Origin of the sequence: Vibrio sp. St2 (assembly GCF_947311885.1) — a bacterium.
Classification (GTDB): domain Bacteria; phylum Pseudomonadota; class Gammaproteobacteria; order Enterobacterales; family Vibrionaceae; genus Vibrio; species Vibrio coralliilyticus.
Genome location: NZ_CAMZNA010000006.1, coordinates 173015 through 230685, shown reverse-complemented (window position 1 = coordinate 230685; position 57671 = coordinate 173015). Strand labels below are relative to the sequence as shown.

The window sequence follows — 57671 nt, the reverse complement described above, 5'->3', positions numbered from 1 at the left end:
GCTGGAGCAGATGGAACAGGAGTTTAACGGTCAATGAGCTCAAAGCACGTATCAGTACCTCTCACACTAGAACGATTGTGGCAGTTCAGCCTGCAATATTACAGTGTCAAAGACGTCAAAGATGCGTGCCTTAATTTGCAAAACCAGTTCAAAGGCAATGTAAACCTGCTGCTGCTACTCAAATGGCTTGATGAGCAGCAGGCTGCCTTTCTCGATGAAGACTGGCACAAAGTCGAAGAGTGTCTAGGTCGTTCAGAAACCCTGTTACACAGCTATCGAGACCTACGCCGTAAACTCAAATCCCATGTACCGGATACCCTCTACAGAGAATCCTTACAGTTCGAATTACAACTTGAAAAGCAACAACAGTCTGATCTGGTCGATTGCATCAACAGTATAGAACTACAGACTAACCAAGCTGAACCGCTGACGTTGAGATATTGTCGTCAGCTTGGCGGAGAACATTTGCACGACGTTTTTGCCCATTCCATCGATGACCTCACCCACTGATAGGCGTTCTTATGACTCAATTTATTGCTGCCAAAGGATTAGCCAATCCGCATCTGCAAACTCTGGCACCGCGTTTCATTCGTAAGAAAGCACTGTTTGAACCGCTTTGGCAGACCCTGAATACTCCGGATGGTGATTTTCTCGATCTAGCTTGGAGTGAAGACTGGCAAACTGAGCAGGCTAAGAAAAAACCTGTTTTTGTCTTGTTTCATGGACTAGAAGGCTGCTTTTACAGTCCTTATGCCAATGGCCTGATGCACGCATTCTCTCAACATGGCTGGCTGTCTGTGATGATGCATTTTCGCGGCTGCAGCGGTAAGCCGAATCATCGTGCACGTGCATATCATTCAGGTGAAGTAGAAGATGCACGTTTCTTCCTTGAGCAGCTAAATCAACAGCTACCACATCAAACCAAAGTCGCAGTAGGGATTTCTCTTGGTGGCAACATGCTGGCTAACTATCTGGCGCAGTACAATCAAGAGCCACTACTTTCTGCAGCGACCATCGTCTCGGCACCGCTCGATCTATCGGCCTGTTCAGAGCGCATCGAGAAAGGCTTTTCCAAGGTGTACAAAACGTACCTGCTCTCATCTTTGAAGAAAAATGCTCTGCGTAAACATCACCTGATCAAAGGTGAACTCGATGTCTCTTACCAAAGCATTAAGCGTGTCACCAAACTGTTTGAATTTGATGACTTGATTACCGCTCCTTTACATGGATTTAAAGACGCACAAGATTATTATCAGAGGTGCTCCGGTATTCATCGACTCAAAGACATTCGCATACCGACGCAAATCATCCATGCCAAAGACGACCCTTTCATGACAGATGCCGTGATCCCTAAGTATGTCCTCCCTGACAACATCGACTATCGACTGTTCGAACAAGGCGGACACGTAGGCTTCTTAACCGGCAGCGCGCTCAAACCGAGATTCTGGCTAGAAGAAGCGTTACCAGCCTACTACCAAAGTCTGGCGGTTTCTGGATAATAGCCGTCAACTTTTCGAGCATAAAAGACAGAGGTATTTATGATCGTTCCATGGCAACAAATTGACCCAGACACACTGGACAACCTGATTCGTGAATTCGTCCTGCGCGAAGGCACAGACTACGGCGAACTGGAAATTTCTCTGCAAGACAAAGTCGACCAAATCAGAAACCAGCTCGAATCAGGTGAAGCTGTTGTGGTGTTTTCTGAGCTTCACGAGACCGTCGACATTCAGCTCAAACAAAAGTTTTAATTTAAAACACATCATACCGTGCCCTTCCAATAAAGCGTGTTATAGTGACATGCAACAAGGGACAGTTATTTACAGACAAGGTTTGTCATGTCAGCAAAACATCCAATCATTGCCGTCACCGGTTCTTCTGGTGCAGGCACCACAACGACATCTGAAGCGTTCCGCAAAATGTTCAACATGATGAACGTTAAGCCCGCTTGGGTAGAAGGCGATAGTTTTCACCGTTTTACTCGCCCAGAGATGGATGTCGAAATTCGCAAAGCCCGTGAACAGGGGCGTCACATCAGCTACTTTGGTCCACAGGCGAACGACTTCCCAGCACTCGCTGAGTTTTTCCGCAAATACGGTAACGAAGGGACAGGCCAGGTACGCCGTTATCTGCACACGTTTGATGAAGCCGTACCTTACAATCAGATGCCGGGTACCTTTACCCCATGGCAAGAACTGCCAGAAAACTCTGATGTACTGTTTTATGAAGGCTTGCACGGTGGTGTAGTTGATGGTGATGTGAACGTTGCTCAGCACGTCGATTTTCTGATTGGCATGGTACCCATTGTTAACTTGGAATGGATCCAAAAGTTCGTCCGAGATACCCGAGATCGTGGTCACTCTCGTGAAGCCGTGATGGACTCCATTGTCCGTTCGATGGACGACTACCTTAACTATATCACTCCCCAGTTCTCGCGAACTCATATCAACTTCCAGCGCGTTCCAACAGTCGACACATCTAACCCACTCAACGCCAAAGGCATACCGAGCCTAGATGAAAGCTTTGTCGTGATTCGCCTGCGCGGAATTAAGAACGTCGACTTCCCTTACCTACTGGCAATGATTGATGGTTCGTTTATGTCTCGCCACAACACGCTCGTGGTGCCGGGCGGCAAAATGAGTTTCGCGGTCGAGTTGATTGTTCGCCCGATCTTGCAACAGTTAATCGAAACCGGAAAAATTGGCTAAGACTCGCGTTATAAACACGATTACTTTTCATACCGTGATCATGTGCACATTTTTGCGTACAAAATCGTAAGGTGTACCCGATTAAAATCAAGAAATCGATTTCAAAAAAAGATACTATTTGAAACCGAAACAAAGATGGCTTGCAGCATTTGAAAAGTGCTCTTATCCTAGTAGGTCTTGATTCAAGGCTTAGCTAAAACATGGAAAGCAGCAAGCGTACCCTGCAGAGGAAGTGAGATATTATGGTTCTAGGTAAACCTCAAACCGATCCAACATTAGAGTGGTTCCTTTCACACTGTCATATTCATAAGTACCCGTCAAAAAGCACGCTGATCCACGCGGGCGAAAAAGCAGAGACTCTTTACTACATTGTTAAAGGTTCTGTTGCAGTACTTATCAAAGACGAAGAAGGTAAGGAAATGATCCTTTCTTACCTAAACCAAGGTGACTTTATCGGTGAACTTGGTTTATTCGAAGAAGACCAAGAGCGTACGGCATGGGTTCGTGCGAAATCTCCTTGTGAAGTAGCAGAAATTTCATTCAAGAAATTCCGTCAGCTAATCCAAGTTAACCCTGACATCCTAATGCGCCTGTCTGCACAAATGGCAAGCCGCCTACAGGTAACCAGTCAGAAAGTGGGTGACTTGGCATTCCTAGACGTAACAGGCCGCATCGCGCAAACACTGCTTAACCTGGCAAAACAGCCAGATGCAATGACGCACCCAGACGGTATGCAGATCAAGATCACTCGTCAGGAAATCGGTCAGATTGTTGGCTGCTCTCGTGAGACAGTAGGTCGTATCTTGAAGATGCTAGAAGAGCAGAACCTAATCTCTGCCCACGGTAAGACAATCGTTGTTTACGGTACTCGTTAATTTCGATTAACCGCTAAAATTTTAAAAGCCACCAATGGAGACATTGGTGGCTTTTTGTTTATATCGGAAACGCTGCGCTACGGAAAGGGCTTCCCTACTCCATAGGGTGAAAAACCCGTTCTCGTATCTCGTCTATCTTACCCGTTGGTACTTTCGAAAATCTTATCAGCAGAAGCTGCAACGAATCCTGGGTAAAGTTCACCGTTACTCATTGGGTAACGCTTAGCAAACTCATAGAAGCCACCAGGAACCATCTCAGTACCTTCAGTGAAGGTCACTGGCACTTTATCCGCCATAGTAGAAGATTGCTCAAGCAGCACCTCTGGCGAGCCTTTCACTTCACCGCCTGATTCATTGATCGTAAAGCCAGCTTCACGCAGGTGGTCATTGACACCTTTCACTTCTTCAAAAGCATCAAGCTGATTCACGCTAACCGTAAAGTGGTTAGCACCGTAGCCGTGTGCTGCTAGCCAAGAAGCGTATTCACTCTCTTTTGCCAGCAACTGGTAATCAGCAAAACTCAGATCCCATAGACGCCCACCAGACAAGAACTCATGACCTTTTAGCTTATCGATGTCCAATTGCTCAACGAGCTTGGCAACGATGACCTGAAGCTCTGGAGAACACTCATTCACTTTTAGCTCACTGATAAAAACTTTTGGCTGTTTCGGGTCTGGATGCTCAAAGTGCTTCGCCACTAACTTCTTACTTTCGAACTCGTAATCACCGCATGGCTTATAGCCAGCGTCGATAAACGGTTTGGCCAGTGTCTCAATCCCCAAAGGTGCGACATTAAATGTACGCAGCGCAATGTGGTCATTGATCAATGGCTCATTTTCCTGAAGCAGATGGTGAACTTTATCAGCAGAGGGACATAAGCGTTGAATATAGTCATTCCATAACGACTGGAATAAAACTTGTGGCGTCATAACGCCTCCTTGTTTGGGTTTGTCTACGTTAACGGAGTTATATTTATTGTTTATTTAATTTTATAAATGAGGCTATCTGACCAAATTTGTCCAGAAATCTGATCAGATAGCCTTCAACCTGTGACGTTTAAAAACCTCCCTATAAAGGGAGGTGGTAAGGGAAACCCTTAAAATATTTTTATAACTCAACACCTGGGCTCAATGTAGCAGGTAGTAGAGTTTCACCACCTTCCATTGATGCCATTGGGTATGCGCAGTAATCTGCTGCGTAGTAAGCACTTGGGCGTAAGTTACCCGAAGCACCTGGACCACCAAATGGTGCATCACCGCTTGCGCCAGTTAGCTGGCGGTTGCGATTGACGATGCCAGCACGAATGTGGTCAACAAAGTAATCCCACTCGCTGTCATCGGTTGAAACCAGACCAGCAGACAAGCCGAAGCGCGTATCGTTTGCCAGTTCAACGGCTTTCTCCAAGCCTTGGTAACGCACCACTTGCAGTAGTGGCCCAAAGTACTCTTCATCTGGCAGCTCAGCGATTGGCGTCACATCAATGATACCCGGAGAAACGAACGCCGCTTCACCCGCTTTCGCTTCTAGCAAGCTCACACCGCCAAGGCTTTGCAAGTTTGTTTGCGCATTAAGAATAAAGTCAGCCGCTGCTTTAGAAATCTGAGGGCCCATAAATGGTGCAGGTTCAGCAAATGGCTGATCAACACGAATCTTCTGAGTTGCTTGAACGAGCTTGCTGACCAGCTGATCGCCTTTCTCACCAACAGGTACGTACAGGCGACGGGCACAAGTACAACGTTGACCTGCACTGATGAAAGCAGACTGAATAATGGTATACACGGTTGCATCCAGATCGCCGTAGTTCTCAGAGATCACCATAGGGTTGTTGCCGCCCATTTCTAGCGCCAACATTTTACCTGGCTGCCCTGCAAACTGACGGTGCAGGATGTGGCCTGTGTTTGCACTACCCGTGAACAATACGCCATCAATGCCTTTCGAATCTGCCAGTGCAACACCGGTTTCCTTCGCGCCTTGAACAAGGTTGATTACGCCTGCCGGTAAGCCTGCTTGCTGCCATAGTTTCATCGCGAACTCGCCGGTCAGTGGCGTTTGCTCTGATGGTTTAAACACAACCGTGTTACCAGCAAGCAGTGCCGGAACAATGTGACCGTTTGGCAGATGCCCAGGGAAGTTATAAGGGCCGAATACTGCCATCACACCCAGAGGGCGATGACGCAGAACAATCTGGTTGCCTGCCGCTTCGCGCGTCGCTTCACCGGTACGGTCATGGTAAGCACGGATAGAGATCGCAATCTTACCTGCCATAGCTGCTGCTTCAGTGCGCGTTTCCCAGATTGGTTTTCCGGTTTCTTTCGCGATAATTTCAGCGATTTGCTCGCTGTTCTCTTTTACCTTCTCAGCAAACGCCAGCACAACTGCTTCGCGCTCAGCGTAAGTCAGCTTTTTCCAGCTCAAGAAGGCATTTCGAGCCGCACTCACTGCCGATTCAACCTGCGCAGGTGACGCACTGTCACCCTGCCAGATCACTTCATTGTTGTATGGGCTGGTCGAGTTCATCGATTCGCCCTGACCCGCAAGCCACTCGCCTGCAATCCAATGTGTCATGATTCTATTCCTTTCGATTACTGAGCCAGCATGCGAACGTATTCGCCTTCATTCACTTCCAATGCTTTAGCAACATCAGGTGCCAGAATCACAGATTCAGAGGCCTGGTCATACGCGGCTTTAGCGGCCACGGCACGGAAGTTTTCAAACGACGTGTTTGAGATAAGGTAATCTTGCGAGCTGGTGTGCTCAGCAATGGTGATTTTCGCGCGGAATGAGTGGCGGACCGACTCAATATTACGCACATCACACTCTACCGACGGACCACCATCAAAGATGTCGACGTAGTTACGGCAAGTGAAGCCTTCTTTCTCAAGCAAGCGCAATGCAGGCTTGGTATTTTCATGTACCTGACCAATCACCGCCTGAGCTTCTTTGCTCAGTAAGTTGATATAAATTGGTAGCTTAGGCATTAGGTCGGCGATAAAGCCTTTCTTGCCGATACCCGTCAGGTAATCAGCCATAGTGAAATCAATCGAGAAGAAATGCTCTTGCAGCCATTGCCAGAATGGTGAGTTACCTTCTTCATCTGACACACCACGCATTTCAGCAAATACCGTTTCTGAGAAACGATGCGGGTGTTCCGCCATCATCAAGAAACGACACTTCGACATTAGGCGACCATTCAGTCCGCCACGGAAATTCGGGCGCAAGAACAAGGTACAAATTTCACTACAACCCGTGTAGTTATTGCCAAATGTCAGCAGCTTAACCACATTATTCACCCCCAATTTTGGCGATGAATGCACAATAGTGCTGATGTGGTAAGAATAAAATGGCACATCCCAGCCAATCGAAGCTTCAATACCTGTACAACCGGCGACTTCGCCAGTCTCACTATCGAAACCGACCATCAGATAACCTTCGTCACCGGGTTCAGTCACTTCATTTTTGGCAAAGCTGTACTCAGAATGAGTAATACGGTTGGTTAACAGTTCTTCGTTAACCGGAAGAGATGTGAATCCGTGACCCGATTCAACCGCACAGGTGTGCAGCGCATCGTAGTCCGACATTGCTATAGGGCGAACAACCAGCATCGATACTCCCTCCAGATGCAGGATACCAATGCTATCGGTCATCTATTCGTTGTTGCTGGCTAAAATCGCTAATCACTACGTTGTAGCTTTTGAAGTTAGGCTCGCTCGCTTGCTGCAAGCTACGCCTTGTTCTAAGCAATTTTTCCTGCGCAACTATCCAAACACATGACCGATAGCACTGGTATTGGGAGAACTGTTGCAATACAGCTCTCCCAGTTTGTTTATTTATTATTTAACTAGAGTGGCAAGTGCTTTATCTAGTTTTGCTAATCCTTCTGCGATTTCTTCTTTGGTGATAACCAGTGAAGGCGTAAAGCGAACTACATTCGCGCCTGCCACTAACACCATCAGACCTTCTTTACCTGCTGCAACCAGTACGTCACGCGCACGGCCTTGCCACTCATCGTTAAGCGCAGCGCCTAAAAGAAGACCTTTGCCGCGAACTTCCGCGAACATGTTGTACTTATCATTAAGTTTAGCTAAGCCGTCACGGAACAGAGCTTCACGCTCTGCAACGCCAGCCAGAGTTTCTGGTGCACTTACAATGTCGACGACCGCTTCTGCAACCGCACATGCAAGTGGGTTACCACCGTACGTTGAACCATGAGTGCCTACTTTCAGGTGCTTAGACAGTTCAGTGGTGGTTAGCATTGCGCCGATAGGGAAACCGCCACCGAGCGATTTTGCTGTGCTTAGGATATCTGGAGTGACACCCAGACCTTGGTAAGCGTAGAATTGCCCCGTACGGCCGTTACCTGTCTGAACTTCATCAAAGATAAGCAGTGCATTGTGCTTGTCACACAGTTCGCGAACCGTTTGAACAAACTCATCTGTTGGAGAGATGATACCGCCTTCCCCCTGAAGAGGCTCCATCATGATGGCACAAGTACGATCAGAGATGTGTTCGCGTAACGCTTCTACATCGTTGTATGGCAAGTGAGTAACATCACCAGGTTTAGGACCAAAACCATCAGAGTAAGCCGCTTGGCCACCAACCGTTACCGTAAAGAAAGTACGGCCGTGGAAGCCTTGTTTGAAAGCGATGATTTCAGATTTCTCAGGGCCAAACTGGTCAGCTGCGTAACGACGCGCCAGTTTCAGCGCCGCTTCGTTTGCTTCTGCGCCTGAGTTAGCGAAGAACACTTTTTCTGCAAAGCTAACGTCTGTCAGCTTCTTCGCTAGGCGAAGTGCAGGTTCGTTTGTCATGACATTACTTAGATGCCATAGTTTTTGGCCTTGCTCCGTCAGAGCATTAACCATTGCAGGGTGACAATGACCCAAACAGCTCACGGCGATACCACCAGCAAAGTCGATGTACTCTTTGCCTTCCTGATCCCAAACACGAGCGCCTTCGCCCTTGACTGGAACCATTTCCATTGGGTTATAACAAGGTACCATCACCTCATCAAACAAACCGCGTTCTACTTTATTTTCGACTGTCATTGCACATTCCCTCTCGATACCGCATGCCAGGTAATTTTTGCATCCTTGCTTTCATTAAACGAAAGCACATATTGTTTTGCATTTAAGCAATTGCGGCATTGTATTTACATTTAATTAACCATTTCAATAGTGAATTATTCTTTTTACTTCACTGCTGAAAGTCTGTTCTGCATTAGCTTTGAGTATTTATGCATTAAGCCACTGCTTTTATGAAGCAATATATTCTTATAACAAAGATAAGCTGTAGTTAAGCATAGTAATAACAAGGGCGGAGAGTTAGGCAGGACAACGCCTGCGAATAGTTTTTCACATAATATCCGCACGCAAGAATATGAAAGAAATGTTAAAAAAAGTGATCCCAGTCAGGATTTATTGAGGCAATAAAAGAGGATTAGCGACGTAAAAAGTTGGCAAGTAGCTCATGCCCTTGCTCAGTTTTGATCGATTCTGGGTGAAATTGCACCGCATCAATAGGCAAGGTTTTGTGCTGATAGCCCATGATTTCATCCATCGAGCCATCTTCGAGCTCCGTCCAAGCAGTGAGCTCAAAACACTCTGGCAGTGTACCGTTTTGTACCACCAGCGAATGATAGCGCGTTACTGTGAGAGGGTTATTCAAACCAGAAAAAACGCTGCGGCCGTTGTGTCGGATTGGGGAAGTTTTCCCATGCATCACCTGACGAGCACGCACTACTTCACCACCAAACACCTGAGCAATTGCCTGATGGCCTAAGCACACTCCAAGTATCGGCAATTTACCGGCAAAGTGTTCAATCACCTCTAGAGTAATCCCTGCTTCATTAGGCGTACACGGCCCAGGAGAGATCACCAGATGGCTAGGTTTCATCGCTTCAATCGCTGCAATGTCTGTTTCATCGTTACGCACAACTTTTACCTCTGCACCCAACTCGCAAAAGTATTGGTACAGGTTGTAAGTAAAGGAATCGTAGTTATCGATGATTAACAGCATGGGTCTGGATTGGTGTTGATAAAATTGCTTGTCAGGGGCGGTATTGTGCAATACCAAGACGGAAAGGCAAGCAATAACTCCGCAAACGATAAAAATAACGCCAGCATAAGCTGGCGTTATGGGTTTACAGTCATATAGGCTAGCGAACTATTTCGATGAACGCAGCGTTCTTACAATCGCTCCCAATATAGTTATAGACCTTTACTTTTGCGCCCATAGAAAATGCGGTCAGCGCAGTCGAATAGGCACGGTTATGTACTTCGGAGGAGGTAGTTGCATTACGTGGAAATAGTATTGTGGTATTTCCACATACACCTGTACCACCTTTCACTGATATTGAAAAACTATCGATATTGTTGCTCGTATTAGCAATAGATTCTATAGTTGAATCTTCGGCAATAAAAGCACCTGATGCCAAAGCAAAGTTAGACAATGAAACAAGGGCGAAGAATGCGATTCCGCGTATCATTTTATTATTCACCCTTAATACCAACATAAGCTGGGCCTGGAGCATTTCCGTAATGAGGAAGGTTGCTACAAGTATATTGATCGCCACTGTAATAAGTTGCAATACTCTTACCTGTTGATTGCGCTGTCAGTAATACGCTGAGCATCCCTTGACATGCTTCAGGGCTAACCCCTTTCCAATGTTTCTCAATATTACACATCACGGTATAATCATTCCGGTATGAGGTATACACATTGATATTGCCGTTAGCATATTGGAGAATATTTTTCACTGTACCGATGCAGCCAATATTTGCTATTGAAGGCGTACTAAATAGAATTGCTGTCAGTAGGAGTATTTTTTTCATCACTGTTTCCTGTATTAAAAGTGATTATCTCAGCGAGCCGCGGCAATATTGGACTTGTACGGTGTTCGTTCCACAGCCGCTTTCAACAACACAAGCTACTGCCTTGTTTTCCTTTGACATATGCATCAACCATGAATACATGGCATAGAAATGTGGCGCATTCATATCAAAACTAAAATAACGCGGTGTTTTTCCTGCACACGTACCATGAGTACCGTTTCCATTGATTAAAAACGTTCCTTGGGTTCCTAAATGAACATATTGAGGAACCCCCATGGCAATCCAGTCTCCATTTTTACTGGCATTAGTAGCTAACGCTTGGAATGAAAAGAGAAAGAGTGAAGTTAAAATTAGAAGTCGTTTCATTTTTTCGCGAGCCCTAGTTTAATGGTGGTGGATTTCCAAGGGTGATGTACCTTGCTTTACAGTTGTCAGCGTATTTAACAGAATCATCAAAAGAGACCGACACCTCTTTACCTGCCATAAACGCGCCTAAAATCATTGAATAAGCAGAACTGTCGGTCGCTGCAAATAACACCGTATTACTAGAAGGCCGTACATAACACTCTCCTGCTTTATCTACGCCTTTTAACGTAAACCAGAATGCGGGTGGCTTCCATGAAGGGATTGCATCGCCATCATGGGTGCGAATATATTCAATTTCCCCTTTTACAAATCCTCTCTCTGCATTGGCTGATATGGAGGCAAACAGTAAAGGAAGTAGGATTAGAATTAATTTTTTCATATAAAGTCCTGATGAGCTCATAAAGTGAAAAAACGAATTAAGGGCGCTCGGTGTGTTCCTGATGCTTCACAAGCGTCCCAGTAATTGATCGTCACGGGCATTTTCGCAACTCGCGCGGCAAGTGCGACACTCAAAACATGGTCAAATAAAGGGTTGCGAGAATCGATAATAAATCGGTTAGAGAGTGATGCACATGATGGTTTTTCAGACATGTCAGTAGGGATGTTAATTAATAGCTCAGTATAAGACACGCTTGACGGAGAAGTACTAGACTGCGGGTACACGGTAATACCCGATATTTCTGTTGTAATGTGATAGTTAGACGCTGCATAAGCACTACTACAACCAATAAGTGCCAAACAGAGCCAATATAATTTATGGCGTATTTTCATTTTATTTACCTTAATTACAAAATAGTCAGATACTGTAACTTACAATGTCCACCGCTCGGAAAACGAATTGAATCATCCAATGTAACCATGACTTTTTATTCGCCATTTTCGCAGATAACAACATCGTTAACGCTGTTTCATTATTTTCAGGTATCGATACTGAATATTTTCCTGACGACGAAGAGTAACAGTTAGGCTTTCCATTTGGGGTAACGATTTCAAACCAAGTGTGTTTTCGCCATAATGGGGCGAATGAATTGGAGGCTTCATGATATCGAATTTGACCAATATCCCCGGTTATATCGAATCGAGCCGCATTGGCTGGTGCAGAGAGGATTAGTATCACTAAAGCGATAAAAGCTTTAATATTCATATTTTTAACCTAGCTTACCTTGAGAAAATAGAATCTAAAAAAGCGTTAATAAATAACCATATAGTCAAGCTGACAATCGTTGGAGCCTACAACAATACAGGCAAATACCTGTTTCTCTGATACGCGGTAAAATTTACATATGCGCACATTTTGATTTAACGCTCATTTTATAGACAAAACCATTTATATATCAATCTTCATATATCAAATTACCGTCATGAGAAATCTTATCAATACTATAAGTTTGAAGTGTTTTGTTTTTACTTTCATTCACCAAACCCTTATTAACTCGATAGACAACTTCTACATCCTTATTATAGTATTTCCCACCTGGAGAAAATAAAAACTCACCATCAAAAAATCCATATACCACAAGATTTAAATTGGAATCGCCACTAATTTTTAATCGTATTGTATGACCATCACCACCACGACCATAATTCTCCGTAATTTTGATTGGTGTTAATACTCCTTCAAAATTTACAAGGTCTTGCTCAGGGCCACACCCTGTTATAATAAGTATGATTAAGTACAATAAAGGCCTCATAAGTAAGGATCCTGATATACTACCTTACCCTTATATTCTATTTTACCCACAATATAAGTTTTAGTGATTGACTCATAACTAGGAATAGGATCACCGCTGATAAAGTAGGATACTGAAACATCTTTATTATAATAGTTCCCTCCTTTACTAAAAAGATCCCACCCAATTCTAAAACCATGTGTCACCAGTTTAATTTCAAGATTAGAGCTTATAGAATATACTACCCTAAGGCCAGTACCTCTTCCTTTCTTACTTTTCATTTCAACAGGGGTTAATACCCCATTAGTTTTAACGATTGACTCTTTAGCTCCACAGCCATAAATAAAAAACAAAGTTAACAGAAATAATATACTTTTCACTTTCTCAAACCACTATTTCTCTGCATACCTATCGAATCAATTAAAGTTACATAAAAAGGAAAAATCTTTATTCCACATTGACTGCTAGCTCATTATGATTTTAACCATAAATAATCCTGATAAATATCTATCAGATTTCTTTCAATCGACCTTTTCAATAATGTTAAAATTCAGTAAATCCGCATTTGAACTTATCAAATAGTACAATAATCCCGATAAGAAAAATAAAAGAAAAAAACGAACGAAAGAACTAAAGAAATGGGCTCTATCATAAAATAAACAGTAAAAGCTTTTAATAAAGAAAAACACACCAGAAAAGAAAACCAGCATGTTTAAGATCACTAAACCAAAGCCAATAAAGTTTATAAGGTTGTCTTCTAACATAAATAAGTTCCACTTACAGATTTATATTTAATAGGTAACCAAAGTAAGAGTTAATAATGTCTCGCTCTCGCCATCAATATAAAATGGTGCTAACCCATTTGACCATGACTGAGGCTGACAATTATCACCTACGCTTGTGAACCCTTCGAGGGTAATCCATGACGCATTATCCCAACTACTTCCACCAGAATAAGGTTCTGCATGAGATTTAAACTCAACAATCCTCTTACCTTCGATGATTGATGAATAAGCGAAGGATAAACTCAGCCAATAAATATAGAAACATCATTTTAAAAAAGTCAGCCTAATTTTTGTACCTTGTTACTTCCAAGTTATCTAAGCAAGGTCTAACATCATTCTTTCTATCAATTTACTATCTCGCGCCCAAACCTCCCACTCAGTACTGTCGAAAACACTCAACAGTACTTCACAAGAATTAATTCGACTTTCATCTTCAATGAAGTCTTGTATATTTTTTATATCCTTGGCACCTACAATTAAACAATCAAATGTCTGATAGAAATCTTCAGACAAGCTCTTAAGATTGTCCCAAGAAATAATAAGACCGCATGACTTTCCATGAATCAACTCTTCAAAATCATCCATAGACAGGTCGTCTGGAGCTACACCAATTCCGCTAAACTCAATTATTGACCAAACAAAGTCATTATATGGAATGTTACTCAGTATTTCTGATAACCTGATAGCCCGCCCGTCGTTTCGAAATACAGGGAATGTAACTTTACTCATCAAGGCAGCTCCAAAGGTTTTGCTGGGCCGTGTTGTGGTGTTCCCCCAGAAGGGTTTGGCTTCCAATCGTGCTGGTGTGGATTAGGGTGGTTCTGCTGTGGTCGACCATGATCAGTAAAATCGATATCTCGTTTGGGCTCAAGTTTACCTTCTTTATTGTAGCCCCACTCTCTAGCTTGGGTATAGTTACCCTTACGGCCTTTTTTAGTACCTAATTGCGAGTGAGGAACATCTGAGTCAGGTTCTGGCACACCATGCTTTGTTCTCGGTAACTTTCTGTCGGGTCTATAACTTCCAAACGTTTTAGTATTTGGACGGCCTTTTAGTTTTCCTTTGAGCCAACTACCAAACTTACCCAGCAATCCTCCCAGAACACTTGCTTTAGCAGGAGTAGGAGCAGGCGCTACTATTGACACCATAGTACCGTATGCCACCGCAGCATCTGTAGTTGCCCTTCCCATGGCATCCAGCATGTTTCCATGTGCTTTCGAAACGGTTTCATAGCCGAATACCTTCTCGAAAATGTCACTATGCAACGTTTCGAACCTATAGCTGCCGTCAGGAGCCCGCGTGACAGAAGTGTACTCTTGAACATTTGCGGCTTCCTGTTCTTTCATATTTTTTCTGTATTCATTCTCCTCCTTCGACCCATCATTATATCCATTTCGATCCTTATCCTTGTCAGGGTCAGAATCTACTCGATGATCTCCATTCTCATCCCGTCTATGCCTTTCACCTCCTGAACCCTCAATTTGTTTATATCCTGTAGGGTCAATATACTTAATTGGATTGTTCCAAACATAAGCATACCTATTAAAACTAATCGTAAAATTGGGGTTTTGAATTATAGGATCAGCACTTAAGAACCTACCCAGTTCTTGATCATAAACTCGCCCATTCATATGAACTAGGCCAACTTCGGTAATTTCTTCATGTCCGGTATAACCGCGATTGGTAATTGCGCTTTGTACTACATCCAACGGCCCGTTATCAGACCACGCGACTTTACGCTGCTTACCCCAAGTATCGTAGCTGCGGCGCTCGACAACTAAACCGTAGCCATCGGTGATCATATCGACCGAGTTCAACGCATCGTAATGAAGGTAACGAACTTGTTTATCCTGCAAGTCATCATCGGCACCCTTTGCCTGAGTATTGAGTGCGATTAGCTTGCCGTCGGCATAAACAAAGTGTTTGTGTTGAACAATCCCTGTATTGGTATCCTTGACTCGCTCATAGCTCTTGCCAAAGTAGAAGGTTTCAATTCCGTCACTGTTCTTCTTCAGATAACGATTATGGTTAGCGTCATAGAAAAACTCGACGGTTTTGCCGTTGCGGGTAATCTTGTTTGGTTTGTTGAATTCCGTCCATTCCAGCTCTCGCTCATTGGTCGAGCTGCCATCTGCCCAAGCCCGCAACATATTACCGTTATCGTCATATTGGTAATTAAGCCCATTGGCTTTTGTCACGGCGTGTGGCCCTGCCTGCTGGCCACTGTAGTGGTAGTCTCCAATGTCGGATTTATGTATCAGATTACCCAGCTTGTCATACCGGTAATTAAACGGCCCTGCTAAGTCTGGGTTGTTTACCCCGTGTTGCGCTTTATTAGCCAAGCTGATGGTATTACTGGTGACGCGATCTAAACCATCGTAGGTCCAAGTATCGGTTATGCCCAACTGCTCATCGTATCGGTAAGTCACATTATTGTGATTATCGTAGCGATACTGAATAAAGCGGATATTACGCCCTTGGCTGGTACTTGCAGAGAGGCGCGGATCAAACAACACATTCGCTTTATGGGTAGTAATATAATTTGGTCGACCTGTATTGGCATCATGGCTGTAGGTGTTAACCAGGCCATTACCCAGCGTTTCCGACAATGTATGATCATACGCATCGGTTTCACGACGTTGCCAATAGTAAAAGTAGGCTGGGTTATCTAATGACTCTTCCATTTCTGATTGAGTCAGAATCATATTGAGGTGATCAGCCTGGCTAGATTGCTGAGTATTTTCACAATGATTACGAGAAGAGGCTTCTAGCTGATTCCCTCCCAACTGATTCGCATATTCACAGTTCAGACCACTCAACTCTGCCACTTTTTCTGACAGGTTAATCAACTGGCTTGCAAGGTCGGTGTAGAACTTATAGCGAGTGTTTGCCACCGTTGCTGCTTCAGATAAGTCATCCGCAGCAAACAACAGTTCGTCACGGGTTTCACTATCCGCCTGAGCAATGTAGATATCGTTATTGCTCATCAAATCTTTCTGACCGTTGCTGTCATAGTCAGTCAGTAAGAAGTCATGTGAAGCACTCAAGCTTTGCGCATTGAACTCCGAAGCTGGTACCGTATGGACAGTCGCGTTGTAGTTGCGGATTCCCGGTTGAGTAGTTGCTAGGGTAGTCGTCAGACGATAAATCGCACCTTCCAGCGTAATATCCAGCGGGATAGAGACATCATCATGGAGCAGTACCCAAGTTGCTGGACGCAAGTAACATTCGCCCTGGTCGTTACACCACTGCTTATAGCGATAACCGTCACCCAACAAGGCTTGTGAGGAGGCATCTAGATTGTGTACATTGACGGTTTTGCTGTTGTACTCAGCTGCTTTAGTAGTAAAGAAGCTTTCCTGAGTGGCGTAGCGTTCCGCCTTAGTTAGGTAAACATTGGCTTGTGCTATCGCATCATTTAGCAGCTCACGAATACCTTCACGAAAACTGGCACTGGTAAAGACTTCATCTGCATAATTTCGCGGGCTGCGTACCCCTGCGACGTAGCCATAAGGGTTATAGACATATTCAACCGCTAGGCGATCGTTGCTGTTGGTGCTGCTCAATAACTTGGCCGCACCGGCAAGCGTGGTATCGATGCCGTTTGGTCGAACTTCTCTCGCGACACGTTCGAACTTATCGTAGAAGTAATGGGTGCTGAATTTCTCGTCACCAACTTGAACGGCGACTTCTTCAGTTAGGCCTGCTGTGTTGTAGTAATAGTCCGTCTCACTGCCATTACCAGCAAAACCAGATAGAGTGCCAAGCGCGCCGCGTTCATCGTAACGCCAGGTAGAAACGTTACTACCTTCGGTCTGCTTCACTTTTCGGCCAAGGTTATCGTACTCAATCGTTGTGATCGCTCCCTTCGCATCGCGCTTGTAGACCAGTTCGCCCGCTGCGTTGTAGTTGTAACTCCACTGCCCCATATCTGGGTCATCCAAAGAATTACGATGACCTAAATTGTCATAGCGGATTTGAGTCGTGTTACCTGCGGAATCTGTGCTTGAACGTAGTTTTCCATCAGGATAGTACTGGTAAGTTTGGTACGTACTGTCTGGTTCATTATTACGAAGAACAAAACCGAGGATATTGCTAACAGTACTATAATTGAAACCACGCGCATCAATAACCGATGTCAGGTATCCTTGGTACTGGGTATTAAAGATGGCGACACCACCATGACTCGCTGGCTCTCGTTTCGTAAGCTCACGGTTTAATTCGTCGTAGGTGAAGGTGACAACTGGCGCGGGTGTATTTTTGCTAAGGAATTGAGGCCGGGTTACACTGACTTTACGGCCATTACGGTCCCAACGAGTATCCGCTACCACAAGCTGACCACTAAACCCCGTATGCAATTTTCGGATTTCTCTCCCAGCGTAATCAAAATGTGTCACCACTTTGCCACCAGAAGCTAGTAATGTCGTGACACAACTTACGGTTTGAGAAGTTCTATCTTTACATTGGCTACCCAAGCCGTAACTGGTGTGGCTAATATTGCCGGTGCCCGGTAGGGTCTCTGTCAATACGCGACTGAAAACATCATAGGTATACCCTACGGTTCGGCCTTTTAGCGGGCTAACTGACTGCATTAGCCTACCTTGAGTATCTAACTGTATTGATGTGCGGTGACCAACGGCATTGACTGAAGCTGTTGAGAATAAACCTTGTGCATCAAACTGGTTGGTCGTCGTGCGTTTAGCCAAATCAGCGCCTTCTACACTTTGGCTGACAACATTACCCCAATCATCATAGCTATATTGTGTGGTAATCGATTTCCCAGCCAAGGAAATATCACCGCTTGACTCATAATCCGAGCTGGTTGTTTTGTCTGAGATAAGGAAACCATTGCTACTGTAATCATACTGGTTCGCGATGGTTCTTTTTAAATTGGTGGTGTTATCAACAATGGTAGAGATAGAGCTGGCAACAGCGCCAATCTTCCAATAATTCTCGCCCGTTTGGCCGACAGTCTGCACACGCGTCATAGACGATGTGGTGAACTCCATATTGCCATCACCATCATAGTCATTATACGAATAGCTCCCGCACGACTTAGCGTTTGAGTTGTTAAATTCGCTGGCGGTTGAGCTGGCAAGTTGGCCTTTGTAGACCGTTAAACCATCGAGATCAACGCTGTAAGAGCTGCTCTGGTATTTGAAATAACTATCGTAACGCTCCAGAACGAGAGGAATATCAACATCACTGTGGATCAACACAATGTAATCATTGGGCTTAAAGAACACTTCGCCGTTTTCACCACAATAGCGCCCCATGCCCGCTTTATAAGTACGAAGCAGAGTGTCTAAATTGTTGACGTTACTAACGCTGGTAATGTCATAAATGTAATGGTTCTGATTAACACCCGTTGAGACGTATTGATATTGGGTGTTGCTGGTAAAGCTACCTGCACCTTCTAATTCACTGGATAATTCTGATTTCTCATTGATTAAATTGCCAAAGCGATCCATTGAACGAGTAATCACTTCCTGACGCTCAACTGCGCTACTGCTCAAGCCGTACTTTTTCTTAACGACTTTATTGGCATAAAGCTGATAGTACTTGGCTCCGTAGCCTTGATTGGTCAACTTTTTATAGCTGTACGATGTTTCCGATACTTTCTTATTGTTTTTGAATACAGAGACAAGTTTTGGTTCACCTACTTTAACTACATCCAACTGTTCAAATATGGTTTCCGTGCGAGTTGTGACCTCTGCATTTTCTGTCTCAATGATTTTTTCAAATCCAAGGAAGCCACCACCCAAATAGTGCGATTTTGCTCCTTCATACTGGTAGATATAAGAGGTTGAACCATAGCCTTTAGGTTGTTTGACAACATTAGCAACCAAGTAAGCAGATGGGGTAGAGTTAACATATGGGAAATTGTAATAGCGCTTTTGTTTGTGGACACTCGTATCAGTTGCGATTTTGTAATTAACGCGGTACTCAATCGCAAACTCTTCAATCTTGGATATTTTATCTGTCGGATATGCGCTGGACGTTAGCAAGTAGAGCTTGTCGTTATCATTACGAACAAAATCAACGATGCCATCGGAATTGTAGTCAACCAATTGCTCAATTTTTGAAACGTTTGAACCAATGGTTTGACTAAAATTGATATTACCGAAATTGTTTTTGTAGAAACGTCCGTTAACGTAGATTTCTGGATAGCCGTCAGCGTTGTAGTCGATGGCTTTGATTTTCTTTAGATCATCGCCATGCAAACGCCCAGAAGTAAATCTATGTACAAAACTATGACCATTAAATAGGTAAACACGAATGGTGCCTTGGTTACCACCCGCTGCAATTAGGTCTTTGTAACCATCGTTGTTTACGTCAGCAAGAAAAGCTAAATCTGGTCGCCACTGACTTGTTTCACTACGAAATACATACTCTTTATAAGAGCGACTCGATAAATAGAAGACCAAATCACTCGTATACTTAACGTAGTAGTCATCTTTACCATCATTATCGATATCGGCAATGCCAGATATAGGATAAGACGAGCCCTTTGGTGATGAGAAGAGCGTTTCCTTTCCATCACCATTTAAGTCGGCAGCTGACTGCTCTGTTCTGTATTCAACCATAACCCCATTGTTGCTAGGCATGTAAGCCTTGGGCCGGCTGGCAAGAGAAAGATAATAATTGTACTCACTAGCTTCGTGTCGACCAGATTTAACCTCTCCGCACCACTCCCCTTGACTATAACCGTAAGACCCTGCAACTATTTTTGGGTTATCCAAACTTCCAACTAGTGCATAGCTGGCAGCTTTTGCCACTGTATCACCTTTAGGACCTTTGGCTTGACCCGCGTCCCCTTTAGGCTTGTACATTGGCCTTGTACAGACTTTATTAGCCAGTTTTACTGTCAGGCCATAAGGTTCGCTAAAGCCATTTCGGTCAGTATCAAAAAAGCTAACATCTGAAAAACCTAAAGCAGATGATTTGCGGCTATTGGAATGGCTATTATTCCAAGAGAAATTGATTTCTGTACTACACTGGCCATTACTGCAGTAATCTACCGTGTTTAATAGACTTCGAGCGGTGATCCCAGAGTAAGCATATTTAAAGTTATAGCTCCCTACTGGGGCGTTGCTGGCATCAAAAGTCTTGATAGTTTTTAATCGTACATTTCGTTTTAACTGGCTACCAAACAGATATTGGGCGATTTGATCCGTTCTCGCTTCATACTCAAAGCTGACCTTACCGCCTACATAGCTGATATTGTCAATTCGATGTGTACCATTACTGTTGTCTTCAAGGTAGCTGAACTGTACGTGGTTGTTTTTGCTGGTATCGGTGATCTTATTCAGTGACCATTTATAAACGTGTGATTGACCTGGTAGCTCAGCTCGCGAATCAGACGTCGCACCATATTCATAAACCGAGCCGTCCTTGTACCAGACTTTAAAGCTTGCTGGTCCATTACCCGCACGGCCAAATGAAACGATCTTTGAGTAGCCGTTTGTTTCTACTCGATACTCGGTCAGGTTTTCTCCATCGCGGCCAGAGACTGCAATCAAACGCTGACCATCAAGACAAAAACGGTCATCCGCGTTAAATCGAATCCCTCCCCAGCGGCCATCTTTATTGAGGTTTTTACCACAACGAGAAATCGAAGAGAGCCCGCCTAAGCTCCACCCCATACCGAGCATGCCGTTAGGAGAGTCACTACGATATTCCAAACTCACAGAAGGTTGTAAACCTGCGCGACCCGGAGATACCGCGATTGGCAGCGAGTATGTCGCCTGACCGCCTGACGCAGAAAAATCACCGGAGAGCTCAATGCTTTTTCCTTCTTCTGAGGTTAGCGAGAGAGCTGGGTGCGAAAAGGCTGCCGCAAGTAGTGAAACAACATACACCGCATAGGTATGAGTGAAACGATTCGATTTCATATAAGCCACTGCTGTTTATATTCTTAATTGGATTTCGCTTGTTACTCTGAAAGTTCAGGTCGCGAATTGATTATTGACTGATGGATTGCAGCCTTTTTAGCCTCAGTTGCAGATTCTCAAGCTCTGCGGGAGGCTGATATCGTTCTTGAATATTGCTTTGTGAAAATTCCGCTAGGTCTCCACGAAGGAGTGGGAGTTCCGCTTTCTCCACTTCAACTAGGCCATGGGCAATGGTTTGCTGAAGCTGAATCACTGGTGAAGGGAAATTCGCATCTTCACTCAGTTTTATTTGGGGTAACGATTCGCGGCTGTCATCCAAAGTCGTCACCTCATCGGCGATTGGCAGAGCTATCTGCCTTGAAAACATTGCGTATAAAGCGCCAGCAATGGAAATGAGTAAAGCCACTGCGAAGACATAGTATTTTTTAGTCATAATTGATTAAATTTCAGTCTGTAACGCGGTAACTGGATACGCTACCGCCCTTCGCAATTAAACGAATCATATGAGAAATCTATAAAAGAGCACAGATACTAATCAATACTTATATAAGCTCAACTTATTAATTCATAGATATGATATAAATCACAATGCAATCGAATAAATAGCACTTTGGTTTCAGTTAGTTAAATTAGTAAAAATGAATATAAGACGGGAGGTAGTTGGGCTAAGTAAAACTCAAAGCGCAATAGGAGCTTTGTTTTTATCAAACAGATGCTTTCAGTAGGAAGTCGATGTATCTAAGTTCACACTTATTTTAGTTTTATAAAATTATCACTACACATTGATATGACTTATAAATAAAATCCACTCTTCCTTAAGGTTTGTCCTTAATTTCATATCAACCGAGAACAATAATGAAACTAAAACACATCGCAGTGGCGTGCCTTTCAGCGTTGGCTTTGAGCGCTTGTAAAACGAAAAGCCTAGAAGAACTTCAGCCAACTGCCGATCAAGAAACAATTAACACAGCAAAAGAATATCTTAGTGATATCAAGGATTTAAAAGTTACAGATCACGGTGTGATCTACTATTCGGCGAGCTTACCAGGTAACTCTCGCTGGGCGACTGCCCACATTATCGAGTTAAGCTACCGATACTCTTGTGAAGAATTACGTTGGTATGTCGAACGTGGAATGATTGTAAGAATGCAATTCCGCGGCAATAGCGGTACCACTCGTGATTATGATCTAGCACGTTGTGAGACCGAAGTTCCAACGGACCTATACGAATAAAAAAAACCGCCACTGAATGTGGCGGTTTTTACTTGGTCTCTATAAAGGTTGGCTTACTTACGACGACGCCATAATGCTAAGCCAAACAGTGACATTAGCGCACCAAAACCGAACGAACCTGCCATGTTCAGTTCTAGGACTGCTGGATCGTGGTCTGAAGAGCGGAAGTGGTCGTTGTACTTCGGCAAGTCACCTTTGTACTCATCGTTGTAATCAAATAGCGTCGATTCGCCGCCATTGATATGCCAGTCTGTCGCATCCACAAAGTGCTTCTTCAGGCTTGGGCTGATTAGTAGGTGGTCTAGCGCGCCCACTTCATCATTGTACGAGTAGCTCCAGCTATTAGGGTGCTTCATCGCAACAGCATTGATGTAGTTGTACCCTTCAGTAATTACCGCACCGTTGTCACCAAACTGCTCTGTGTCACCAATGAAGGTATTACGTGCCGCTTTGATCTGCTTACCGTATTTCTCTTCACTGTAATCCGTCAGAACCAGCATTGGATCTTCCATACCGTAAGAGTTCAAGTCACCAAGAATCACTTTATGACCTTTGATGTCTTTCAGCGCATCGCCCAGTGCAACCGCTGCCGCAACACGGAAGTTTTCACAAGAGCCTTGTTGGTCAGCATCAACACCGCCCTGACCACCTTGGTCAACAGGTGCTGCGTCTTCCCAACATTTAGAACCTTTCGATTTGAAGTGGTTGATGGCAACCGTGATCTTCTCATTGGTGCCTTTGATCTTGAACGTTGGCGCTAGAGAGTTACGTTGGTAGTTCTTACCATCTTCGATCACTTTACCGTCGTCATCTAGCACTTCAGGCGCTTGCTGACTTGGCATCTCGATAACGCGTACTTCTTTCAGCTTCGCCACTTTAGAACGGTAGATAACGCCTGTTGTGATAACGTCAGTACCAATTGAGTCGTTCTCATCCGTCACTTTATCGCCATTGCTGTCAACGGCAACGAAGTCGTAACGGTCTTTCTTCTTATCGATACGCTGGTTTAGCTGTTCAACAAGCTGACGAATAGCACCACTGTCACCAAAGCCATTGTTTTCGATTTCCATCAAACCAATGATATCAGCGTCAAGGCGTAGAATTGCGTTAACAATTTTCGCCTGTTGAACTTCAAACTCTTCAAAGCTGTTGGCACCACGGTTGTCGCCGTGCTGGTTAGCATCACCACCAAACGGAGAGTTGAAGTAGTTAAGTACGTTAAATGTCGCGATACGAAGATCGCCTTCTTCCATATCGATGCCTTCAGTACGAGGATCGTTACGTACGAAGTTTTCGTTAGTTAGCGTGTTGGTAGCAATCAGACGGTAGTCACCGTAGCTGTAGCTTAGAACACCTTCTAGGCCAACGATGGTATCGTCGATGCGGATGTAGTCTTCTGTGGAACCATTCTGGTCAGCATCAGTGCGGCCAAAGTCTGGGTAGTAAGGAACCGTGCCGTTAGCTGCATTTGCATCAGACTCGATGAACAGGCGACGCTCTGCGTTTTCAGTGCTCTGCTGTTTCGCTTCATCAGAACCTGCTGCAAAGTTCTGGTTAGGGTGCATGTTGATGCGGCCTTGAGCAACAACCATGTTGTTACGACGCGATGCGTAATCGTAACCAAAGGTGCGAGTCACGCGCATATCCAACGCTTCAGTAGTCTTAACCAGCATGCCTTCGTAGCGCTCTAGCGTCTGGTCGAAGTTAGCGTCATCCGCCATCACTTCAATCGCCGTCGCCGCTGGAGCAGATTGCTCGCCTTGCTTAACCCAGTTGTTGTTTTCTGCTTTTAGTTGCGTCAGGTTGTAGTTCTCTTGAACTTTACCTTTCACACAGACCACATCGCCAGGCTGAAGATCAGAGCTTGATTGGTTAGTGTGGACGAACAAACCTTCCGATGTTTTCGGGTTGTAGTCATCTTCCAGTGCTTGTAGATAGAAGCCCTTTGTTAAGCCTGTGGTCACTGCACTAACCACACCTTTGACGAAGAAATCTTCATCTGTGATGTATGGATAGCCATTGATGAATGGAGACGTATCACCTTCACCTTGAATTTCTTGAATCGATGTAAAGACAGGTTCAGCACCGTCTTGAGTACAAGCGAACGGCTCTGGTGCCTCACCGCCATCCAGTACACCTAGACCTTCGATGCTGTCTTTTGCCAGCGATGACCATTGAGAAGCGTCATAAGTAGAAGAAGGCGTCATCGCATCAACATTACGTACTAGAGTGACATCTTTTGCGAAATCTGAGCCGCCCATGTTACCCAATACGTCATGTACGTTGCCGTCTTTAAGTAGCGCAACCGGATCATTACCGTTAAATCCGATCACTGAACCATTTAGGATGTCGCTTACTGCTTTGATTTCATCACTTGAACTTGTATGTGCAACAACCAGAACGCTTTGTGCTTCCAGTACACGACCATCTAGAGCCAGTTTGCTGCCCCACTCACCGCCGCCGTTGGTCGATTTCGCTAGCTCATAGCCATCCAGCGTCACTGCTGAATCGCCAGTGTTGGCAATCTCAATAGCTTTATTGTTACTGCTACCTTCAACGTACTGAGAAATTACGATATCCGCCATTGCTGGAGCGGAGAGAGCACTTGCGACCACTGCTGCAAGTAAGGTTGGGGTTAGTTTTTGTTTCATTCTGTCCACCTTGCATCGCTTTCCGTGTTGTATAGGGTTGAGAAAGCGTGTTCCAAATCACCTTTTCTATTGAGAAAAGACTTATAAAGCACGACAAGTGTTTATCTTTTTCATGAAACTAAAAACAACATTCAGTGACAGTGAGATTTCGATCTCATAGATATGCTGAATATTTGAAGAGACTTCAAAGTTTAAACATAAGGTGAAACGTTTGTTGCACAAATGAGAATAGATCGCTGATTTAGTTTAGCTTTTACTTATAAATAGAATTAAAGCTCTAGAGGCAAATACAAATAAAGGCGCTGTGATTGCGCCTTTATTTATCAAGTGTTCGCGAGGTTTTGTCCGTTAATTGAGGCGATTATTATCGTCTCCATCCTTACGCTCATATTCCCCTTCAAACGTATTACCGTCTTTAGGTTGTTGATTAAACGGGTCTTGATCAAAAGGGCCTTGTTGGAAGTTTCCAGAACCGAAGCCGCCTTGAAAGCCACCGCCGACAGACTGCACCGTCATCTTACTCATAAGGTATTTTGCCATCGCAGCACGCGGCGCTGGTAATAGCACCAACATGCCGAGCGCATCGGTCATAAAGCCCGGTGTCAGTAGTAGTACCCCTGAGACCGCTAGCATCACACCTTCAAGAATTTGCTGAGCAGGTAGCTCGCCTTGCTGCAAGCGGTTCTGCACTGACATCAAGGTCTGCAAGCCTTGGCTGCGTACTAAAGACGCACCGACAAACGCGGTGATCAGTACCAGTGCGATCGTCGGCCACAATCCTAAGTAACCGCCAACCGAAATAAACAGGCCTATTTCAATAATAGGAACGAAAATAAACATCAATAATAAGATAGGAAACACACGCCCTCCTTTGTTAGGCCCAGTGTAAGCCCAAAGCTGATTCAAGCTCAAATTAAAGCTGTAAAAAAGAGTGATAGAAACCTCAATAAATCACTACTACTTTGTGGTTATTAATACCCTGTTCATATCTTGCAAAAGTTTAACTAAACAAAAGCAAAAAAGGTGATCAAGCTACTATTTTTATCCGCTGGGTACAGTATCATGAGCCCCATAAGTCAGGACGGATTTTACAGCCAAAAATTCTGACGAAAGGATTCTTACACTGCAGAATGGCTAGCATTTTACTTTATCATCAGAATAATTATCTAAGGATCCTGTGATGGCTACCCTAACTGATACTCCAAGCACTGCAGCTGCAGCCACTCGTATCGAAGAAGACCTACTTGGCGAACGCCACGTTCCTGCCGACGCTTACTACGGCATCCACACGCTACGCGCTATCGAAAACTTCAACATCTCAAATGTCACGATTTCAGACGTACCTGAATTTGTCCGTGGCATGGTTATGACCAAGAAAGCCGCAGCGTTAGCAAACAAAGAGTTAGGCGTTATTCCTAAAGATGTAGCGAAATACGTGGTTGAAGCGTGTGATTTGATCCTTGAAACAGGTAAGTGCATGGATCAGTTCCCTTCAGACGTCTTCCAAGGCGGTGCAGGCACATCAGTCAACATGAACACCAACGAAGTGATCGCCAACGTCGCACTTGAGCTGATGGGCAAGGAAAAAGGTCAGTACGAATTCGTTAATCCAAATGACCATGTTAATAAGAGCCAGTCGACTAACTGTGCTTACCCAACAGGTTTCCGTATCGCCGTTTACAACAGTGTTCACACTCTGATTGAAGCGATTGAATACCTGAAAGGTGCATTTGAGCTTAAGAGCCAAGAGTTCAAAGACGTGCTTAAAATGGGTCGTACTCAGCTTCAAGACGCGGTGCCAATGACCGTAGGTCAAGAGTTCCACGCATGGGCGGTGACTCTGAATGAAGAAATCCGTGCCCTTGAGTACACTTCAAAGCTACTGCTTGAAATTAACTTAGGTGCCACTGCGATCGGTACTGGTCTGAACGCAGCGGAAGGCTATCAGAAACTGGCAGTGAAACACTTAGCTGACGTGACTGGCCTAGACGTAGTCCCAGCAGAAGATCTGATTGAAGCAACTTCAGACTGTGGTGCTTATGTAATGACACATGGCGCGCTGAAGCGTTTGGCGGTCAAGCTGTCTAAGATCTGTAATGACCTGCGCCTGCTATCTTCTGGCCCACGTTCAGGTCTAAACGAACTTAACCTCCCAGAGCTGCAAGCAGGCTCTTCTATCATGCCAGCTAAGGTTAACCCTGTGGTACCAGAAGTGGTCAACCAAGTGTGTTTCAAAGTACTGGGTAATGACAACACTATCTCATTTGCCGCAGAAGGTGGTCAGCTGCAGCTAAACGTGATGGAACCAGTCATCGCGCAAAGCATGTTCGAGTCCATTTCTCTGCTGTCTAACGCGTGTGTCAACTTGCGTGATAAATGTATCGATGGCATCACGGTCAACAAAGAGATCTGTGAAGGCTACGTTTACAACTCAATCGGTATCGTGACTTACCTGAACCCATACATTGGCCACCACGAAGGTGACATCGTCGGTAAGATTTGTGCAGAAACGGGTAAAAGCGTTCGTGAAGTAGTGCTGGAGCGTGGCTTACTGACCGAAGAAGAGCTGGACGATATCTTGAACGTTGAAAACTTTATGCATCCTAAGTATAAAGCGAAACGCTACGAATAAGATTGCTACCAAGGAGGGCCCAATAGGGCCCTTTTTTAGGCACTAATACGGTTAACCACAATTTTATCAGGGTTAACTCATTCAGTGGCTCCCTCCTTCCATTATCTAAACGTTTAGACACTGAGTGTTTAGATAATCGAATTTAAGTTAACAATATGAGGTATCTATTATGGTAGCGGTCGAACTGTTAGTCGTTCTGCTCTTTATCTTTTTAGGAGCGAGAATCGGCGGTATTGGCATCGGCTTTGCGGGCGGTGCAGGCGTTATCGCATTGTCATTAATTCTTGGCGTACCGACCAGTCAGGCATACATTCCTGTTGATGTTATTCTGATCATTATGTCGGTCATCACAGCGATTGCTGCAATGCAAGTTGCCGGTGGTATGGATTGGTTAGTACAACTGGCAGAAAACTTCTTGCGCAAGAACCCTGAGCGCATCACCTTTTATGCGCCTATCGTCACTTTCCTAATGACATTAATGGCGGGTACAGGCCACACGGCGTTTTCAACGCTACCGGTTATTGCGGAGGTCGCAAAAGGTCAGGGTGTTCGTCCATCTCGCCCTCTCTCTATTGCTGTGGTCGCATCACAAATCGCGATTACCGCTTCACCTATCTCAGCGGCGGTAGTGGCATTCGCTGCAATGTTGGCACCAATGGGTGTTGACTACCTGACACTGCTTGCGGTGTGCATCCCAACCACCTTCATCGCTTGTATGATTGGCGCCTTTGTCGCTAACTTTATGGGCAGTGAACTGAAAGACGATCCGATTTATCAGGAGCGTTTAGAGAAAGGCCTGATCAAACTCGCAACGGAAAAACAGCGCGACATTTTACCAACCGCGAAAACAGCTACGTACATTTTCCTTGCGGCAATTGGCTTCGTGGTTTGCTATGCGGCAGCCATCTCTAAATCAGTAGGTCTGATTGTTGACCCAGCACTTGGGCGTAACGAAGCCATCATGACAGTGATGCTGGCAGCGGCAGCAGCTATCGTTCTATTCACTAAGATTGACGCTTCAAAGATTCCTAACGCCTCGACTTTCCGTTCGGGCATGACCGCTTGTGTATGTGTTCTAGGTGTGGCTTGGTTAGGTTCAACCTTCGTCAATGCACACGTGGATGGCATTAAAGAAGTCGCAGGGGCGTTGCTGGCTGATTACCCATGGATGTTGGCCATGGTTCTATTTTTTGCCTCTATGTTGCTTTACTCACAAGGCGCAACCACGGTCGCGCTGATGCCTGCTGCCCTTGCAATTGGTGTTGCTCCACTAACAGCAGTCGCGTCTTTCGCCGCAGTGAGCGCTCTGTTCGTTCTACCGACTTACCCAACGTTGCTTGCTGCAGTAGAAATGGATGACACAGGTTCCACTCGCATCGGTAGCTACGTATTTAACCACCCATTCTTCATCCCAGGTGTGGTAACCATTGCGTCAGCCGTTGCATTAGGCTTCACTTTCGGTGGTCTGTTGATCTAATTACAACAGTAAAAAAGAAAGGGAGCTTGTGCTCCCTTTTTAATTTTGTTCTCAATAAAAAGTCTCACATCACAGTTTTATTTTGACTTTAGTCAAAAGATCTCCCAAAAAATTATCCTGAATGAAAATCCGAATCAATGAATAAAATTCCTCATTTTATTTATTCATCATCAATCATAACCTAAATAACTTGCCCTTACCTTTGGTAAAGGAATAGAAATCCATTTTAATTAAACAAATACCCTAGCATTATCAATTTGTTTAAAAGTCAGAAAAATAACACTGAATATTTTTGTGAAGATCACCAAAGTTAGAAAATCTATCAATAATTAAAATAAACTCCAAGAGCTATTCGTAATCAGCTCAAAATAATTATCACAGTTCCAATAACTTAGTATTTGTGAGTTTATATTTATAACTCTAGTTGCTGATTCACTTTTATTTGTTATTCAACAAGTAAGAGTAAGGAGATCACCATGACCACCCAAACTGTACCTACCGAAGAAAAAAAAGGCGGCTTCTTTGCCAACTTTAAGTTCCCTTCCGCTTACACGATTCTGTTTATTTTAATTGCACTGGTCGCGATGCTGACCTGGATTGTACCTGCGGGCCAGTATGACCGAGCAATGAATGAAGATTTGGGTCGAGAAGTTCCTGTCACAGGCACCTACCAAGCAGTGGAAGGTAACCCTCAAGGTGTCATTGACGTACTGTTGGCACCGATTGACGGCTTCTATGACCACAATAGCTATGAAGCCGCCGCGATTGATGTTTCTCTGTTCATCCTTGTCATTGGTGGCTTTCTAGGGCTAGTGACAAAAACGGGCGCCATCGATGCTGGGATTGAGCGCGTAACGCAGCGCCTTCAGGGCCGAGAAGAGATGATGATACCCATTCTAATGGCTCTGTTTGCTGCTGGAGGAACCGTCTACGGCATGGCCGAAGAATCCTTGCCATTCTACACCCTGTTAGTGCCAGTAATGATGGCTGCACGCTTCGACCCACTGGTTGCCGCAGCCACGGTGTTACTCGGCGCAGGCATTGGTGTATTGGGCTCCACCATAAACCCATTTGCCACCGTCATTGCTGCTAACGCATCTGGCATTCCGTTTACTGATGGCATCATGCTACGTGCCTTAATGCTGGTGATCGGCTGGGTCATTTGTGTCGCCTACGTGATGCGCTATGCCCGTATGGTGCGTGAAGACCAGAGCAAATCGATTGTTTACGATAAATACGAAGAGAACAAAGCGCATTTCCTTGGTAATCAAACTGGCGAATCTCTTGAGTTCACCACCACACGTAAAGTCATTTTAACCATCTTCGGCGGCTCATTCGGCGTGATGATCTACGGTGTCTCCGTTGCTGGCTGGTGGATGGCAGAAATCTCAGCCATGTTCTTAGCAGCAACGATTTTAGTCGGACTCGTCGCACGTATGAGCGAAGAAGAGTTCACCAACAGCTTTATTGATGGTGCTCGTGACCTACTTGGCGTAGCGCTAATCATCGGTATTGCGCGCGGGATTGTAGTTGTCATGGACCGCGGCATGATCACTGATACCATCTTGTACTCAGCAGAGCAGATGGTGACCGGTCTGTCGTCGGTCGTGTTCATTAATGTCATGTTCTTCCTTGAGATATTGCTATCTTTCCTTGTGCCTTCCACCTCTGGTCTGGCAGTACTCACTATGCCGATTATGGCTCCACTCGCAGACTTTGCTGGTGTCGGACGCGACCTAGTCATCACGGCTTATCAATCGGCTTCTGGCTTGGTCAACCTTATTACCCCCACTTCGGCAGTCGTTATGGGCGGCCTTGCCATTGCCCGTGTGCCTTATGTGCGCTGGGTGAAATGGGTGGCACCATTGCTAGCCATTCTGACACTATTCTGTGTTGTGATGATCAGTATTGGCGCTCTTATCTAACCTGCTCTTTTCCTTACACTCGCTCACAGGATGTGAGCCCCCAAAGCCGCCTTAGTGCGGCTTTTCTTTTATCTGTTCAGCTGAAAATTAGAAAAACTATTCCTATCTATAATCTTCATTTATCCAATATTAATTCTCTAAAATAATCCTACGAATTTAATATGTGATCGACATTAAATTTATTATCAAAAGTTTTGTTATAAAACGAATAGTTCAACACTTAAAAGCAATTATCTAGAAAGTTAGAGTGCATAATTTCAATCTAATATACCCTTTGTAAATAATTTAAATTTGAATATTTTTCCTTGGTAAGGATATTAATCAGACACTCAACCTCAACTTATGCATAAACTTCCCTCTTAAATGGTTAAATAGGGGGTTCACATACCAATAACAACTGCATAGATATTGTTAAACCCCTTGAAAACACTGGCTTTAGGCATAAAAAACGAACTGTGATTGATCTCTAAGATTCCTACCCAGACAAGCGTAATATGAATTCCAGAAACAAAATAAGTGAATAAATAAATTCGCTCTTCTATTCCCTACAAATTAAATATTAGTTTTTAAGCTTTAAAACTAATTAAAAATATAAGAGAGATACGATCATGAGTAAGTTATACGTAGGTTCTGAAATCGGTCAATTACGTCGCGTTCTGGTGCATCGCCCAAGACGAGCACTGACTCACCTGACACCTTCCAACTGCCACGATCTGCTATTTGATGACGTACTTGCCGTCGAGCGTGCAGGTAAAGAGCACGATGTGTTCACCCAAACTCTGCGCGACCAAGGTGTGGAAGTGTTACTGCTTACTGACTTACTTGCAGACACGCTGGCGGTAGCAGAAGCCAAAGACTGGCTGCTAAGTCGTCAGGTATCGGATTACCGTTTAGGTAAAACTTTTGCCAATGACGTTCGTTGCTACTTGGGCGACCTACCCAATGTTGAGCTGGCTAAGATTCTTACCGGTGGTCTTTCTTACGCTGAAATGCCGATGAAATCCTCATCCATGATGCAGGGGCTTCACGCACCAACAGATTTCATCATTGAGCCATTACCAAACCACCTATTTACCCGTGACACTTCTTGCTGGGTCTATGGCGGTGTCTCTATCAACCCAATGGCGAAACCAGCCCGTCAACGTGAAACCAACCACGTTCGTGCTATCTACCGCTGGCACCCAAGCTTTGCAGGTCAGGACTTCATCAAATATTTCGGTGATGAAGAGAAAATCTACGACAACTCCACCATTGAGGGCGGCGATGTCTTAGTTATTGGTAAAGACGCCGTGCTGATTGGTATGTCAGAGCGCACAACCGCTCAAGGTGTTGAGCATCTTGCCTCAGGCCTGTTCAAACATGGTCAAGCGAAACAAGTGATTGCGATGGAGCTACCGAAACATCGTTCATGCATGCACTTAGACACCGTCATGACTCATATGCGTGAAGATACCTTCTCTGTTTACCCAGAAGTGATGCGCAAAGATGTGAAGTGCTGGAGCCTGACTGGTGATGCGTCTGGCGCTGTGAACGTCAAAGAAGAAGGTTACTTCGTGACGGCTATCGAGAAAGCTCTTGGTGTCGACCAACTCAACCTTATCACCACTGGCGGTGACAACTTCAACGCGGAACGTGAACAGTGGAACGATGCTAACAACGTTCTTACCGTCAAGCCTGGTGTCGTGATCGGATACGAAGGCAACACCTACACCAACGAGAAGTACGACAAAGCAGGCATCACAGTATTGCCAATTCCTGGCGATGAGCTGGGTCGTGGCCGCGGCGGTGCACGCTGCATGAGCTGCCCAATCGAACGTGATGGTATTTAAGTAACGGATAAGTTGGCGAGAGCGACTTAGCTCTCGCCCTCAGCAGAGAGATTAAAGCAATGACAAAACAAACTGTAGTTGTCGCACTTGGCGGAAACGCCCTACTTCGCCGCGGTGAACCATTGGAAGCCGAAGTACAACGTCAGAACATCGAAATTGCCGTCAAAACCATTTCGGAAATTGCTCAGGAATACAACGTCGTACTGGTACACGGTAATGGCCCACAGGTTGGCTTACTGGCGTTACAAGGTTTGGAGTACAAAAAGGTAGCACCGTACCCACTGGATGTTCTGGGCAGTGAAACGCAAGGCATGATTGGTTACATGCTGATGCAAGAGTTCAAAAACCAAATGCCAAACGTCAACGCCACTTGCATGCTAACTCAGATGACAGTGGACCCCAATGATCCGGCATTCGCTGACCCAACCAAACCCATCGGCCCGATTTATGAAGAAGCCGAGGCACGTGAACTGGCAGAGAAGTACCACTGGACCATCAAACCAGACGGTCAGCACTTTCGCCGCGTCGTGCCTAGCCCACAACCGACAGGCATCATCGAACACGACGCGATCACCAAGCTCATCGACGAAGGTCACTTAGTGATTTGTACTGGCGGTGGCGGCATCCCAGTCAAAAAAGAGAATGGCAAGCTGGTCGGTGTCGAAGCGGTGATAGATAAGGATATGTCCGCTGCATTCCTTGCCAAGCAGCTGAATGCTGATGCTCTGCTCATCCTCACTGACGCGGATGCGGTTTACCTCGATTGGGGCAAGCCTACTCAACATGCGCTGCGCAGCACTAATCCAACCGAATTAGCACAGTACCAATTTGACGCTGGCTCAATGGGGCCAAAAATCGAAGCGTCATGCGAGTTCGTCAAGCAAGGTGGCAAAGTGGTCGGTATCGGTTCACTGGAAGATGGTTTACGCATTCTTCAGGGCACAGCAGGCACCAATATCACCAAAGGCTAATTACCAGCTGTCCTGACTTTAGTCAGGGCTGAGATGAAACAAACAATTACTCAAATTCATTACTGCACTTTCTTACCTCTTTCCCTGCAACGAGAAAGTGCACATCGATAAGAAGGAAAACATCATGGCTTTCAACCTACGCAACCGTAACTTCCTAAAATTATTAGACTTTACTCCGCGTGAAATTCAACACATGTTGGATCTATCCGTGGAGTTGAAAAAAGCGAAATACAACGGCTATGAGCAACCTCGTCTGAAAGGTAAAAACATCGCTCTGATATTCGAGAAAACGTCGACTCGTACTCGTTGTGCCTTTGAAGTTGCGGCTTTTGACCAAGGCGCTCAAGTTTCTTACTTAGGCCCAACAGGCTCTCAGATTGGTCACAAAGAATCGATGAAAGATACCGCTCGTGTTTTAGGCCGCATGTACGATGGCATCGAGTACCGCGGATTTGGTCAGGAAATTGTCGAAGAGCTAGGCGCTTACGCGGGTGTACCGGTATGGAATGGGCTGACCGATGAGTTCCACCCGACGCAAATTCTCGCTGACTTCCTGACTATGATGGAACATGGCCGTGGCAAACAGCTACACGAAATGAAGTTTGCCTACCTAGGCGATGCGCGCAACAACATGGGCAACTCTCTGATGGTTGGTGCCGCTAAAATGGGCATGGATATTCGTCTCGTAGCGCCTAAGCAGTTCTGGCCCGAAGAAGCACTTGTCGCACAGTGCCGTGCGATCGCTGAAACAACCGGTGCGAAAATTACCCTGACTGAAGATGTTCAAGAAGGCGTTCAAGGTTGTGACTACCTGTACACGGATGTGTGGGTATCGATGGGTGAAGCAAAAGAAGCATGGGCAGAGCGTATCAACCTAATGCTACCTTACCAAGTCAACATGGAAATGATTAAAGCCACAGGTAATCCTCATGTGAAATTCATGCACTGCCTACCTGCCTTCCACGGCGAAGATACCACGGTAGGTAAACAGCTTGCTGAAGAATACCCAATGCTTAAAAACGGCTGTGAAGTGACTGATGAGGTGGTTGAATCTGACTACTCTATTGTGTTCGACGAAGCTGAAAACCGTATGCACACCATCAAAGCGGTGATGGTAGCTACACTAGGTGACTAATATCATCGATTAAAAGTAATCATACTCAAATTAGACTGAGTATTGTTTGCAGGGAAATGCGGGTGGCGTTCATCATGTATCAAAAACATGCTGAATAAAGCCCGCATTTTTTTTCACACTTAATGGCTCATCATCACTCTCAATGCAAGACGGCACAACCGCTGTAAACGTGTCGCCAAAATGGGCGAAATGCGCATAAAAATCCAATTTATGAATACTTTACGCAAACGCTTGCGTTGGCTTTTTTTGTCCGTATAATCCTCCGCAATTTGTCTTCGGAGGATCAAAATGAACCTGTCAGCAATCACTCAATGTTGGCTTAACTTATGCCCTGACTCAGGGACATGTGTGGTTTCATTTTATTCTATCGATCCTTTTCAAGCCTCCTATTTAGGAGGCTTTTTTTTGTCTGAAATTTACATCAACCCATGGATTAGCAATCTACAAGGGTTGGACAAACTCACCCATTGAGACGAGGAAACACTGCTATGGCGCATTCGTTATTTAACAAGCACATTATCTCCATTCCTGAGCTCAGCCGCAGCGAGCTAGAGCTTATCGTCGACACCGCGGCTAGGCTAAAAGCCGAGCCAAACCCGACACTGCTTAAAAACAAAGTAGTGGCCAGCTGCTTCTTTGAACCTTCCACTCGCACCAGGCTGTCATTTGAAACGGCTGTGCAGCGCCTCGGTGGCACAATCATTGGCTTCGACAATGGTGGAAACACGTCACTGGCGAAAAAGGGGGAGACACTGGCCGACTCAGTTCAGGTGATTGCTTCTTATGTCGACGCCTTTGTGATGCGCCATCCACAAGAAGGGGCAGCGCGTTTAGCGTCCGAATTTTCCAATGGCGTACCTGTGGTCAACGGGGGTGACGGCGCGAATCAGCATCCAACTCAGACTCTGCTGGATTTGTTTTCTATCTACGAAACCCAAGGCACGCTCGACAACCTCAATGTCGCGTTTGTGGGTGACCTTAAATACGGTCGTACTGTCCACTCTCTGACTCAGGCACTGGCGAAGTTCAACAACGTTCGCTTCTTCTTTATCGCTCCTGAAGCATTGGCGATGCCCGATTACATCTGTGAAGAACTCGAAGAAGCAGGCATCAAATTTAGTATGCACAACAACATCGAAGACGTCGTACCGGAGCTTGATGTCCTGTATATGACGCGCGTACAGAAAGAACGCTTTGACGAGTCCGAATACGCTCACATTAAGTCAGCGTTTATTCTCACCGCCGATACGCTGAAAGAGGCGCGTGAAAACCTGAAGGTGCTTCACCCGTTACCACGCGTCGATGAAATCACAACAGACGTCGATAAAACGCCACACGCTTACTACTTTGAGCAGGCTGAAAACGGTGTCTATGCCCGTGAAGCCTTACTTGCCCTTGTTCTTAGTGAAACCCTTTAATTGCAGGAGAATTATCATGGTGAAAGAAACTCAACTACAAGTAGAAGCCATTCGTAACGGCAGTGTGATTGACCATATTCCTGCTAACGTCGGCATTAAAGTGCTCAAACTTTTTAAAATGCACAAGACCAATCAGCGCATCACCATAGGTCTCAACTTGCCTTCTTCGGCGCTCGGCGAGAAAGACCTCATCAAGATTGAAAATGTCTATTTGACCAAAGAGCAGGCCAACCAATTGGCTCTGTATGCGCCGAAAGCGACCGTGAACCAGATTGAAGAATATCAGGTGGTCAACAAGCTGACCTTAGCGCTCCCAGAACATATTCATAGCGTCTTTGAGTGCCCGAATAGCAATTGTATTTCGCACGGTGAACCTGTCGAAAGCCACTTTAAAGTGCAGCAAAAGCAGAGTCACGTTCAGCTCAAATGCCATTACTGTGAAAAAGTATTCTCACGCGAAATCATGGCAGAAGTGCGCTAATCAGCTCTGACAACCGCTATTTAAAAGTGCTGTGGATATTTATTCCCATTTGAGAATAAATATCCACACACCACAGAATTATCAACCAATAAAATCACTAATTAATAGTTTTTAATTGGTGATCCCTTTCAAAAAGCCACACTTTGTTTGGTGTTAAAATACTCCCGAATCAAATCTTTAAGTCACCACAGAAGTGACCGCTCAATGTCTGAAGGCACTACTAGGGAATGAAGTGCTGAAGGTCGCAAGGAAGAGTTATCTCTACGTCATGTTTTAAGGAGTTCGCATGAGTGAAACTCTAAATCTCGCTTCGGTGGATTACACTGAAGACAAAACCCTGACCGCAGCCTGTAAACGCCTGCTTCAACAACAAAGCTTTACCACTCAAAATGAGTTGCGCGAAGCACTGGTTGATATCGGCTTTGAAGGTATCAGCCAGTCTACGGTCTCGCGTCTGCTGTCTCAGCTTGGGGTGGTTAAGGTCCAGAATGCCTGTGGTAAAAAGGTGTATTGCATTACCGTTGAAACCGCACCTGTGCGTGTTGAGTCATCGATTTCCTCGCAGATTGAATTCATTACCCACAATCAGGCGATGGTGGTGGTTAAAACTCACCCTGGCAGTGCCCAGCTTGTCGCACGATTGGTCGACATCGACCCACACACCGAAATCCTCGGTACAGTAGGTGGCAACGACACCGTCCTCGTGATACCAAAAGACACCGATCATATTGATGCCTGCGAACGAGTGGTTCGCGCTCGACTCGGTGTGGCTTAAGTCTTGCCTACATCATCTCAACTTAAGTCAGGTATCGGCCTGACTTAAGCTTTTGAATTGGCGATATTTGTCGGAGTATGAAACTTATTCCCCCTTTCTCCTGTCTGATTGAGTTAAAATGATGAAAATTTAACTCAAGTGACTTTTCTATGCGTGCCGTCTTTTCACTGATTTTATTATGTCTGACTGTAGCTTCTGCCCCTGCTATGGCGCTTTTCGAGCAGTCTAACTCTGCACCAAGCTTCGGAAATCAGAGCAATACTTTTGTCCCTGTCGATCAAGCTTTCCAGTTTAACGCCTATCAGCAAGGCGATAAGGTTTTCCTCGACTGGCAAGTCAAACAGGATTACTACCTCTACCAGCACCGTTTATCGGTCAGCGGCGAAAATGTCGCGGTAGGCGAGCTGAAAATGGAAGACGGTCAGCCCTACAAAGACGAGTTTTTCGGTGAGGTCAACATCTATACCACGCCTCTGTTTGTCGAAGTGCCTTTGGCCGATTATCAGGATGGCGCGCGTCTGATTGTCCAGTATCAGGGCTGTGCAAAAGCCGGATTTTGCTACCCGCCAGAAACTCGCGTGGTTGACTTAACCAGTTTCCAATCCAGTGCTGGTGACCAATCGGCGCCATCAGGTAACACAAGTTCCGCACCAACAGACACTCCAGCCAAACCCTCACAGCCAGTTTCTAAGGAATCGAGCCTAGCATCTAGCCTAAGTGATAGCTGGTGGACACCCTTATTGTTTTTAGCACTGGGTGTTGGCCTTGCGTTTACGCCATGCGTGCTGCCAATGTATCCCATTTTGACCAGTATTGTGCTTGGCAGCGGCAAACTGAGCCACGGCCGAGCATTAGGCTTGGCGTTTATTTACGTTCAAGGGATGGCGCTCACTTACACCTTATTGGGATTGGTTGTCGCCTCTGCGGGTATGCAGTTTCAGGCTGCCATGCAACACCCTTACGTCCTGATTGGTTTGAGCGTCATGTTTGTTGCCCTAGCGCTGTCGATGTTTGGTGCCTACACCATTCAGCTGCCAAGTGCGGTGCAGACATGGTTGAATAACTTAAGTAACAAACAACAAGGTGGCAGCTCGCTCGGCGTGTTTGCGATGGGTGCGATTTCTGGATTGGTTTGTTCCCCTTGCACCACAGCGCCACTTTCAGGCGCACTGCTCTACGTCGCACAAAGCGGTGACTTACTCACGGGCGGCGTCGCACTGTACGCTCTCGCTTTAGGTATGGGCATCCCGCTAATACTGGTTGCGGTATTTGGCAACAAACTGCTGCCAAAAGCCGGTAACTGGATGGACAGAGTAAAGACCCTGTTTGGCTTTATTCTGCTTGCTGCGCCAATCTTTTTACTTGAACGTATCCTGCCAGAAACTTGGGCGACCGGACTGTGGTCCGCACTTGGTCTAGCCGCTTTTGGCTGGCTTTACCATGTCAAAAATTCACTGCCATTTGGTGGCTGGAAACAAAGTGCGGTCGGTATCATTGCGGTTCTTGGCTTATTCGCCTCAGCGCAACCCGCACTCAACTACTGGTTTGGTGGTCATACAGAACAAGCGCAGCCTAGTATTCAATTTACACGCATTAGCACCGTGGATGATCTCAACAGCCAGTTGGAACAAGCTAAGCTGGCAGGCAAACCTGTGATGCTCGACTTCTATGCTGACTGGTGTGTGGCGTGTAAAGAGTTCGAAAAGTACACCTTCCACCAGCCTGATGTAGAAGCAAAGCTACGTAATTTTGTACTGTTACAAGCCGATGTCACCAAGAACTTGCCGCAAGACATTGCACTGCTAAAAGAGATGAATGTACTTGGCCTGCCAACGATAGAGTTCTGGGATGCCAGCGGCCAACATGTCTCCAACGCCAGAGTAACCGGATTTATGCAGGCAGAGCCGTTTTTGCAACACATCAACGCCCACAGCCTGTAAGCACCAGCGGATTAACTTCACGCCAGTCTAACGACTGGCGTTTTTGTATCTTGTTTATTTATATGCAATTTGGCGATAAAACCCGATACAGTTCAGACTTTTAGGGTATGGATATTGTCCATACTCTCAAAGGTGACAATAATTCCTGTAAGCAAACTTTCAATAGCAGTTAACGTCATGGACTCGACCTACACCATTATCATCGCCGACGATCACCCTTTATTTCGTAATGCACTGTTTCAATCTGTGCACATGGCGGTTAGTGGTGCCAATTTATTGGAAGCGGACTCCCTCGATGCGCTTCTGGCAGTTCTTGCCAAAGAAGACGAACCCGACCTTCTGCTGCTTGATTTAAAAATGCCTGGCGCCAACGGGATGTCTGGGCTGATTCAGCTACGGGCAGAGTACCCGGACATGCCCATTGTGGTCGTGTCGGCCAGTGAAGAACCTTCCGTAGTCACTCAGGTCAAGAGCCACGGTGCGTTTGGTTTTATCCCTAAGTCGAGTGACATGCGAGAATTGGTCAGTGCATTGAATCAGGTCTTGAGCGGCGAACCTTTCTTTCCAGAAGGTTCCATCACCAACAACGCAGCTTGTAATGACTTAGCAGAGAAAATTGCCACTTTAACGCCACAACAATACAAAGTACTCGGAATGTTATCTGATGGCCTGCTAAACAAGCAGATTGCTTATGAGTTAAATGTTTCTGAAGCCACGATAAAAGCCCACATGACCGCGATCTTTAGAAAGTTAGGTGTTAAAAACCGCACTCAGGCTGTGATTTTACTTCAGCAGCTAGAATCTGAATCTTAATTTTCTTTTTCACCCTATCTCGATCATTTATCTGCTAAGATAGTCAAGTCGGTCATCTGATCGACTTATTCATCCCTCTGTTTCACTAACTCTGGGAGTCAAATCATTGCTTAGCGTATTGATCACTCAATTTGTCGTTCTCTGGGCCGTCATCGATCCGATTGGTTCCGTTCCGGTCTATCTATCCCAAACTCAACACCTCACTGCCAAACAACGCCGTTTAGTGGCGCTCAAAGCGGTAGGTATCTCAACAGGCGTACTTCTGTTCTTCCTCATTGCAGGTCAGCTGCTGCTGGATGCAATGCAGATTCCTCTACCTGCATTTCAGGCCGCCGGTGGCTTGGTACTCTTGCTGTTCGCTCTAACAATGATTTTTGGTGAATCTAAGCCTGAACAGGAAACTAAACTTTCTGAAGAAGTCAGCCACTCCGATCTGGCTGACTTAGCCGTCTACCCACTCGCGATCCCCTCAATTGCCTCTCCCGGTGCAATGATGGCGATCGTGATGCTGACCGACAACCACCGTTATTCCTTGGTCGACCAGGGCATCACCGCAGCGGTGATGGTGAGTGTTCTGTTGATCACCTTACTCCTGCTGCTTGGCGCGACACATATCCAGAAATGGATTGGCAATGTCGGCGCTGCGATCATCAGCCGAGTCATGGGGTTGATCCTTGCAGCAGTGGCTTTAAACAACCTGTTATTGGGCATCAAAGACTTCTACCTAGGTTGAATTATTTTATAAAGTCATCAACAAATCATTAGACCTTAGGCTAATTTAACACCACATTAACATCACAGAAATCTATCATTTAAATATTAAGCGCCTGATTTTTAGGCGCTTTTTGTTTTTTCTCACGCGACTAAAGTTGAAAAGAGTTCTTGCCAGCACCTTGCTAATGTAGATGGTGAAACATTTATTTAACAACGAAACCAATCGTAAGGAGGCGGCAATGGCGTTTGAAAGTCAGGAACGAGCCAAAGCCTACTGGGACAAAAACGTAAAACTGATGATCAGCTTAATGGTTATCTGGTTTGTCGTTTCTTTTGGCTGCGGCATTCTATTTGTCGACGAGCTTAACCAATTTCAGATAGGTGGTTACAAACTGGGCTTCTGGTTTGCACAACAAGGTTCCATCTATACCTTTCTAGGCATTATTTTCTACTACGCGTGGAAAATGCGCCAAATCGATCGCGAATTTGATGTGGACGAGTAAGGAGCAGTTCAGATGGATTTGAAAACAATCACTTATCTCGTTGTAGGTGCCACTTTTATCCTTTATATCGGTATCGCAATTTGGGCACGCGCGGGATCAACTAAAGAGTTCTATGTTGCAGGGGGCGGGGTTAACCCGATCGCCAACGGCATGGCAACCGCCGCAGACTGGATGTCTGCTGCTTCCTTCATTTCAATGGCAGGCCTTATCGCCTTCATGGGTTACGGTGGTTCTGTATTCCTGATGGGCTGGACAGGCGGCTATGTACTACTCGCTCTGCTTTTAGCGCCTTACCTACGCAAATTTGGTAAGTTCACGGTACCTGAGTTCGTTGGTGAGCGTTTCTACTCCAATGCTGCACGTATTGTTGCGGTTGTGTGTCTGATTATCGCGTCAGTGACTTACGTAATCGGTCAGATGAAAGGGGTTGGTGTTGCCTTCGGTCGATTCCTTGAAGTGGACTACTCAACAGGTCTACTGATCGGTATGTGTATTGTATTCATGTACGCGGTAATGGGCGGCATGAAAGGCATTACCTACACGCAGATTGCTCAGTACTGTGTACTTATTCTTGCGTACACCATTCCAGCTATCTTTATCTCGCTCCAGCTAACGGGTAACCCAATTCCACAAATTGGTCTCGGCAGTACTATGGCCGGAACGGATGTTTATCTACTCGATCGGCTTGATCAGGTGGTGACCGAACTTGGTTTCAGTGAATATACCACCCAAGTACGTGGCGATACCTTGAACATGTTCGTCTACACCATGTCTCTGATGATTGGTACTGCGGGTCTACCGCACGTTATCATCCGTTTCTTCACGGTACCGAAAGTACGTGATGCACGCACTTCAGCAGGCTGGGCGCTAGTCTTTATCGCGATTCTATACACGACTGCACCTGCGGTATCTGCAATGGCACGTCTAAACCTAATGGATACGGTTAACCCGGCTCCGGGTCAGAATCTTGCTTACGATGAACGCCCTGACTGGTTCAAAAACTGGGAAAAAACTGGCCTACTTGGCTTTGATGACAAGAACGGTGATGGCAACATCCAGTACACATCAAATGCTGAAACCAACGAGCTGAAAGTCGACCGTGACATCATGGTATTGGCTAACCCAGAAATTGCCAAGCTACCTAACTGGGTTATTGCACTGGTTGCCGCGGGTGGTTTAGCCGCTGCTCTGTCTACCGCTGCCGGCCTGCTACTCGCGATATCTTCGGCAATATCTCATGATTTAATCAAAGGCGTGATAAATCCGAATATCTCTGAGAAGAAAGAGCTACTGGCGAGCCGGATATCCATGGCGGTCGCGATTGCTGTCGCTGGTTATCTGGGGTTAAATCCGCCTGGCTTTGCAGCAGGTACGGTGGCACTGGCCTTCGGTCTGGCCGCATCGTCCATCTTCCCAGCCTTGATGATGGGTATTTTCAGTAAGAACATCAACAAGGAAGGCGCGATTGCCGGTATGATTGCAGGTATCACGATCACTCTATTCTACGTATTCCAGCACAAAGGCATCCTGTTCATCGCTGACTGGAAGTACCTAGAAAGCTGGGGCAGCAACTGGTTCCTAGGTATCGAACCTAATGCCTTCGGTGCTATCGGTGCGCTATTCAACTTCCTAGTTGCATTCGCAGTATCGAAAGTCACGGCAGAAACACCACAAGAAGTGAAAGATTTGGTCGAACACGTTCGTGTTCCAGCAGGCGCTGGAGATGCGGTAGATCACTAATCTACACTTAACTATTAAAGCCCCTCACGGGACGACCCGTCCGGGGCTTTTTTATTGCTCTTAATTCAGTTACCGTAGTTTCGAAACGTTGTCGCAAGGAAGCCAAGATGTTCAAAAATAAGCACTTTATTGTCGCTCTTTTGATTGCACCGATTCTGTCCATTATTGCCTATTTCGGCACTGACATGGCAGTCAGCGAAAAACCCCATGCCGCCAAAGAAGGCCAGAGCTACAAACTGGTCAGCAAATCAAACTGCCGCTACACCAGTGGTTTGTGCGATATGGAAAATGGAGACTTTAAGGTCAAGTTCCGCTCAGAAAAGCTTACTGATGAAAATCTTGAGTTATCACTTCATTCAGCCCATTCTCTCGAAGGCGTTAAGCTTTCTTTGGTCGACAGCCAAGAGCAGAACGCGCAACCAATCAATATGGAACCAGCCGATCAAGCAGGGCAAAACTGGTATATCACGTTACCTAAACCCACATCAGCAGACAGCTGGTTGAGAGTGGCGATTCAATCTGACGGCACGCTGTATTATGGGGAAACACAAACTGCATTTGTGAAATATGAAACACTGTTTACTGAGTAAACCGAAATTAGAATAGCTAAAAGGGTTGACGTGAAGCGTCAACCTTTTTGTTTAAACGCACTGAGTCATATTCAAACGCACGACAGGATGCTTGTAAGCCTAGACCCGATTCAGAATCGCTCTAAGTTTGAGCGGTTTAACTGGCTTAGGAATAAAGCTAAATCCGTTAGATTTAATGCCATCCATCATGTCGTTGGTTCGATCAGCACTGATGATCACCCCTTCAAAGCTATCTCCCAAGCGCAGGCGACACTGTTGGAGAACTTCAAGCCCTGTACGACCATTATCGAGACGATAGTCGGAGAGAACCACGTCCGGCAGCCACTCTTCGTCTAGACATTTCAGACTAGTGACAATATCGGTTGCCGTGCGCACGTTACATCCCCAACGCGCAAGCAAGTTCTCCATCCCGACCAAGATTTCCGGCTCATTGTCGACACAGAGTACATTAAGGTGGCTGAGGTCAGAGACGGCAGCAGAAGGCGCAGATTGCGGCTGCACTAAAGCTTCTGCACTGCGATGGAGTGTGATTGAGAATACACTGCCTTTACCGGGCCACGAACGCATGGATATTTGATGACCGAGCACGTGAGCGATGCCTTTCGAAATCGCTAAACCAAGCCCAAGCCCCTGATCTGAACGAACCTGACTGCCGCGGGTAAACTCTTCAAAAATTTCCTGCTGTTTGTCTTCATCGATACCGGTGCCGTTATCCCACACTTCAATCCTCGCCTGTTGACCTACCCGCCTTACCCCAAGCACCACCTTGCCTTTGGGATTGTAACGGAAAGCATTGGTCAGGAAGTTCTGCACCACCCTACGCAGCAGTTTCGGGTCAGATTGAACAATCAGCTGGCTTGGCACCATCTCAAACTCAATCCCCTGCTGTTTTGCCAACGCACTGAATTCAGCATTAAGGTTGGAAAGAACATCATTGATTGCAAAGCCGTGCACATTAATATCAAGCTTGCCAGACTCCAACCGAGAGATATCAAGTAAGTCACCGATCAGATCTTCAGCAGCCTCCAAAGCACTTTCAATATGCTTGGAGAGACGCTTGGTTTCCTCTTCTTGTGCCACCTCAGACAGTGACGAAGCAAACAGGCGGGCGGCATTCAGTGGCTGCATCAGATCATGACTGACCGCCGCAAGAAAGCGCGATTTCGACTGAGATTCATGCTCGGAACGTTGAGTGGCAGAGACCAGCTGTTTGTTGAGTTGCTCCAGCTCTTGAGTCCGTTCATGGACCCGCTCTTCCAAACTTTCGTTAGCGTCTTTCAGTGCCTGCTCTGCATCACGAAACACCGTGATGTCAGTAAAACTCATCACAAAACCACCGCCGGGCATCGGGTTGCCCTGCACTTCAATAACCCGACCATCAGGTCGAACTCGTGAAGAAGTATGACGGGTGCCTTGTTCGAGGTGATAGATACGGCGACGGACATGATCTTCTGGATCACCAGGGCCACATAGCCCCTGCTCAGCATTATGACGAATCACATCCGCGATCGGCCTACCCACCTGAATCAACCCTTGAGGAAATACAAACAGTTCCAGATATCGTTGGTTCCATGCCACCAGACGAAGCTGCTTATCAACCACCGCAATGCCTTGTCCAATATGCTCAATTGCCCCTTGGAGAAGCCCGCGGCTAAAGTCATACAACTCAGAGGCTTCATCGACAATGGTCGCGACTTCTTCCAGTTGCATGTTGCGCCCTTGTAGGGCAGAGGTCAGGACCAACTTTGCTGAAGAGGCACCAAAGACGCCAGCCAACACCCGTTCCGTGTGGCGGATTAAACTGGCGGGCGCCTGCTGATTCGGCAGCATAGTTTCGTGTTGCTGAGCCCAGTATTGCTCAAACGCAATGCGCACCCTTTGTCGACCAACAAATCGCGCAGCCAGCATTTCCAGCTCTCCCACCGTCACGCGGCTTTGGTAGAGGCTGATGTTCTCACTTTCTGGCATCGGCGTACCGACAAAAGACGCCGACTGCAAACGCTCACTCAGACTTGAACGCGTCATTAACGAAACCACTACATAGCACAGCGCGTTGATCGTCACGCTGAGGACAATTCCCCAGTCAGAACCTTTGATGCCTGCAGCCTGTAAAGCTTCTGGCGGTGTCACTAGCCATAGAAGGAAATTACTGTTGGCATCACCAGCCAGCATATCGGTCTGACTCATTAGGGTAATAAGCCATAAGCCAAAGCCAAACGCGAGGCCAACGTAGACCCCTTTTCGGTTGCCGTTACGCCAGTACATTCCTCCCAGTAGTGCGGGGGCAAACTGAGTAATCGCTGCAAATGAAAGAAAACCAATTGCTGATAGAGAGTGGATGTTGCCCAGAGCCTGATAGAAACCCCACGCCCCAAGTAACAACAGTAAAATCAAACCACGTCGGATAACCAATAATAGGCCGGAGAAATGGCGGTGATTTCGCTGAGCAAGCTTCATCCGGCGCAGCAACAGCGGCATCACCAAATCGTTCGACACCATGATGGCTAACGCAATAGTCGAGACAATAACCATTCCGCTAGCGGCAGACGTGCCACCGAGAAATGCCAGCAAAGCAATATCCTGAGCACCTACGGCCATCGGTAAGCTAATTACATACGTATCAGGGCTCGCACTACTCAGTAGCCCCTGCCCTACCCAAGCAATTGGTAGAACAAAGATGCCCATCAAAACCAGATACACAGGAAATAACCAACGCGCTGTATGCAAGTCCTGCGCACGCTCGTTTTCCACTACCATGGTATGGAACTGACGCGGCAGGCAAACAATCGCCATCATGGTCAGCACAGTATGAATTAATAATGTCGGCAGGTTTGGTGACTGATAGGTATCAGAGGCTATCGACATCAGCTCGATATCGCTGCGATTGAGTGCCAAATAGAGGATGAAACACCCAACTGCGAGGAATGCCACCAGCTTGACGATCGACTCAAATGCTATCGCCATCATCATTCCGCGATGGTGCTCTGTGTTGTCAATGTGGCGCGTACCGAACAACATGGTAAATATCGCCAATGCACCAACCACAAACCAAGATACATCCATGCCCCGAGCGTTAAATGCTTCCGGTAATTCCGGAGAGACGATCTCCAACCCCATGGTAATACCACGCAGCTGTAAGGCGATGTAAGGCAAGATCCCCGCCACGGCAATCAGAGTGACAGCCACGGCTAAGCCTTGAGATTTACCATAGCGAGCAGCAATAAAGTCGGCGATCGACGTAATGTGTTCGCGCTTAGCGGTAATAATCAAACGAGCCAGTACACGCCAACCGAGGGTAAACACCAAGATAGGCGCAATATAGATCGGGAGGAATGACCACGGATTGTTACTGGCCTGCCCCACCGTGCCATAGAAGGTCCACGACGTACAGTAGACCGCAATCGACAAACTGTAGATCCAAGGTCGCCAGCGAGCTAGCCAACGATGCTGCTTATCGCCATACCAAGCAATGAGAAAGAGGAGTCCGAGGTACATCAGTGATACGGTGATCACTAGCCAGCCTTGCATCTGATTTCCTTATCGAATTAAATTCCGCTGCTTTGTTCATACAAACAAAAACCTCTCCATATTGGAGAGGTTTCATTTAACTAAGGAAGCGAATCGAACTCAAACAGTTCCGCTTAATTCTGTGCTTTAACGTCGATAACCGAGGTACGTTCGCGTTTTGGTTCAACACGAATAAACAGGGCCAGAATACCCATCACCGCCATCGCCCAAAACACGTTCGCGCCCCAATTCTCATACCCCCAACCACTCAAGGCGGTCATCAGAGCGATGAATGCACCGAGCGGAATCGCATTGTACAGTGCTTGCAGCGCGACCATTTTTCTTGGCTCCGAGTGCTGGATGTATTGAATAGCAGCAATGTGTGCGACGGCAAACGTCACACCGTGGAGTAATTGAATTAAGACAAGCCCTATCAGTAACGTTGTCGAAGCGGTCAATCCCCAACGTACCACGACACCAATCGCAGCGACTAAAAACAGTGCACGTAGCGACCAACCGGCAAACAGACGCTTACTCAAGGCAAAAACCGCTACTTCCGCCACCACACCTAGACTCCACAGATAACCAATAATATCTTCAGAATGCCCTGCTTCTTTCCAGTATATCGAGCTAAAACTGTAATAAGCGGCATGACTGCCTTGAATCAAAGCCGCTAGAGCGAGGAACTTCAAGACGGACGACTCTTTCAGTAGCTCGGTCAGTTTCGGCCTTTCTGCCTGTTCCTCTTCCGTCGTAACAGGCATCGGATTGGTGTTACGCATCCCGACCAAAATGGCAAAAAATACCCCTGCTAGCGCGGTATACAAAATCATATCAGTGCCGAATTTGGCCACCAAATAGCCAACCACCGTCGAACCCGCAATAAAGGCCACGGATCCCCAGAGTCGAGCACGCCCATAATCGAGCATCTTCAGCCGCGCATAGTAGTTCGCCATCGCATCAGACAGCGGCACAATCGGCCCGCAGCAGAGGTTAAACAACACAGTTGCACCCGCCATCAACCAAAAACTGCCGCCAGTAAAGAAGTGAAAACCGATAAAAATTAGAGCAGCGATGCTCAGCCAACGCAGTGCGGGCATCAGGTGCTCAACCTTATGAATACGTGGCGTTAACACCATATTGGCGACACAACGAGTCGCAAAACCAATGCCGACTAATAAGCCGATATCCGTGGCCGAAACGCCCTGTTCCTCAAACCACAACGCCCAGAATGGCAAATAGACACCATAGGCAAAAAAGAATCCGACAAAGTATTGAGATATCCAGCCGTAGGGAGACGGATTGAGCATTATGACCTCTGAATGCGATATGAGAGCGGATGCCGCATTATCTCTGCTTACTTGCTGAATAAAAAGGGAAGATTACTCACCAATCTGTTTCCGCACGACCATCCTAAATTAGAGTGATTCGACCAAAGTCGTCTGGCACTTAAAAGGAAACTTGTCACACTTAAAACATGGTTTCTTTTCTCACGCGGGTCCGGTATGCCAGATAAATTCAACATGCACTCTCCACCGTTTGATCGTCTCGACGAGAGACAGCAAAACAAGCTACGTGCTTCGCTGGATGTGGCGTACTACCGAGATAAAGAAGTTTTGCTGGCAACCGACGGGGACAGCCAGCACCTGCATATTCTGATTAAAGGCGCTGTTGAGGAGCGCAGTGCTAATGGAGAGGAAGTATTCGCCCATTACGCCAATGATGACTTGTTTGATGTACGCGCGCTGTTTGAAGGTAAAGTCCGCCACCACTACGTCGCGCTAGAAGATACACTTACGTATCTGCTGCCTAAAGCGGTCTTTCTTGAACTATACAACGAAAATGGCCAGTTTGCGGCCTATTTCGATAACAATCTCGCCAAGCGACAGCAGTTGATTGAAGCTGCCCAGCAGCAACAGAGTCTGGCCGAGTTTATTCTCACTAAAGTTGATCGTGATATCTATCACCCTCCGATGATTCTTAACCCTAAGCAACCGCTTAATGAGGTTACTCAGGTATTAAAGCAGAATGGGATTGATGCCGCTTTGGTCAGGCTCCATGATGACGATCCACGCTTGGCCAATCATCCAAACCAGCTGCCTTTCGCTATCGTCACCCGAACCAACATGCTGCATGCCGTAATGCTTGACGGTCATCCGCTGGATACTCAGGTCAGCGCGATTGCAACTTTTCCGGTGGTTCATGTCGACGATGGCGATTTTCTGTTTAACGCGATGATAAAGATGACCCGTCAGCGTATGAAACGGGTCATGGTGGCGGACGGTAAAGAAGCAGTCGGTATGCTGGATATGACTCAGATTCTCAGTGCCTTTTCGACCCACTCTCATGTATTAACCTTGAGCATAGCCCGCGCTTCCAGCATCGAAGAACTGGCATTAGCATCCAATCGCCAGCGTCAGTTAGTCGATAGCCTGCTAGGAAACGGCATTCGTACACGCTTTATCATGGAGTTGATTTCTGCGGTCAACGAACAAATTATCGAAAAAGCGTTTGAACTGATTGTTCCTCCTGCCCTTCACGATCATTGCTGTCTGATCGTTTTAGGCTCAGAAGGGCGCGGGGAACAGATCTTAAAAACCGACCAAGACAATGCATTGATTATCAGAGACGGATTAGACTGGCCTCAGTGCGAAGCAGTTATGGCTCAACTGACCCACACTTTACAACAACTTGGCTACCCACTTTGCCCGGGTAACGTGATGGTCAACAATCCGAAATGGGTGAAAAGTCAGAGTAACTGGCAGAAAACATTAACACGCTGGTCTAAACCTTCTTCTGCCGAGCACGTCATGGATCTGGCTATTTTCACCGATGCCCACGCGGTCGCGGGCAACAAGACGTTACTCACTCCTGTGCGACAACACCTCAAAGGGCGGATGCTGAATAATATGCTGGCGCTACAGGACTTCACTCGACCCGCCTTGCAGTTCTCTCTGCCACTGACTCTGTTTGGCAACGTCAAATCGGATAAACAAGGAGTCGATCTGAAAAGTGGCGGTATCTTCCCAATCGTTCACGGGATTCGTACCCTAGCACTGGAATATGGCTTAGAGGAAAACAACACCTTTGACCGGATTGAAGCGTTGCGTAACAAGCGCATCTTAGAGCCAGAAACCGCGGACAACCTCAATGAAGCATTGAAACTGTTCTTTAAACTCCGTCTTAGCCAACAGGTCGCGAATCAACATAGTCACAACCGCATCAACCTCAAACTGCTCGAACGCACGGAACGTGACTTACTGCGACACAGCCTGCATGTGGTCAAAAAATTCAAACAGTTCCTTGGCTACCACTATCAAATTCGGGACTAATAATGAACTGGATTCAGCGCCGCTACTGGTATCACAAATTGAAGGGTTCGCCTTATCAACCCCTATTTGCCTCAGTCCAAAAGGGTGAGTATGTTTCGCTAGACTGTGAAACCACCAGCTTAGATCCAAAGCGCGCCGAACTGGTCACCATCGCAGCGACCAAAATCATCGACAACCGCATCATCACCAGCCAACCTTTCGAAGTGAGATTAAGAGCTCCCCAATCGCTGGATTCTAATTCGGTTAAGATCCATCAGATTCGTCATTCGGACCTGGCCGATGGCATCGATGAAAAACAGGCACTGACACAGTTACTGGCTTTTGTCGGCAATCGGCCACTGGTGGGATACCACATTCGCTACGACAAGAAGATTCTTGATCTGGCGTGTAAACGTCACCTGGGATTTCCTCTCCCCAACCCTTTAATTGAGGTCAGCCAGATTTACCACGACAAACTGGAGAAACACTTACCCAACGCCTATTTCGATCTGAGTCTGGAAGCCATTTGCAAACATCTCGATTTACCGATGCAGAGCAAACACGACGCTTTGCAAGATGCCATCTCAGCGGCACTGGTGTTTGTTCGCCTGACCAAAGGAGACTTACCGAGCTTAAGTCTGCCCTATACCCGCTAACGGATTCCTACGATCCAACTCTCAAAATCAAACATAGCTTCCTCAATACTAAGCAGAATCAGGCCTCTCATCCTAAAGTCTAATTGTCGAATTACGCTCGGTGCTAGAAAGTTACGGATATAGGGAATTTCGACAAACGTGGAAAACGTTTTAAACGAACACTTGCTCAATTCGTTCTGAATTAAGCCCAAGGAGAAAAGCAATGAGTGAAGCCCATATTTATCCGGTAAAAGAAAATATCAAAACAAATACCCATGCGGATAATGATACCTACCTCGCCATGTACCAACAGTCTGTCTCTGACCCAGAAGGATTCTGGAGTGAGCACGGTAAGATTGTTGATTGGATCAAACCCTTCACCAAAGTAAAAAACACTTCATTTGACACAGGCCATGTCGATATTCGCTGGTTTGAAGATGGTACGCTCAACGTATCTGCAAACTGTATTGACCGCCACCTAGCTGAGCGCGGTGACGACGTGGCAATCATCTGGGAAGGTGATAACCCAGCAGACGATAAGACACTGACATTCAACGAACTGCACAAAGAAGTGTGCCGTTTCTCTAACGCTCTCAAAGAACAAGGTGTACGTAAAGGCGACGTCGTGTGTCTTTACATGCCAATGGTACCTGAAGCGGCTGTTGCTATGCTGGCTTGTACTCGTATTGGTGCAGTCCACACGGTTGTTTTCGGTGGTTTCTCTCCAGAAGCTCTATCGGGACGTATCATTGACTCAGACGCAAAAGTCGTTGTTACAGCCGATGAAGGTGTGCGCGGTGGTCGAGCAGTTCCTCTGAAAAAGAACGTCGATGAAGCATTGACCAACCCAGAAGTAAAAACGATCGATAAAGTACTAGTGCTGAAGCGTACTGGTGGTGATATTGACTGGCATGAGCATCGTGATGTTTGGTGGCATGAGGCAACGGCATCTGTTTCAGATGATTGCCCACCAGAAGAGATGAAAGCGGAAGACCCACTCTTCATCCTCTACACATCAGGTTCAACCGGTAAACCTAAAGGTGTCCTTCACACCACAGGCGGTTACCTAGTTTACGCCACCATGACCTTCAAATATGTCTTCGACTACCAGCCAGGAGAAACCTTCTGGTGTACCGCTGACGTAGGTTGGATAACAGGTCACACTTACCTTATCTACGGCCCTCTAGCTAATGGTGCAAAAACTATTCTGTTCGAAGGGGTACCAAACTACCCTCACACCAACCGCATGAGTGAAGTTGTCGATAAGCACCAAGTCAATATTCTTTACACTGCGCCAACTGCTATTCGCGCGTTGATGGCAAAAGGCAATGAAGCGGTAGATGGCACTACCCGTGACAGCCTGCGTATCATGGGCTCAGTGGGTGAACCAATTAACCCTGAAGCATGGGAGTGGTACTACAAGACGATTGGTAATGAGAAATCTCCGATTGTCGATACTTGGTGGCAAACCGAAACCGGTGGTATCCTCATCACTCCATTACCAGGTGCTACAGCACTAAAACCTGGCTCTGCCACTCGTCCATTCTTTGGCGTACAGCCTGCGTTAGTCGATAACATGGGTAACATCATTGAAGAGACCGCAGCAGAAGGCAACTTGGTGATCCTTGATTCATGGCCAGGTCAAATGCGTACCGTATACGGCGACCATGAACGCTTTGAGCAAACGTACTTCTCCACGTTCAAAGGCATGTACTTCACCAGTGACGGTGCCCGTCGTGACGAAGACGGCTACTACTGGATCACCGGCCGTGTTGATGACGTGCTCAACGTCTCAGGCCACCGTATGGGTACCGCAGAGATTGAATCGGCATTGGTTGCCCACGATAAGATTGCAGAAGCGGCAATTGTCGGCATCCCGCATGACATAAAGGGTCAGGCCATTTACGCTTACGTAACGCTTAATGATGGTGAGTTCCCATCAGCAGAGCTGCACAAAGAAGTGAAGGATTGGGTACGTAAAGAGATTGGCCCAATCGCCACGCCAGACGTGCTGCACTGGACAGATTCTCTACCGAAAACTCGCTCCGGTAAGATCATGCGTCGTATCCTACGTAAGATAGCCACTGGTGATACCAGCAACTTAGGCGACACCTCAACACTGGCCGATCCAAGCGTTGTTGATAAGTTAATCGCCGAAAAAGCCGAACTTGCATAGAAATAGCAAAACAAGACTAAGCCGCCACATTTGTGGCGGCTTTTTTATTTGTTGGAACATATCTAGCGAGCTGAAGTCCAAGACAAAGCAGTCAAATTTGTTACCTTGGTAGCAGTTTTTCATCTCAGAAACGGGAGATTAGACCAGTAAATTGCTGCTAAATGCGCTGAATTGGCTATAATCTGGGTCTATTTTAAAGATCCAGCGTAAAATTTGACAATATAATCACGCTGAATCGGCAATATTATGGGAAGATTCCAGTTCATATCATGAAGTAGGAAGATGGCAGCACAATGACAGCTAAATCACGCATTCTTGTCTTAAATGGTCCAAATTTAAATCTGTTGGGTCTACGCGAACCGGGTCACTATGGTTCTCAAACCCTACCACAGATTATCGACACTTTAACCGAGCAAGCCCACAAAGCTGGTGTTGAACTAGAGCATCTGCAATCAAATCGCGAATATGAACTGATTGAGAAAATCCACGAATCTTTTGGCAAAGTTGATTTCATTATCATCAACCCAGCAGCCTTCACACATACTAGTGTTGCTCTGCGAGACGCCCTGCTCGGCGTTTCTATCCCATTTATTGAAGTACATTTATCCAACGTGCACGCACGCGAGCCTTTCCGCCATCACTCTTATCTCTCAGATAAGGCACAAGGTGTGATTTGCGGCCTAGGTGCACAAGGTTATGAATTCGCTTTGTCTGCTGCCGTAAACACATTGCAGGCACAGTAGCTTAATTACTATCACAGTAAATGAACACACTCTGCAGCTCACAGAGAGCTGTCTTATTCACAAGATAAAAGAGAAAGAAAAGATGGATATCCGTAAAATCAAAAAGCTTATCGAGTTAGTTGAAGAATCTGGCATTGCTGAGCTAGAAATCTCTGAAGGTGAAGAGTCGGTACGAATCAGCCGTAACGGTTCAGCGGCACCAGCTCCAATTCAATACGCAGCAGCACCAGTTGCAGCGGCACCAGCAGCAGCTCCTGCGGCGGCACCGGCAGCAGCACCTGCTCCAGCAGCAGAAGCAGCGCCAGCAGTACCAGCGGGTCATCAAGTTCTTTCTCCAATGGTCGGTACTTTCTACCGTGCTCCAAGCCCAGACGCGAAAGCATTCATCGAAGTAGGTCAATCAGTAACCGCTGGCGAAACTCTATGTATCGTTGAAGCAATGAAGATGATGAACCAGATCGAAGCAGACAAATCTGGTGTAGTTACTGCAATCCTAGTTGACGATGGTCAGCCAGTTGAATTCGACCAACCACTTGTTGTTATCGAATAATAGAGGCTGTCTCTTATGTTAGATAAATTAGTCATCGCGAACCGAGGCGAAATTGCGCTTCGTATTCTTCGCGCATGTAAAGAATTAGGCATCAAAACCGTTGCTGTACACTCAACAGCAGACCGTGATTTGAAACACGTTCTTCTTGCTGACGAGGCAATTTGTATCGGTCCAGCTCGTGGTATCGATAGCTACTTGAACATCCCACGTATCATTTCTGCAGCAGAAGTAACGGGCGCGATCGCTATCCACCCAGGTTACGGCTTCCTGTCTGAGAATGCAGACTTTGCAGAGCAAGTTGAGCGTAGCGGCTTTATCTTTGTTGGCCCGAAAGCGGAAACGATCCGCATCATGGGTGACAAGGTTTCTGCTATCACAGCAATGAAAAAAGCGGGCGTTCCTTGTGTACCAGGTTCTGACGGCCCTCTAAACGATGATGAAGCGGCGAATAAAGCTCACGCTAAACGCATCGGCTACCCAGTCATCATCAAAGCCTCTGGCGGCGGCGGTGGTCGTGGTATGCGCGTGGTTCGCTCTGAAGCTGAACTAGTAGAAGCTATCGCGATGACGCGTGCAGAAGCAAAAGCAGCATTCAACAACGACATGGTTTACATGGAGAAATTCCTAGAAAACCCACGTCACGTTGAAGTACAGGTGATTGCTGATGGTCAAGGCGGTGCTATCCACCTAGGTGAACGTGACTGTTCTATGCAGCGTCGTCACCAGAAAGTGGTTGAAGAAGCGCCTGCTCCGGGTATCACAGCAGAAATGCGTAAGTACATTGGTGAGCGTTGTACGCGTGCTTGTTTGGAAATCGGTTACCGCGGTGCGGGTACGTTCGAGTTCCTTTACGAGAACGGCGAATTCTACTTCATCGAAATGAACACGCGTATTCAGGTAGAGCACCCAGTAACAGAAATGGTGACTGGTGTTGACCTGATCAAAGAACAGCTTCGTGTTGCAGCAGGTCAGCCTTTGTCATTCACTCAGGATGACATCAAGATCCGCGGCCATGCAATTGAGTGTCGTATCAACGCAGAAGACCCTGAGCGTTTCCTACCTTCACCTGGTAAGATTGAGCGCTTCCACGCACCAGGCGGTATGGGCGTTCGTTGGGAATCGCACATCTACACGGGCTACACAGTACCACCGCACTATGACTCAATGGTCGGTAAGCTGATCACATTCGGTGAAAACCGTGATGTTGCGATTGCTCGCATGAAGAACGCACTCGGTGAGATGATCATCGAAGGCATTAAGACCAACGTTCCGCTGCAAGAAAGCATCATGAACGACGAAAACTTCCAACACGGTGGTGCGAACATCCACTACCTAGAGAAGAAACTCGGTCTGCAGTAATTCGATTACTGACACGATACAAATGCTCACTTCGGTGAGCATTTTTGTTTTCAGCGCACTCTGGACTCAAATAACCCCCCGAGTTCTGCTACACTCTGCGCAAATTTAAATCTAACTATCTAGACGAGCACATACCCATGCCTTGGATTCAAATCAAACTCAATGCGACCAACGACAACGCTGAGCAAATCGGCGACATGCTAATGGAAGAAACAGGAGCACTGTCTGTAACCTTCTTAGACGCGCAGGATACGCCAGTATTTGAACCTTTGCCGGGAGAAACTCGTCTGTGGGGTGATACGGATATTCTCGCTCTGTACGACGCAGAAGCGGATACTAAGTTTATTATTGACCAGACCAAGAACAGCAACTTGCTACCAGAAGGCTTTGCTTACAAAGTGGAGCAGTTGGAAGACAAAGACTGGGAACGAGAGTGGATGGACAACTTCCACCCGATGAAGTTTGGTGAGCGTTTATGGATCTGCCCAAGCTGGCGAGACGTCCCAGAGCCGGATGCGGTCAACGTGATGTTAGACCCTGGCCTCGCTTTTGGTACTGGTACTCACCCAACTACTGCGCTGTGTCTGGAGTGGCTGGAAGGGCTAGACCTATCGGGTAAAACCGTGATCGATTTTGGTTGTGGGTCTGGCATCTTAGCGATCGCCGCGATCAAACTCGGTGCTGAAAAGGTCATCGGGATCGATATTGATCCTCAGGCTCTCATCGCTTCAAAAGACAACGCCGAGCGCAATGGCGTTGCCGATAAGCTCGAAGTTTTCCTACCTCAAGATCAGCCAGAGGGCCTGATCGCTGACGTCGTCGTCGCGAACATCCTTGCAGGTCCACTTCGTGAGTTGTCGCCGATTATCAAGTCTCTAGTCAAACCGAACGGTGAACTAGCGATGTCTGGCGTGCTGGATACACAAGCAGAAGATGTGGCTAACTATTACCGTGATGAACTTCACATTGATCCTATCAAGGAGCAAAGTGAATGGTGTCGCATCTCTGGTCGAAAGCAAGGCTAGATAAGACTTTCAGGGCTAATTGTTTGAAATTCATACAAATTACAAAAACAATTTGTAAATGCTCAAATATTAGTCTTTTCACAGCGAAAAAAAATGCGTAAAATGCGCGCCCTTGCTGGTACTAAGCTGTGAAGACGTTTTGAAAATCGGAAATCATCAACTTAAGAATAATCTCATCGTCGCCCCAATGGCGGGAGTGACCGATAGACCGTTTCGAGAGTTATGCCTCCGCTATGGTGCTGGGATGGCCGTCAGTGAAATGATGTCCTCAAACCCAAAGCTATGGAAAACGTCAAAGTCCAAGCAGCGCATGGTGCATGAAGGTGAATCGGGCATTCGCTCTGTACAGATTGCGGGTGCGGATCCACAACTGATGGCCGATGCTGCTCAGTTTAGCGTTGAAAACGGT

The 57671-nt window shown here is 46.3% G+C and carries 49 protein-coding genes (2 of these 49 running past the window's edge); 30 read left to right on the top strand and 19 right to left on the bottom strand.

The features are described 5' to 3' along the window. From QMA41_RS17910 to crp, 6 genes are all read left to right on the top strand, one after another. On the top strand, positions 1–37 hold the 3' end of the coding sequence (locus QMA41_RS17910) for an ABC transporter ATP-binding protein (protein WP_021455206.1). It extends 1886 nt beyond the left edge of the window; 37 of the gene's 1923 nt are visible here — the last part of the coding sequence; its start codon lies beyond the left edge, outside the window; its stop codon occupies positions 35–37. Continuing rightward, positions 34–510 (top strand): TIGR02444 family protein, encoded by a 477-nt coding sequence (locus QMA41_RS17905; protein WP_281630340.1) that lies wholly within the window; start codon positions 34–36, stop codon positions 508–510. The genes QMA41_RS17910 and QMA41_RS17905 overlap by 4 nt, the downstream gene beginning before the upstream one ends. Before the next feature lie 11 nt (positions 511–521). Further along, positions 522–1499, top strand: coding sequence for a hydrolase (locus QMA41_RS17900; protein WP_281630339.1), 978 nt, complete (start codon positions 522–524; stop codon positions 1497–1499). A 39-nt stretch (positions 1500–1538) separates the two neighbouring features. Continuing rightward, positions 1539–1751 (top strand): YheU family protein, encoded by a 213-nt coding sequence (locus QMA41_RS17895; protein WP_038513784.1) that lies wholly within the window; start codon positions 1539–1541, stop codon positions 1749–1751. 87 nt (positions 1752–1838) lie between these two features. Continuing rightward, positions 1839–2708, top strand: a complete 870-nt coding sequence (locus tag QMA41_RS17890) for a phosphoribulokinase (RefSeq protein WP_019276788.1) — start codon at positions 1839–1841, stop codon at positions 2706–2708. Positions 2709–2950: 242 nt separating this feature from the next. Next, entirely contained in the window at positions 2951–3583 is a 633-nt protein-coding gene (gene crp / locus QMA41_RS17885; RefSeq protein WP_004410522.1) for a cAMP-activated global transcriptional regulator CRP, read from the top strand. 137 nt (positions 3584–3720) lie between these two features. On the opposite strand, the gene QMA41_RS17880 is transcribed toward crp, so the two are convergent. From QMA41_RS17880 to QMA41_RS17810, 15 genes are all read right to left on the bottom strand, one after another. Beyond that, positions 3721–4512, bottom strand: coding sequence for a DUF1338 domain-containing protein (locus QMA41_RS17880; RefSeq protein WP_281630338.1), 792 nt, complete (start codon positions 4510–4512; stop codon positions 3721–3723). A 178-nt stretch (positions 4513–4690) separates the two neighbouring features. Then, entirely contained in the window at positions 4691–6148 is a 1458-nt protein-coding gene (gene astD, locus QMA41_RS17875; RefSeq protein WP_281630337.1) for a succinylglutamate-semialdehyde dehydrogenase, read from the bottom strand. Between the two features lie 17 nt (positions 6149–6165). Beyond that, complete coding sequence (gene astA / locus QMA41_RS17870; RefSeq protein WP_006963238.1) at positions 6166–7185, bottom strand: arginine N-succinyltransferase; 1020 nt, start codon at positions 7183–7185, stop codon at positions 6166–6168. Positions 7186–7413: 228 nt separating this feature from the next. Continuing rightward, positions 7414–8628 carry an aspartate aminotransferase family protein gene (locus QMA41_RS17865; RefSeq protein WP_281630336.1) on the bottom strand — a complete coding sequence of 405 codons (1215 nt, stop codon included), beginning with the start codon at positions 8626–8628 and terminating at the stop codon, positions 7414–7416. 391 nt (positions 8629–9019) lie between these two features. Further along, positions 9020–9598: an aminodeoxychorismate/anthranilate synthase component II gene (locus QMA41_RS17860; protein ID WP_045985403.1), complete on the bottom strand. Its 579-nt coding sequence runs from the start codon at positions 9596–9598 to the stop codon at positions 9020–9022. Positions 9599–9737: 139 nt separating this feature from the next. After that, a complete protein-coding gene (locus tag QMA41_RS17855) occupies positions 9738–10067 on the bottom strand; it encodes a DUF5992 family protein (protein ID WP_281630335.1) in 330 nt (109 codons plus the stop codon). A gap of 4 nt (positions 10068–10071) precedes the next feature. Beyond that, a complete protein-coding gene (locus tag QMA41_RS17850) occupies positions 10072–10413 on the bottom strand; it encodes a hypothetical protein (protein ID WP_281630334.1) in 342 nt (113 codons plus the stop codon). Between the two features lie 24 nt (positions 10414–10437). Further along, entirely contained in the window at positions 10438–10779 is a 342-nt protein-coding gene (locus tag QMA41_RS17845; RefSeq protein WP_281630333.1) for a hypothetical protein, read from the bottom strand. Positions 10780–10792: 13 nt separating this feature from the next. Beyond that, complete coding sequence (locus QMA41_RS17840) at positions 10793–11158, bottom strand: hypothetical protein (protein ID WP_281630332.1); 366 nt, start codon at positions 11156–11158, stop codon at positions 10793–10795. A gap of 417 nt (positions 11159–11575) precedes the next feature. After that, positions 11576–11923, bottom strand: a complete 348-nt coding sequence (locus tag QMA41_RS17835) for a hypothetical protein (protein ID WP_281630331.1) — start codon at positions 11921–11923, stop codon at positions 11576–11578. Between the two features lie 190 nt (positions 11924–12113). After that, positions 12114–12470, bottom strand: coding sequence for a hypothetical protein (locus QMA41_RS17830; protein ID WP_281630330.1), 357 nt, complete (start codon positions 12468–12470; stop codon positions 12114–12116). Then, positions 12467–12829 carry a hypothetical protein gene (locus tag QMA41_RS17825; RefSeq protein WP_281630329.1) on the bottom strand — a complete coding sequence of 121 codons (363 nt, stop codon included), beginning with the start codon at positions 12827–12829 and terminating at the stop codon, positions 12467–12469. Before QMA41_RS17825 ends, QMA41_RS17830 begins: the two co-directional genes overlap by 4 nt. Positions 12830–13549: 720 nt before the next feature. Then, on the bottom strand, positions 13550–13963 hold the full coding sequence (locus tag QMA41_RS17820; protein ID WP_281630328.1) for a hypothetical protein: 414 nt from the start codon (positions 13961–13963) through the stop codon (positions 13550–13552). Next, entirely contained in the window at positions 13963–21129 is a 7167-nt protein-coding gene (locus QMA41_RS17815) for an RHS repeat-associated core domain-containing protein (RefSeq protein ID WP_281630327.1), read from the bottom strand. The genes QMA41_RS17820 and QMA41_RS17815 overlap by 1 nt, the downstream gene beginning before the upstream one ends. A gap of 70 nt (positions 21130–21199) precedes the next feature. After that, on the bottom strand, positions 21200–21562 hold the full coding sequence (locus QMA41_RS17810; RefSeq protein WP_281630326.1) for a hypothetical protein: 363 nt from the start codon (positions 21560–21562) through the stop codon (positions 21200–21202). Between the two features lie 422 nt (positions 21563–21984). On the opposite strand from QMA41_RS17810, the gene QMA41_RS17805 reads away from it, so the two are divergent. After that, positions 21985–22362, top strand: coding sequence for a hypothetical protein (locus QMA41_RS17805; protein WP_281630325.1), 378 nt, complete (start codon positions 21985–21987; stop codon positions 22360–22362). A gap of 53 nt (positions 22363–22415) precedes the next feature. Here QMA41_RS17805 and QMA41_RS17800 read toward each other — a convergent pair whose 3' ends face one another. Continuing rightward, positions 22416–25013 carry an ExeM/NucH family extracellular endonuclease gene (locus tag QMA41_RS17800; RefSeq protein WP_281630324.1) on the bottom strand — a complete coding sequence of 866 codons (2598 nt, stop codon included), beginning with the start codon at positions 25011–25013 and terminating at the stop codon, positions 22416–22418. 348 nt (positions 25014–25361) lie between these two features. Then, positions 25362–25874: an FxsA family protein gene (locus QMA41_RS17795; RefSeq protein WP_006963248.1), complete on the bottom strand. Its 513-nt coding sequence runs from the start codon at positions 25872–25874 to the stop codon at positions 25362–25364. A gap of 319 nt (positions 25875–26193) precedes the next feature. On the opposite strand from QMA41_RS17795, the gene aspA reads away from it, so the two are divergent. From aspA to QMA41_RS17720, 15 genes are all read left to right on the top strand, one after another. After that, entirely contained in the window at positions 26194–27645 is a 1452-nt protein-coding gene (aspA, locus tag QMA41_RS17790; protein WP_006963249.1) for an aspartate ammonia-lyase, read from the top strand. Between the two features lie 169 nt (positions 27646–27814). Beyond that, complete coding sequence (locus tag QMA41_RS17785; protein WP_006963250.1) at positions 27815–29122, top strand: anaerobic C4-dicarboxylate transporter; 1308 nt, start codon at positions 27815–27817, stop codon at positions 29120–29122. A gap of 476 nt (positions 29123–29598) precedes the next feature. Further along, a complete protein-coding gene (locus QMA41_RS17780) occupies positions 29599–31047 on the top strand; it encodes a YfcC family protein (RefSeq protein WP_064488789.1) in 1449 nt (482 codons plus the stop codon). A 608-nt stretch (positions 31048–31655) separates the two neighbouring features. Beyond that, entirely contained in the window at positions 31656–32876 is a 1221-nt protein-coding gene (gene arcA / locus QMA41_RS17775; RefSeq protein WP_006963252.1) for an arginine deiminase, read from the top strand. A gap of 59 nt (positions 32877–32935) precedes the next feature. Then, on the top strand, positions 32936–33847 hold the full coding sequence (arcC, locus tag QMA41_RS17770; protein ID WP_006963253.1) for a carbamate kinase: 912 nt from the start codon (positions 32936–32938) through the stop codon (positions 33845–33847). A 124-nt stretch (positions 33848–33971) separates the two neighbouring features. Further along, positions 33972–34982 (top strand): ornithine carbamoyltransferase, encoded by a 1011-nt coding sequence (locus tag QMA41_RS17765; RefSeq protein ID WP_095561301.1) that lies wholly within the window; start codon positions 33972–33974, stop codon positions 34980–34982. A 488-nt stretch (positions 34983–35470) separates the two neighbouring features. Then, positions 35471–36400: an aspartate carbamoyltransferase gene (gene pyrB, locus QMA41_RS17760; RefSeq protein ID WP_006963257.1), complete on the top strand. Its 930-nt coding sequence runs from the start codon at positions 35471–35473 to the stop codon at positions 36398–36400. Positions 36401–36416: 16 nt separating this feature from the next. Beyond that, positions 36417–36881, top strand: coding sequence for an aspartate carbamoyltransferase regulatory subunit (gene pyrI, locus QMA41_RS17755; protein WP_019276803.1), 465 nt, complete (start codon positions 36417–36419; stop codon positions 36879–36881). A gap of 286 nt (positions 36882–37167) precedes the next feature. Beyond that, a complete protein-coding gene (locus tag QMA41_RS17750) occupies positions 37168–37656 on the top strand; it encodes an arginine repressor (protein WP_006963259.1) in 489 nt (162 codons plus the stop codon). 149 nt (positions 37657–37805) lie between these two features. Continuing rightward, complete coding sequence (locus tag QMA41_RS17745; protein WP_281630323.1) at positions 37806–39596, top strand: protein-disulfide reductase DsbD; 1791 nt, start codon at positions 37806–37808, stop codon at positions 39594–39596. A 177-nt stretch (positions 39597–39773) separates the two neighbouring features. Further along, the gene (locus QMA41_RS17740; protein ID WP_006963261.1) at positions 39774–40409 is read left to right on the top strand and encodes a response regulator transcription factor; all 636 of its coding nucleotides are present in this window, start codon (positions 39774–39776) and stop codon (positions 40407–40409) included. Between the two features lie 106 nt (positions 40410–40515). Beyond that, positions 40516–41142 carry a MarC family protein gene (locus QMA41_RS17735; RefSeq protein ID WP_006963262.1) on the top strand — a complete coding sequence of 209 codons (627 nt, stop codon included), beginning with the start codon at positions 40516–40518 and terminating at the stop codon, positions 41140–41142. 220 nt (positions 41143–41362) lie between these two features. Next, the gene (locus QMA41_RS17730; protein WP_006963263.1) at positions 41363–41626 is read left to right on the top strand and encodes a DUF4212 domain-containing protein; all 264 of its coding nucleotides are present in this window, start codon (positions 41363–41365) and stop codon (positions 41624–41626) included. A 12-nt stretch (positions 41627–41638) separates the two neighbouring features. Then, positions 41639–43366 carry a sodium:solute symporter family protein gene (locus tag QMA41_RS17725; protein WP_019276806.1) on the top strand — a complete coding sequence of 576 codons (1728 nt, stop codon included), beginning with the start codon at positions 41639–41641 and terminating at the stop codon, positions 43364–43366. 107 nt (positions 43367–43473) lie between these two features. Beyond that, positions 43474–43956, top strand: coding sequence for a hypothetical protein (locus tag QMA41_RS17720; protein WP_006963265.1), 483 nt, complete (start codon positions 43474–43476; stop codon positions 43954–43956). A 99-nt stretch (positions 43957–44055) separates the two neighbouring features. Here the strand turns inward: QMA41_RS17720 and QMA41_RS17715 are convergent, their stop codons facing one another. Together QMA41_RS17715 and QMA41_RS17710 are read right to left on the bottom strand one after the other, a co-directional pair. Beyond that, positions 44056–47484, bottom strand: a complete 3429-nt coding sequence (locus tag QMA41_RS17715) for a NahK/ErcS family hybrid sensor histidine kinase/response regulator (protein WP_281630322.1) — start codon at positions 47482–47484, stop codon at positions 44056–44058. Positions 47485–47597: 113 nt separating this feature from the next. Next, positions 47598–48773, bottom strand: coding sequence for a 3-phenylpropionate MFS transporter (locus QMA41_RS17710; RefSeq protein ID WP_281630321.1), 1176 nt, complete (start codon positions 48771–48773; stop codon positions 47598–47600). Between the two features lie 195 nt (positions 48774–48968). Here QMA41_RS17710 and QMA41_RS17705 point away from each other — a divergent pair, with 195 nt between their 5' ends. The 8 genes from QMA41_RS17705 to dusB all read left to right on the top strand — a co-directional run. Next, positions 48969–50795 (top strand): DUF294 nucleotidyltransferase-like domain-containing protein, encoded by a 1827-nt coding sequence (locus tag QMA41_RS17705; protein WP_281630320.1) that lies wholly within the window; start codon positions 48969–48971, stop codon positions 50793–50795. Positions 50796–50797: 2 nt separating this feature from the next. After that, complete coding sequence (locus QMA41_RS17700; RefSeq protein WP_006963269.1) at positions 50798–51430, top strand: 3'-5' exonuclease; 633 nt, start codon at positions 50798–50800, stop codon at positions 51428–51430. Positions 51431–51632: 202 nt separating this feature from the next. Then, positions 51633–53585, top strand: coding sequence for an acetate--CoA ligase (acs, locus tag QMA41_RS17695; RefSeq protein WP_281630319.1), 1953 nt, complete (start codon positions 51633–51635; stop codon positions 53583–53585). Between the two features lie 293 nt (positions 53586–53878). Then, complete coding sequence (aroQ, locus tag QMA41_RS17690; RefSeq protein ID WP_006963271.1) at positions 53879–54328, top strand: type II 3-dehydroquinate dehydratase; 450 nt, start codon at positions 53879–53881, stop codon at positions 54326–54328. Between the two features lie 82 nt (positions 54329–54410). Continuing rightward, the gene (accB, locus tag QMA41_RS17685) at positions 54411–54878 is read left to right on the top strand and encodes an acetyl-CoA carboxylase biotin carboxyl carrier protein (RefSeq protein WP_038164282.1); all 468 of its coding nucleotides are present in this window, start codon (positions 54411–54413) and stop codon (positions 54876–54878) included. Positions 54879–54893: 15 nt separating this feature from the next. After that, positions 54894–56237, top strand: a complete 1344-nt coding sequence (accC, locus tag QMA41_RS17680; RefSeq protein WP_019276812.1) for an acetyl-CoA carboxylase biotin carboxylase subunit — start codon at positions 54894–54896, stop codon at positions 56235–56237. Between the two features lie 137 nt (positions 56238–56374). Then, positions 56375–57262: a 50S ribosomal protein L11 methyltransferase gene (gene prmA / locus QMA41_RS17675; protein ID WP_038164279.1), complete on the top strand. Its 888-nt coding sequence runs from the start codon at positions 56375–56377 to the stop codon at positions 57260–57262. Positions 57263–57401: 139 nt separating this feature from the next. After that, positions 57402–57671 carry the beginning of a tRNA dihydrouridine synthase DusB gene (dusB, locus tag QMA41_RS17670; protein ID WP_281630318.1) on the top strand. Its footprint extends 693 nt past the window's final position, so 270 of the gene's 963 nt are visible here — the first part of the coding sequence; it begins with the start codon at positions 57402–57404; its stop codon lies off the right edge, out of view.

Coding starts and splice junctions, on each gene's coding strand:
- QMA41_RS17905 (WP_281630340.1), top strand. CDS start 34: ATGAGCTCAAAGCACGTATCAGTACCTCTCACACTAGAACGATTGTGG.
- QMA41_RS17900 (WP_281630339.1), top strand. CDS start 522: ATGACTCAATTTATTGCTGCCAAAGGATTAGCCAATCCGCATCTGCAA.
- QMA41_RS17895 (WP_038513784.1), top strand. CDS start 1,539: ATGATCGTTCCATGGCAACAAATTGACCCAGACACACTGGACAACCTG.
- QMA41_RS17890 (WP_019276788.1), top strand. CDS start 1,839: ATGTCAGCAAAACATCCAATCATTGCCGTCACCGGTTCTTCTGGTGCA.
- crp (WP_004410522.1), top strand. CDS start 2,951: ATGGTTCTAGGTAAACCTCAAACCGATCCAACATTAGAGTGGTTCCTT.
- QMA41_RS17880 (WP_281630338.1), bottom strand. CDS start 4,512: ATGACGCCACAAGTTTTATTCCAGTCGTTATGGAATGACTATATTCAA.
- astD (WP_281630337.1), bottom strand. CDS start 6,148: ATGACACATTGGATTGCAGGCGAGTGGCTTGCGGGTCAGGGCGAATCG.
- astA (WP_006963238.1), bottom strand. CDS start 7,185: ATGCTGGTTGTTCGCCCTATAGCAATGTCGGACTACGATGCGCTGCAC.
- QMA41_RS17865 (WP_281630336.1), bottom strand. CDS start 8,628: ATGACAGTCGAAAATAAAGTAGAACGCGGTTTGTTTGATGAGGTGATG.
- QMA41_RS17860 (WP_045985403.1), bottom strand. CDS start 9,598: ATGCTGTTAATCATCGATAACTACGATTCCTTTACTTACAACCTGTAC.
- QMA41_RS17855 (WP_281630335.1), bottom strand. CDS start 10,067: ATGATACGCGGAATCGCATTCTTCGCCCTTGTTTCATTGTCTAACTTT.
- QMA41_RS17850 (WP_281630334.1), bottom strand. CDS start 10,413: ATGAAAAAAATACTCCTACTGACAGCAATTCTATTTAGTACGCCTTCA.
- QMA41_RS17845 (WP_281630333.1), bottom strand. CDS start 10,779: ATGAAACGACTTCTAATTTTAACTTCACTCTTTCTCTTTTCATTCCAA.
- QMA41_RS17840 (WP_281630332.1), bottom strand. CDS start 11,158: ATGAAAAAATTAATTCTAATCCTACTTCCTTTACTGTTTGCCTCCATA.
- QMA41_RS17835 (WP_281630331.1), bottom strand. CDS start 11,923: ATGAATATTAAAGCTTTTATCGCTTTAGTGATACTAATCCTCTCTGCA.
- QMA41_RS17830 (WP_281630330.1), bottom strand. CDS start 12,470: ATGAGGCCTTTATTGTACTTAATCATACTTATTATAACAGGGTGTGGC.
- QMA41_RS17820 (WP_281630328.1), bottom strand. CDS start 13,963: ATGAGTAAAGTTACATTCCCTGTATTTCGAAACGACGGGCGGGCTATC.
- QMA41_RS17815 (WP_281630327.1), bottom strand. CDS start 21,129: ATGAAATCGAATCGTTTCACTCATACCTATGCGGTGTATGTTGTTTCA.
- QMA41_RS17810 (WP_281630326.1), bottom strand. CDS start 21,562: ATGACTAAAAAATACTATGTCTTCGCAGTGGCTTTACTCATTTCCATT.
- QMA41_RS17805 (WP_281630325.1), top strand. CDS start 21,985: ATGAAACTAAAACACATCGCAGTGGCGTGCCTTTCAGCGTTGGCTTTG.
- QMA41_RS17800 (WP_281630324.1), bottom strand. CDS start 25,013: ATGAAACAAAAACTAACCCCAACCTTACTTGCAGCAGTGGTCGCAAGT.
- aspA (WP_006963249.1), top strand. CDS start 26,194: ATGGCTACCCTAACTGATACTCCAAGCACTGCAGCTGCAGCCACTCGT.
- QMA41_RS17785 (WP_006963250.1), top strand. CDS start 27,815: ATGGTAGCGGTCGAACTGTTAGTCGTTCTGCTCTTTATCTTTTTAGGA.
- QMA41_RS17780 (WP_064488789.1), top strand. CDS start 29,599: ATGACCACCCAAACTGTACCTACCGAAGAAAAAAAAGGCGGCTTCTTT.
- arcA (WP_006963252.1), top strand. CDS start 31,656: ATGAGTAAGTTATACGTAGGTTCTGAAATCGGTCAATTACGTCGCGTT.
- arcC (WP_006963253.1), top strand. CDS start 32,936: ATGACAAAACAAACTGTAGTTGTCGCACTTGGCGGAAACGCCCTACTT.
- QMA41_RS17765 (WP_095561301.1), top strand. CDS start 33,972: ATGGCTTTCAACCTACGCAACCGTAACTTCCTAAAATTATTAGACTTT.
- pyrB (WP_006963257.1), top strand. CDS start 35,471: ATGGCGCATTCGTTATTTAACAAGCACATTATCTCCATTCCTGAGCTC.
- pyrI (WP_019276803.1), top strand. CDS start 36,417: ATGGTGAAAGAAACTCAACTACAAGTAGAAGCCATTCGTAACGGCAGT.
- QMA41_RS17750 (WP_006963259.1), top strand. CDS start 37,168: ATGAGTGAAACTCTAAATCTCGCTTCGGTGGATTACACTGAAGACAAA.
- QMA41_RS17745 (WP_281630323.1), top strand. CDS start 37,806: ATGCGTGCCGTCTTTTCACTGATTTTATTATGTCTGACTGTAGCTTCT.
- QMA41_RS17740 (WP_006963261.1), top strand. CDS start 39,774: ATGGACTCGACCTACACCATTATCATCGCCGACGATCACCCTTTATTT.
- QMA41_RS17730 (WP_006963263.1), top strand. CDS start 41,363: ATGGCGTTTGAAAGTCAGGAACGAGCCAAAGCCTACTGGGACAAAAAC.
- QMA41_RS17725 (WP_019276806.1), top strand. CDS start 41,639: ATGGATTTGAAAACAATCACTTATCTCGTTGTAGGTGCCACTTTTATC.
- QMA41_RS17720 (WP_006963265.1), top strand. CDS start 43,474: ATGTTCAAAAATAAGCACTTTATTGTCGCTCTTTTGATTGCACCGATT.
- QMA41_RS17715 (WP_281630322.1), bottom strand. CDS start 47,484: ATGCAAGGCTGGCTAGTGATCACCGTATCACTGATGTACCTCGGACTC.
- QMA41_RS17710 (WP_281630321.1), bottom strand. CDS start 48,773: ATGCTCAATCCGTCTCCCTACGGCTGGATATCTCAATACTTTGTCGGA.
- QMA41_RS17705 (WP_281630320.1), top strand. CDS start 48,969: ATGCCAGATAAATTCAACATGCACTCTCCACCGTTTGATCGTCTCGAC.
- QMA41_RS17700 (WP_006963269.1), top strand. CDS start 50,798: ATGAACTGGATTCAGCGCCGCTACTGGTATCACAAATTGAAGGGTTCG.
- acs (WP_281630319.1), top strand. CDS start 51,633: ATGAGTGAAGCCCATATTTATCCGGTAAAAGAAAATATCAAAACAAAT.
- aroQ (WP_006963271.1), top strand. CDS start 53,879: ATGACAGCTAAATCACGCATTCTTGTCTTAAATGGTCCAAATTTAAAT.
- accB (WP_038164282.1), top strand. CDS start 54,411: ATGGATATCCGTAAAATCAAAAAGCTTATCGAGTTAGTTGAAGAATCT.
- accC (WP_019276812.1), top strand. CDS start 54,894: ATGTTAGATAAATTAGTCATCGCGAACCGAGGCGAAATTGCGCTTCGT.
- prmA (WP_038164279.1), top strand. CDS start 56,375: ATGCCTTGGATTCAAATCAAACTCAATGCGACCAACGACAACGCTGAG.